The organism is Planktothrix prolifica NIVA-CYA 540, assembly GCF_963864145.1.
GTDB lineage: Bacteria > Cyanobacteriota > Cyanobacteriia > Cyanobacteriales > Microcoleaceae > Planktothrix > Planktothrix agardhii.
The window spans coordinates 1,303,548-1,348,855 of the sequence record NZ_CAWLTW010000001.1 but is presented as its reverse complement, the minus strand read 5'-3'; the positions used below and the strand labels follow the sequence as shown (position 1 = coordinate 1,348,855).

Sequence of the window (45,308 nt, the reverse complement as noted above, 5' to 3'; positions counted from 1 at the left end):
GCCTCCTATGATTATTTGAGGCAGAGCCTCAAGATTAGGATTCCAATGCAGAGCATTGGAACCAGAGAAAGTCTTTTACCCATTACCCATTCCCTGCTATATATAGATAGTTGAGTAACTTTGTTGCTGATCATGAACAATAACCAAAGACAACCGAGAGAAGCATTAAATAAAGCATTTCTGAAAGTCAAAGTCAGCCGCAGTGATATTGAAAAATTCAAGGCTAACTTGATTAATCTCCTCGAACACATCAACGATAAGGAGTCGGAAGAATTTCATAAAAATCTCATGGCTGATTTCCTGAAAAATACCTATTATAGTCCTAATTATTTTATTAATACCAAAGAACGCAACGATCTAGTTATTCACAATCAAAAAGATTCTAAAAGCAGTGTAGGTATTATTCTCGAAGTCAAGAAACCCAAAAATAAAGCGGAAATGGTTAAGATTGAAAACCTGAATGCTAAAGCCTTACAAGAGTTGGTTTTATATTTTTTGAGAGAACGAATTACCAATAATAACCTAGAAATTAAACATTTAATTGCTACTAATATTAATGAATGGTTTATTTTTGATGCTCAGGTTTTTGAGAAGTATTTTTGTGAAAATAAACAATTAATTCAACAATTTGAAGATTTTGCAGCCGGACGCTTAACGGGTAAAACCACCGATTTTTTCTATAAAGAAATTGCCAAACCTGCCATAGAAAAGATTAAAAATGAACTACAATTCACTTATTTTAATATTCAAGACTATGAAACATTTGTTAGAGATGATAACCCCGAAAATGATGAAAAACTGATCGCTTTATTTAAGTTACTTTCCCCGCAACATTTATTAAAATTACCGACTGTTAATGATAGCAATACCCTGGATAAAGGTTTTTATAGTGAATTACTCTATCTTATCGGTCTAACGGAAACCAAAGAAAAGAATAAAAAACTGATCAAACGTCAACCCGAAGCACAAAGAAATCCAGCTTCACTGCTAGAAAATGCTATTTTACAACTCGATAGTTTAGATAAAATTTCCCGACTGGAAAAACCCGAACAATTTGGAGAAACTGCACCCGAACAGGTTTTTAATATTGCTTTAGAGCTATCAATTACTTGGATAAACCGGATTCTATTCTTAAAATTATTAGAATCTCAATTAATAACTTATCATAAAGGCGATCGCAATTTTGCCTTTCTAAATTTAGATAAAATTCATAATTTTGATGATTTAGATCGGTTATTCTTTCAGGTATTAGCCGTTAAATTTAGTGAGAGAAAGCCCGATGTAAACAAGATATTTTCTCAGGTTCCCTATCTGAATAGTTCCCTATTTGAACCTACAGAACTCGAACATCAAACCCTAGTTATTAGTAATCTGAGAGCCGAAAAACTCCCGATTTTATCATCAACGGTCTTAAAAGATCCTAACGGAAATAAACGCACGGGAGAACTGAATACCCTACAATATTTATTTGAATTTCTCGATGCTTATGATTTTAGTAGCGAAGGTTTAGAAGGTATTCAAGAAGAACAGAAAACCCTGATTAATGCTTCGGTTTTAGGACTAATTTTTGAGAAAATTAACGGTTATAAAGACGGGTCATATTTTACCCCTGGTTTTATTACCATGTATATGTGTCGAGAAACTTTGCGGAAAGCAGTTGTCCAGAAATTCAATGAAATTAAAAGTTGGAATTGCCAAACTCTTGATGATTTATATGATAGAATAGAAGATAGAAACGAAGCTAATCAAATTATTAATAGTCTCAAAATTTGTGACCCGGCGGTGGGTTCGGGACATTTTTTAGTGTCGGCGTTGAATGAAATAATTGCAATTAAAAATGATCTGAAAATTTTACAGGATAAAAACGGGAGAAGATTAAAAGAATATCAAGTTATTGTAGAAAATGATGAATTAATCATCACCGATGAAGATCATCAACCGTTTAGCTATACCCCGAAAAACCCAGAAAGTCAACGCATCCAAGAAACCCTATTTCATGAAAAGCAAACAATTATCGAAAATTGTTTATTAGGTGTGGATATTAACCCCAACTCGGTTAAAATTTGTCGGTTACGGTTATGGATAGAATTATTAAAAAATGCCTATTATAAACCGGAGAGTAATTACACGGAATTGGAAACTCTACCGAATATTGATATTAATATTAAATGCGGTAACTCTTTAATTAGTCGTTTTCCCTTAGATGCGGATTTAAAACCAGCGTTAAAGAAAAGTGGGATTGATATTGAAACCTATCAAAACGCTGTCCAGACCTATCGCCATGCGGAGAATAAACAGCAAAAGCGGGATATGGAAAGGTTAATTAATAGTATTAAAAGTAATTTCAAAACCACACTTCAAGGAGTTGACCCCAAGAAAACGAAGTTAAGACAGTTAGAGGGGGAAGTTTATAATTTAGAGAATCAACTTTCGCTATTTGAGGAAACTAAAACCGAACAAAAAGCGCGGGAGAAAAAAATTATTAAGTTGAATAATGAGATTGATAAGTTAAGGGTGGAAATTGAGGAAATCGAAAGTGGTAAAATTTATGAAAATGCGTTTGAATGGCGGTTTGAGTTTCCTGAAGTTTTGGATGATGATGCTAATTTTATTGGTTTTGATGTTGTGATTGGAAATCCTCCTTATATTCGACAAGAAGAAATTAAAACCCAAAAACCATATTTACAGACTCATTTTAGAACCTATTCGGGAACTGCTGACTTGTATGTATTTTTTGTAGAAAAGGCGTTTGAAATATTAAGAGGATTTGGGAACTTCTGCTATATTATGCCTAATAAGTGGATGCAAACAGGTTATGGGAAAGCATTAAGAATCTTATTTTTAGAAAATCAACTCCAGGGAATTATTGATTTTGGTTATCTACAAGTATTTGAAGAAGCAACTACTTATCCTTGTATTCTTAATGCTTCAAAACAAAGCAATAATGCTGATTTTATTTCTGCTGCTGTGAAAACACTTAATTATCATAATGGATTTAGCTCATATATAGAAAGTATCTCTAATCAAATAACAGTTGAAGCCTTAAATGATGAAACTTGGGTAATTTCTTCTGATGGTGATCAAAAATTACTTTCAACAATAAAAAGTAAATGTGTTTTATTAGCTGAATATGTTGATAACAAGTCATTTCGAGGAATTGTAACAGGTTTAACAGAAGCATTTTTGATTGACAATTCCAAAAAGATAGAGTTAATATCTCAAAATCTTAAATACAAGAAAGTTATTAAATCAATATTACAAGGACGAGATGTTGGAAAATATTTGACTCCAAATGCTGAGAAACATCTTCTATTCATACCTTGGCATTTCCCTTTGCAAGATGATGTAAATATAAAAGGAGCATCTGTTGAAGCTGAATTAATGTTTAAGCAAGAATATCCTAGTATCTATAATCATTTGCTAGGTTACAAAGAAAAACTTGAAAAAAGAAATTTAACAGAAACAGGTGTACGATATGAATGGTATGCAATGCAGAGATACGCTTCAGATTATTACCAAGAATTTGAAAAACCTAAAATCATGTATCAAATATTTCAAGTAAAACCATGCTTTATTTATGATGAGCAAGGGCTTTACTGTAATAATTCTATGTGGATTATTTCAAAAGAAGATAAAGTTTTATTGGCGATTCTTAATTCAAAAATGGGTTGGTGGCTGATTTCAAAATACTGTACAGCTATTCAAAATGGATATCAATTAATTTGGAAATATTTTGGACAAATCCCAATTCCTAACATAACTAAAGAACAAGGTAAACCTATTATTTCACTTGTTGATGAAATCCTCACCGCCAAACAATCTAACCCCAATGCAGATACAATAATATTAGAACAACAAATCGATCAACTGGTTTATGAATTATATGGATTAACAGAAGCAGAAATTAAAATAGTTGAGGGTAAAACCTAAAAAAGATTATCCACTCTCCCTAATTTTCCCTTGATAATCTTCATTTCTTAGTGTCTTAGTGTCTTTGTGTTTCCTTCTTTGTACTTTCTTTAACCCGTATTTCTAGTGATTTTGACTATGAAAAATAACCAAAGACAACCTAGAGAAACCTTAAATAACGATAGCAATACTCTCGATAAAAGTTTTTATAGTGAATTACTGCATATTATTGGTTTAACCGAAACCAAAGAAAAGAATAAAAAACTGATCAAACGTCAACCCGAAGCACAAAGAAATCCTGGTTCACTGCTGGAAAATGCTATTTTACAACTCGATAGTTTAGATAAAATTTCCCGACTGGAAAAACCCGAACAATTTGGAGAAACTGCAACCGAACAGGTTTTTAATATTGCTTTAGAATTATCAATTACTTGGATAAACCGGATTCTATTCTTAAAATTATTAGAATCTCAACTAATTACTTACAAAGGCGATCGCAATTTTGCCTTTCTAAATTTAGATAAAATTCATGATTTCGATGATTTAAACCGTCTATTTTTTCAGGTGTTATCAGTTAAACGAAATCAACGCCAGGAAGATATAAAAACAATTTTTGCTAATATTCCCTATCTGAATAGTTCACTATTTGAACCCACAGAACTCGAACATCAAACCCTAGTTATTAGTAACCTGAGAACCGAAAAACTCCCAATTTTATCAACAACTGTTTTAAAAGATTCTAACGGAAATAAACGCACCGGAGAACTGAATACCCTACAATATTTATTTGAGTTTCTCGATGCTTATGATTTTAGTAGCGAAGGTTTAGAAGGTATTCAAGAAGAACAGAAAACCCTGATTAATGCTTCGGTTTTAGGACTAATTTTTGAGAAAATTAACGGTTATAAAGACGGGTCATATTTTACCCCTGGTTTTATTACCATGTATATGTGTCGAGAAACTTTGCGGAAAGCAGTTGTCCAGAAATTCAATGAAATTAAAAGTTGGAATTGCCAAAATCTGGATGATTTATATAATAAAATAGAAGATAGAACCGAAGCAAATCAAATTATTAATAGTTTAAAAATTTGTGATCCGGCGGTGGGTTCAGGACATTTTTTAGTGTCAGCGTTGAATGAAATTATCGCCATTAAACATGATCTCAATATTCTACAGGATCAAACTGGAAGACGATTAAAAGAATATCAAATAATGGTAGAAAATGATCAGTTAATAATCACGGATGAAGATCATAAATTATTTAGCTATACCCCGCAAAACCAAGAAAGTCAACGCATCCAAGAAACCCTATTTCACGAAAAACAAACGATTATCGAAAATTGCCTATTTGGTGTGGATATTAACCCCAACTCCGTTAAAATTTGTGGGTTACGGTTATGGATAGAATTACTAAAAAATGCCTATTATAAAGCGGATAGTAATTACACAGAATTAGAAACCATACCGAATATTGATATTAATATCAAGTGCGGTAACTCTTTAATTAGTCGTTTTCCCTTGGATGCGGACTTAAAACCAGCGTTAAAGAAAAGTGGTATTGATATTGAAAGCGGTAAAATTTATAATAATGCGTTTGAATGGCGGTTTGAGTTTCCTGAAATTTTGGATGATGATGGTAATTTTATCGGTTTTGATGTGGTGATGGGAAATCCGCCTTATCTGGGATTTCAAGAAGTTTCTAATAAAGAATTTTATCATCATCATTATTTTATAGCTAATGGGAAATATGATATCTATGTACTATTTATTGAACTTCTAAATCAAATTACAAAAAAATCCTCCTATTCTGCATATATTCTTCCACATAAATATTTAGTTGCTGACTTTGCTACTAATACAAGAGACTATCTAAAACAGAATCAGTTTGTTAATAAAATTATTCATTTTGAGGATCATAAGGTTTTTGAAGATGCAACAACTTATACTTGTATTACCTTTTTCTCCCGCAATAATTCCCAACTGCAATTCATAAGAATTAATCCTGAAATGCTTAAATCTGGAGAATATTTAAAATTCAATAAACTTAGTTACGGAGAATTAAATCAAAATTCATGGACTTTAAGTAACTCTAAAATTCATCAAAAAATTATTGATCATGTTAAAACCAAAGGTAAACCCATTAATTCAATATTTGAAGGGATTTTTCAAGGAATTATCTCAGGAGATAATGATATATTTTATTTGTATAATTGTATTGAATTAGAAGAACATATTTTCGGCTATTCTAAAGCACTCAATAATCAGGTTAAACTAGAAAAACAAATATGTAAACCTTTGCTAACGGGAAAAAATATAAAAAAATGGAAAAATCAAAATTCTGATCTTTATATAATTTATCCCTATTATTTATTAAATAAGCGTACTATGTTAATTCCAGAAAAACAATTAGTTGAAGATTATCCTTTAACCTATCAATATTTAAAAACCCACGAAAATAGGTTATCAATGCGAGGAAGTTCAAAAATGAAATATCCAGCTTGGTATGCTTTATGGAATTATCGTCAAATCATTAACTTAAATAGTCCTAAAATTTTAACTCCTGATATCTGTTTGGGGACAAAAATGAGTTTAGATAGGGAAGGAAACTATTTTCATAATGACACAACCTACGCATTAATTTTGAAAACTGATGTACATTTAAGAATCGAATATTTTTTAGCTATTCTTAATTCTCGACTGATGTGGTTTTTCTTATCAAATACAGGTAATATTGTTCAAGGAGGTTATTTTCGCTTTAAAACAAAATATTTAGAACCCATATCTATTCCCCTAAATCCTACAGATAAACAGCAAAATGAACTGGTAAACTTAGCATCAAAATTAATCAATGATCCTTCAATAAATAATACCTTAGAACAACAAATAGACCAACTGGTTTATGAATTATATGGATTAACAGAAGCAGAAATTAAAATAGTTGAGGGTAAAACCTAAAAAAGATCATCCAATTCCCATGATTTCCCCCTCGTTTCTAGGTTCTACCTAGAAATGCTATTCATGGAGGCTCCGCCTCCTATTATTATTTGAGGCAGAGCCTCAAGATTAGTATTCCAATGCAGAGCATTGGAACAAGAGGAGTTAATATGGTCTAAAATTGGTAATTGATGACCCAAACGTAACCCTAAAATGATCCATCCTTCTAACGCATCTTGTAAATTTTCTCGACATTGTTCTAAGGTTTTAGCACTACTCCAAACTCCCTGACAGTCGGGTATTTCTCCATAAAATATCCCATCATCTAATATCTCATATTTTGCTCGATTCATGGCTGTGTAAATATAATCTGTTAACATCATTTAAAGTTTCCTTAATAATGAGTTTAATTCAAATTCAGGATAATTAGCGATCGCAAAGAAGATTCAATCGAGAAGGGAGTTAATCCAGTCACGCACTTCTCCTTTATGAATAAGAGTTGAAGGTTCTGATTGATTATTTACGGAAGTTATAGTATCTTTCAAAACTTCAGACATTACAGGTTCATAAGCCGGATGATCTCGTTCTATGACCTCTAATTTTTGATATCCTAATGCTTTCATATCCTCAATCAAAATTGGTTGAGTTGATCTTGCTTCTGAGGATAAACCCTGACGTGCTTTTTTCCAAGGAAATTCTAGGTGAGTCATCCCACTTAATCTATAAGCGTGATACCCGCCAAAATAATCCCAAACTTCTTCTAAAACTGACTTCTGATCATCAGGAATTTCTAAGATAATTTCTGCGTCAGGAATTGGGAGTTGATTGGCTTCAAATTCACTATAATATTGATAAGCAGGAGGACAAACAGGGCCATAACGCCAATCTTGAATTTCTTCTTCAAATAAAGGCTGATCATAGAGGGCTAAATATAAGCTTTGTGCATAATATAAAAGTTTTTGTACTTTCATATTTGTCATTTCTGCTTCTATACCATCCTGATAAGCTTTTACAATAAAATAGCGAGCCATGTTGAGAGAATTAATCATGTCTCTAACCTATCCAGCTAAATTGAACGAGTTAATTTGACAAACCTTTAAAACCTATCTATATTGTATCATAATTGATTCAAGAATACAATTAATCAAAATGGTAACTTCCATGCAATATGCTGTCCTGAACGTAAATAATCTGCGGGTTGAGTTTGAAACCGACGAACGGACGCTTACCGCCGTTGATGACATTTCCTTCCAGGTCGGACGGGGACAAACCTTGGGAATTGTGGGCGAGTCCGGTTCAGGAAAATCCGTGACAGCATTAGCAATTATGGGGTTACTTTCGACCGCAACCACTCAAGTTGATGGAGAAGTTTGGTTTCAAATTCCTGAATCTGAAGACTATAACCCCTATTCCCAACCTGCTAATTTATTACAACTTTCATCAACTCAAAAACAAACCTATCGCGGCGGTCAAATTTCCATGATTTTTCAGGAACCAATGACCTCCCTGAATCCCGTATTTACCATTGGTTTTCAGTTAGCAGAAGCTATTATTCAGCATCAAAAAATATCCCCTAAACAGGCGATGTGGAAAGCAGCATCGTTATTACAGGAAGTTAAATTACTCCCAAGTGATGATCAATTAATGCAGCAAGCATTAGAAGAACAAAACCATCAAGCAACATCCCGTTCTCCCCAGGAATTACAAGATAAACGCACCAGAAAAAGAGAAGTAATTCAACAAGTGAATGCTCAAAAACGAGCTATGTTAGATCGATATCCCCATGAATTATCGGGGGGACAATTACAACGGGTAATGATTGCTATGGCGATTTCTTGTAACCCGATATTATTAATTGCGGATGAACCCACAACGGCCTTAGATGTTACCGTACAAGCAACAATATTAGAGTTACTTCAAGAGTTACAAGAATATCGGGGAATGGCGATGATTTTTATTACCCATGATTTGGGAATTATCGCTCAAATTGCTGACCAAGTGGCGGTAATGTTCCAGGGAAAAATAGTCGAGTCAGGAACTATTCAGCAAATTTTTACAGCCCCTCAAAATCCCTATACTAAAGGATTATTAGCCTGTCGTCCTACCTTAGATAACCCGGCGGTAAGATTACCAACGGTGGCGGATTTTATGGAGGTTGTCACCTTAGAAAATGGCGAAAAAGAAATTAGGGAAAAACCTCAAGCAGAAGTCAATAAAATTTATAATAATATTTCTAATATTGCTTTAAGTTCTAAATCATTTTTATCAAGTCCACCCTCAGATAATCCAATTTTAGCAGTTAAAAATTTAAGAGTTGGTTTTAAAATACCCGGAGTATTGGGTCAAACTAAACGGTTATTTATGGCGGTTAATGATATTTCTTTTGAGGTTTATCCAGGGGAAACCTTGGGATTAGTGGGAGAGTCGGGCTGTGGAAAAAGTACCTTAGCCAGAGCGATTTTACAACTAATTAAGCCCTTGAGTGGTCAGGTATTATTTGAAGGTCAAGATATTACCGCCCCTTATTTAGAAACAGCTATATTTAGTGGATTTAAAAATTATCGAAATCAACAACAATTTAATCATAAAATGCGTTGGGTGCGGCGGAATATGCAGATTATCTTTCAAGATCCTTTTAGTTCCCTTGACCCTAGAATCAATATTGGAGACGCGATAATGGAACCTTTAATTATTCATCAAGTGGGAAATAATTTTAAGGAAAAATGCGATCGCGTGGCTTATTTATTAGAAAGAGTTGGATTAAATCCTGATTTAATGCGTCGTTATCCCCATGAATTTTCCGGGGGACAAAGACAACGGATTTGTATTGCTAGAGCTTTAGCATTGAATCCTAAATTTATTATTTGTGATGAATCAGTTTCTGCCCTAGATGTGTCGGTACAGGCGCAGGTTTTGAACCTATTAAAAGAGTTACAATCGGAATTTAATCTAACTTATATTTTTATTTCCCATGATTTAAGTGTGGTTAAATTTATGAGCGATCGCATTATTGTGATGAATCAAGGAAAAATCGAAGAAACTGGAACCGCCGAGGAAATTTATCGCTATCCCAAACAAGCCTATACCCGTCAATTAATTGCGTCTATTCCTTCAGGGAATATTAGAAATAGTAACTTTAATTGAACGGATTAACAGAAGCAGAAATTAAAATAGTACAAGGGAAAAGGTAAAAACCAATAGTTTCCCTTGGTTTATCGGCTGGAGTTGGGAAAAATTTATTATATAGCAGTTGCCGCATCTATTAGGACATTCTTGAAAGCTAAAAGCTGCTCACAGTAAGTATTTACCTATAGCGAGATTGCCTATTCCCTATTGCCTCTTGCTATACTTTAGCCTTAGCTTCTTGAGCCACAATCTCAACTTCATCCTCCGCTAATTGTTTTAACATAGTTTCAACTTCGCTACCCCCTAAACGACTTAACGCTTGGGCGACACGATAGCGAATTTGCCAGTCTGAATTGGTCACATAGGGAACTAATAAAGGCACTGCCCGCCTGTCACCTAATTCCCCTAATGCACTAATAGCAATGGTTTGAATTAAACTATTTTCATCTTGAAGCGCTGTTTCTAATAATTCAAAAGCGCGAGGTTCTTCGATGACTCCCACCGCCGCCACAATACTCAGTTTAAGTAACCATTCTGGTGTAGTATTATAGATGTTTTGTAAATCATCAAAGGCATCCTTAAGTTTCAACGCCCCTAACCCATCCGCCGCCGCCGATTGCACATCAATTTCAGGATCATTTAATAAGTGATAATGCAGGACTTGATAGGAGGTTTCTAAATCCTGCTCCCCCAAAGTTGCCATCTGACTAATAGCCGCATATCGTACCCGACTATTACTATCTTTAATCGGGACTTGAATTAACTCAAAAGCGATCGCTGGGGGCAGTTGTCGGAGTTGATTGACACCGCGCAAGCGATCGCCAAAATCACTAGAACTTAACAACTTCTCAACAGATTCAGGGGTAATTGTCATAAAAATTAAGGTTTTGAAATGAACGATCTAAATGGTTTTGAAATGATCAGGATAATATCATATTTTTTGACTTCAATAGATCAATATTTTTTTAAAAACTTGGCAAAAACAAACACCAAGCCGGGGTCAAAACCTAATGTCCCGACCAGCCTTGTTTTTATTCACAAAATCCGATAAATTTTAACTCTTTGCCATTGCCATCACCCGCAGAATATCGCCACAGGTGAGAATCCCAATCACCTTACCGGAATCATCCACCACAGGTAAACGATGAATGCGCTTTTCATTCAATAACCGGGCGGCATCGGATAAAGATTTATTAGGGGTAATCGTAATAATCGGTGCGGGAGTCATCACTTCCCCTACAGTTTGGCCTAATGCTTTATGCAATTCCTGTTCATACCGGGAAAAATTTTCCAGGTAAATAATACTGTCAAGAAAAGTAATATAAGTAGGTGGAGTCACACCGCTTTCTTGCCACATCAAATCCGTTCCCGAGATAAAACCCACCAAATGGCCGGATTCATTTACCACAGGTAAACAACCAATATGTCTTTCCACCATCAGTTGCAGTGCTTCTCTGAGTGGCATCTCTGGCTTAACCAGGATTGGATTCGGGGTCATCACCTCAGCAACAGTCTTGGGCATGATTTCTGCGTGTTTGTTAAACTTTCCAATCCCGATCATATCAGTTATTAGTAGCCCTGACTTGTTGCTGCAACCGCCAAATCTCAAGCCAACACAAGAAAAATCCGCCCCATCAAGCCACTGAGCCTGTCGAGATAAGGACGGAGCTTGATTCCCTTGGAAAATTGGATTGAACAACAATTGTCCAACCTATTCGGGACTAGATTCGGAAGTGGGATTATGAATTTGTTCCGCTTCGGGACAATCTTCAGAAACTGGCAGATCAAAATAGCACCTGGGAACGGAGGCCAACTTCTGACTAATTGATCCAATGCTTTCTATGCGGATCATTTCTTCCCAAGAACAGACCTCATCCTCCTCATCTGTCTCATAACGTAGCGTGACTAGATCTCCCTCAATGTCTGTAATTCGAGCTTTCTCAATCCAACGTTGCTGATCTCGTAAGAAAATAGAGACTTCCCGACCGTCACAACAAAGTTGATAAATCTTGCGATGTAGCATTTTTTACTTTTCCTGAGAAGTTCGCTGGCTGATCTGAATTTCCCCTGTGAACCTAAGTATTTAAGGTTGAACAGGACACCTAAGCACCTGGTAGTATACCGGATTACAAGGTGATCAGTCTAGTCAAAACTGTTGTCCTTATATTTTAACCCTTAACATAAATTTAGCTTCAATAAAGCCTAAATAAATTACCCCGTAATGGTTGTTTGATTCTTGGAGGGCGGGGAATAGCCAATCTTGCTATGGGTGATGGAAAAAATTGTACTCTATAGGTTTTGAGTTCTGCAACTGCGATCGCTCCCATGGTTTGACTTGAGGAGGTGACTCAAATAGGAGCGATCGCCCAGCCTCCAATGACTATCATCATATAGGTCAAGGCTTTTCTATAGAACGTAAGGAAATTTAACTAAAACAGGACTTACGCAATTGCGTAAGTCCTGTTAATAAAACCTGACTCTTTAATCTTTGTTTACAAAGATTAATATTCCTAGATCAGAAATGGCATTTAATCTGTACCGGGGCGTCGTTACTATTCTTCTCGTCAAAATCTGACATTTTTAAAAAAAAATAATTTTAACACTTGACAATGACAGGTTGGGACACTACCATGAGAGTGAAAAGAAACCCCAACTGTTGGAGGTGATGTTATGGCTGATGGAGATATTATTCACAGCAGGCTCGGAGGGATTTATCAAAAGCCTTATAAGTGGCTTTGTGAAGGAAAAGCAACGATTGATGAGTGTGCTCATGTTCTTATGCAAGCATTCAAGAAGGACATTGTGAAAAAAGGAGATCTTCCTGTTCAGCTTGCCCAAACCATGGCGGAGATTTTAGATAGAGCTATTAGTGCTGCTGAGAATAGCCCTGTGAACTGGGCTGGTTTGACTCTGGAATTTGATAAGTTAGTGCAACAAGCCGATGGCTCACATCGCTTGAAAGAAGTTGTTCGTCTCACTGGCAAGAGCTTACTTCACGATTTCAGATATGGACAATACATAGATTCTAGTAACACTATAGAAACATTTTTGCACAGATACATGAAAACTGTCTATGAATCTGAATTTAAGGAACGGGTTCCACTCACCTCTACACATCATGACGGAATTGATCAAGCAACTCTTTCAAAACGTATTGGAGAAATTAAGCCAATTATCGATGATGTTATAGGCAAATGGGCTAAAACTGCTATTAAACATCACAGTATAGAAAAATTGCCTATACCTCACCGTTCTGCACAAAAACCAATAGACCTAAATGAAGACCTTCGATGAGGTTAAATATTATGAAAAAACACTACACCTACGATAGCGATTATACGTTACACTTTGACTCCATTTTGAATAGTAATGGAAAGGTTCGATTTATCGATCACTCAAGCGGTAAGGAAAGCACTATAGGAATTACTGTAGATGATCAGGATTTTAAATATCGCGTCTGGCAGGAATTTCCATCAATCATTGCTGATCTAATTGACCTAGCGGTTGCAATCCAAGCTAGTGATCGTCTTGTCTTACAACATTTACACCAAGAGCAGAGGCATATTTTTGTAGTGCTTCCCGTGCGTCATCCCGAATTACTAAATACCAGTATATTTCATGCAAAATTAGAAAATTTGCTTGAATGGACTACTGGGAGCCGATGGTCTTTTGATTTCCAAAAACGAACTACACTAGACCGAACAATTGAAAAACAGCAAATTCTTCCCATCGTTCCTGAAGGGTGTGAGGTAGCATTGTGGAGTGGCGGACTTGATGCTCTTGCAGGTCTTTATACCAGACTTCAAGCCAGTGATACAGAGCCGTTTATGTTGTTTGGAACTGGGAGTAATCATAATACCCATGATCTTCAGCAAAAAGTCTTCAAAGCACTCAATCCATATTTCCCCAATCGTCTCAACCTTTGCCGAGTTCCAATTCATTTTTCTGATAGCAAACAGCATCGAAAAAATAAAATTTCCCGTGCGCGAGGTGTTGTATTTACATTATTGGGTTCGGCTTGTGCTTATTTGATGGGTCAGAAAGAGCTTTTTGTTTATGAAAATGGAATTGGTGCAATCAATCTTCCCTACCGTAAATCTGCTGTTGGATTAGATCACACTCGATCTGTTCACCCATTGACTTTAATTATGGTGAGCGATATTGTTTCAGAGCTTTTAGGACAAGAATTTAGAATAAAAAATCCTTTCCTATTTTGGACTAAAGCTCAAATGTGCAAAGCTTTAGCTGAAGATGACAGAAACAACTTAGTATCGCTAACAGTTTCATGTGATAGTCCACATCGCAAGAAGCAAATCTTTCAATGTGGATATTGTTCTTCCTGCCTTTTAAGACGGCAAGCGATCGCTGCTTCAAATATGAACGATCAAACCCGTTATGTTGTGCTTCATGGCGAAAAACCAGCAGGAGATCCAAGCTTGTATCTGCAAAATATGCTCGAACAAGTTACCATGCTCAAAAAGTTGCTGAATAATTCAACTAACCCTAACCTTTTGAAGGAAAAACATTATGACTGTTAACATTCTCGATAAAATTGATCTCCGCCAATTGGGTGAACGACTGCAACAAGCGCGGAAGAAATCTGGCATGACTCAAGCTGATGCCGCTCAAATTATTGATGCTGCAAGAACAACTATTGTTGCTATTGAAAAAGGAGAACGTCGCCTTAAACCCAACGAACTAATTAAACTGGCTCGTGCTTATGGGCAGGCTGTTAGTAATTTTGTTCGACAAAGCCCTATTATTGAGCCGTTTGAAGTTCAATTTCGCGCCGCTTATCGACGTAGCGAGACAGAAGAAGCCCAAATTAATCCGGCAATTTGGCGCTTAGAGGAACTCTGTCAAAACTATTTAGAACTTGAGAAAATTATGGATGCTCCTTTACCTCGGAATTATCCTCAAGAATATGATGTAACGAATATGCCAATAGAGGCAGCAGCAGAAAGTATTGCCATTGCAGAACGTCAACGATTAGGGCTTGGTGATAGCCCGATTCCCATTCTTAGGGATGTTTTAGAACAGAGCGTAGGACTGCGTATTTTCTATTTGGAAATGCCATCTAAATATTCAGGTGTATATAGCTACGATGAACAACTTGGTGGCTGTATTGCGATTAATGCTAAACACCCAGAAGATCGGCGGCGTTGGTCACTTGCTCATGAATATCTTCATTTTCTAGCGCATCGACGCAAGCCTGTACTTGACTATGAAAATCAATACCAAAGAAAGCCAGATACTGAACGACTAGCTGACAGTTTCCCTGACTATTTTCTAATGCCAACCAGTGGTTTACTTAAACGATTTAATGATATGTACCAGACTCACGGGAAGTTTACTCCCACTAATTTATTTACCTTAGCTCATTATTATGGGGTATCTATTGAAGCCCTTGGTAATCGTTTAGAATCTATAAAACTGATACCTTCTGGTACTGTGGATCGACTGCGCGATCGCGGATTAAAAGTTAGAAAAGTTCAACAAGAACTTGGGTTAGAAGAAATTCCACAGCGCACTGATATGCTTCCCATTCACTATCAATACCTTGCAATTGAAGCTTTCGATCAAGGGCTGATTACAGAAGGACGTTTTGCCAATTTCTTAGGGGTTGATCGTATAGAAGCTCGTCGGATTGCGGAATTATTACGGGATTATTCAAGTGGAATGATAGAGGAAATTGCCCATTTAGATTTACGTCAACCGTAGAATTTGGGAGAATTTTTTATGTTGATTCAACACTCCCATCTTGTTCTTGATGCTTGCTGTATTTTAAACTTTTGCGCGTCGGGCAATTTCCTACCAATCTTAAAGGCTATTCCAGCCCAGGTTGTGGTGACAGAAGTAGTTAAAGCACGCGAACTATTGACCCTACAAAAACTTGAAAATCAGGAAAACGAGGGCGCAGTTCAGTTGCAGATGGCGATTGAGCAAGATCTACTTATAGTTGTAGATTTTGAGTCAGAAGCTGAGGAAGAAACTTATATTAATTATGTCTTTGAACTTGGAGATGATGGTGAATCAGCGACTTGTGCGATCGCTGTTCATCGAGAATATGCTATGGCAACAGATGATAAAAAAGCGATCACATTTTGTCAAAAAGAAGGACTTAATCTACAGATTTTTTCAACCTTAGAAATCATTAAATATTGGTCAGAATCAGCTAACCTTAATTCAGAAGAATTACGGACTGTACTTGATAATATCCAAGTTAAAGGACGGTATATTCCCCATAGAAATCATCCTTTGCTGAGTTGGTGGAAAAATGCTACTATTAGATAAATCTATTTTTTCAATCATCTATCAACAACAGGAGGGTTATGGTTGGAATAGAAGAACGATCAAAAACCGATATTATTTACCCCGATAGCGATGGCAAACCCATGTCAGATAATACCAAACAATTTCGCTGGATTACGGTTATTTACCATAATTTAGAATGGTTATTTGCTAATGATCCTAACGTATTTGTGGCGGGTGATTTACTTTGGTATGCTGTTGAGGGAAATAATAAAATCCGTCAAGCACCGGATGTTATGGTAATATTTGGTGTTCCTAAAGGCGATCGCGGATCTTATATGCAGTGGAAAGAAAATCACATTTCCCCCCAAGTCGCCTTTGAAATTCTTTCCCCGGGAAATACCTTGACGGAAATGAATAAAAAGCAGGTCTTTTATCAACGTTATGGTGTGGAAGAATACTATATTTATGATCCAGATAAGAATGATTTGACGGGTTGGTTACGGGGAGAAAATGGTTTAGAAGTGATTGAAATAATGGAAAATTGGGTGAGTCCTCGTTTGGGAATTCGTTTTAATTGTTCTGAGGAAGAATTAAAACTTTATCGTCCCGATGGTCAACCTTTTGTTAGTTATTTAGACATTTCTCAACAACTCAATACGGCGTTACAGGAGGTTGAACAAACTCAACAGCGTTTACAAGCAGTTGAACAACAAGCAGAACAGGAACGTCAACGGGCTGAAAGGTTAGCAGAACAGTTGCGATCGCTTGGAATTAACCCCGAATAAAAAATGATCACGGATTTAGAGGGATTTCACTGATTTCACGGATTTTTATATAGGGGCGGGTTTTGCTAGATATTTATTCATTAAAATAAACCCAAATCTTGAGAAACTCGACCCTATTTTTTCATAATCAACAGTTAACAATTCTATCACTTTTTCCCCATCCGATTATCTTGAAAAGATGTGCCAATTCCCTGTAAAATCCCTTTTCCAATTAAACCCAATCCTCGACCGACAACATTAGTTAAAACATAAATAATCGCACTTCCAACAAAGGAAATCGTCGCCCGTAGAGGAGGAGCAACCGCATCACGGGTTTCTAATATTAATGTTATCGTTAATGGAATTCCTGATAACTTTTCTAACTCATCTCGGCGGGGGGAATAAATTACCTGTTTTTGAATTCCTCTTTCTCCTAAAACCAGGAGTAAATAAGAACTTTCAAAAATTGCCTTGGGTTCGGCGACATATTGATCAAGACGATATCGCCAGGATAAACTATTCCTAAATTTCTCAATTTCACGGGTCGATAATAAACGTCGATCATAAAATTTGAGTTTGATTTCTTCATAATCTGAAAAATAATTGAGTAAAGGTTGAATAATCGCATTTGCTACTTGAATTAACAGATTTTGTAATAACGCTTCTGCACGTTCCACTGCGTCTAAACCTCCCGCCGGACAGGATAAATTATCAATAGTTAAGGGTCTACAAAATAATAAATGCTCAAATAAATCTTTTACTAAAGGGATTTTATTTAAAATATTGTTTTGAATCAAATCAGCATCTTTTAATATAATTGTCACAATTTCAATATTTTGATTATTCTTAATCACAGTATAATATTTCCCAAAAAAATCGAAAGTTGCAGCTTGCCAAAAGTCTGTAATTAAACTAGGTATTTTTTCGGCTAGTTGTTCATATTGCAGGTCAGACAAAATTAATTCATCTAATAATATTTCTAATTGTTTTAACAATATATATAGCAATTCTCGTTTTTTAGATAATCTTAGAATATCAATTTCTAAAGGCATTCCGGTTAAATTAATTAATCCTGATTGCAGTTTTATTACGGTTTTATCAAATAAAACTGATTTTAAATTATTAGCTACAATTCCTGAACTTTGCTCATTTGTAGGGTTAGAAGTGATAACTAAAGCACTATTTTGATAGTTATTCAGAGGTTCATAATTATCATAATTAAAATCATCACTAGAAACCTGAGCAGATACCTCAAGACTGGGTGAGGTTTTGTCCGATGAAAGTTGACTAACAATCCACCTTGCTGTTAACAATTCCCGCCGTTTTCCCGTCAGAATTAACTTATTAATAATCGTAATAGTATCTTGTTGATTGAATTGTTCTAAATTTCGTTTAATTTCTTGATTAACTTCTGCGATCGCTTGTTCAATTTGTCGCATTCCTGGTTGAACTAAAAACCCTTGAATATTTCCCAAAAATGATCCAGTTTTTCGAGATACTATTCCCACAAATGGTTCTCGATTTAATGCAGCTAAAGATTCTAACCAATAGCGTTCTCCCGCGACTAATTGATTAATGATAATTACTAATTCTCTAACTGGAATCCCCTTATTGCAATAACCATCTACCCCAATTTTTTGGGCTGCTAGTAATAAATGTGGTTGTTTAACTGTAGTTAACAACAAAATCAGAATTTTAGGATATTGAGTTTTTAACTGTTGGCAAAAATCCAAAATAGGATGATTTTTAACCGATGGATTTTCCTTAATTTTTAACCCCAATTCCAAAATAATTAAATCAACAGGTTTCTGCTCCTCTGAATTAATCTCAGTTTCTAAAACCCTGAAGGCACTCTCTAAACTCTCAACTTCTGCAACAACTTCCAAATCTGAAAACGGTTCTAATGCACTTAGTAACCCCATCCGAAAAATAGGGTCATCATCAATGATTAAAAGTCGTACAGTAGATGAGGTCATAAAACATTAAATTTCGGGTTTCGGGTGGTGATCAACTAAATCCACCAAAGTATTAATAATTCGATCCCGTTCCATCGGAATAATTTCCTTACCTTGCAAAATCTCTTGCATTAATACATAATGGGCTAGGGTTCCAATAATTACCCGCGCCATCGCTTCGGGGTCAAGAATAGTAATATAGCACTGAGTTGTTAGATATTCTGTTAAAACTTCAATTCCTGGTTTTCCCAAATGATGCACAAAGGTTTTAGCTAATTCTGGAAATCGCCCCGACTCCCCAATTACAAGCCGAACAAAAGCTAAATGTTCTTGATCATCCAAGGAATTATCTAAAATTGTATTAGCAATTTGTCGCACCACAACAGCAGGTTCAGTTTCCATCAATTCGGCTTTGTGGGACTCCACCATAATTTGATATTTTTTCTGAGCTAACCGCTTAACCAGGGCAATAAATAACCCTTCTTTGTCCCCAAAATGGTTATAAACCGTTGCCTTCGACACCCCCGCCGATGCAGCAACCCGATCCATACTGGTACCCGCATACCCATGGACTAAAAATTCTTGCAGCGCCCCTTCAAAAATTTGTTCTGCTTTCTCGCAAATACTATCCAACTGGGAGATTTCGGTCTGTTCTACTGCGTCCATAAAAAATACAGAGGAGATTTGTGAATGAGTGTGTTTTGAAACCACCAGAGGAAAATCGACTCAGGCCAATACATTCAATAGAAATTCCTCCTATAATTCCCTACATTGTAGCAATTTTAGCCGATAATCTCCCCTTGGCAATAATTAGAAAATTTTTTCTGGAATTTATTGCTAGGTTGATGTAGCAATCTTGAGTACGTAGAGACGTGCCACGGCGCGTCTGGGATAACGGTTATTAGTGTAAAAATTCATCGTTAAATGTTAATTTGTTATTATACAAAAAACTAAAATTATGAACAATTTTTTTGGACAACTCCGACAAAAACTGAGCAAACCTTTACTATTTGGTTTATATGGTGCTATGGGTTGTTTAGGTGCGGCAACATTATTGGGTGAACCCCTATTACTATTAACAAAAATTTCCCCCAAAGTTGATCAATCTCCCTTAGCAATTGTGCTATTAATTGATACTTCTGGCAGTATGAATGATGATGGCAAATTACGAGAAGTTAAAACAGCGGCTCAAGCCTTTGTAGAAAGGCAAGATTTATCGGAAAATCGTTTAGCTGTATTTGGTTTTGGTACTAATGTTCAAACTGCGGCTAGTTTAACTGACAATAAACCTACTTTAGAAGAAGCGATCGCCCGAATTTCTGACGGGGGCGGTACTAATATGGATCAGGCCCTACTCGCTGCCACCCAAGAACTCCAGTCAACCCCACAACGGCGCAATATTCTCCTATTTACCGATGGACAACCAGGGTTTGCCGGAGCAAATCTGAACCGAGAACAGGCAAAAACCTTAGAGGCGATGAGAACAGCTGCATCCCAGAATATTAACTTAGTTGCGGTTGCTACAGGGGATGCTGATACCAATTTTCTTGCTAAACTAACGGGCGACCCTGATCGGGTTTTTTATGTGAACTCCGGTGACTTTGACCAAGCCTTTCGACAAGCTGAAAAAGCCATATATAGCAGTCAATTGGTGGAATCTGGCCCCACGGGAAATTATAGCGTTATTTACTCGGTTTTACGGATAGGCGGATGGACGGCACTTTTGGCCATTGGTACATCCCTAGCCTTAATTGCTGGCCAAAACTATTACCTCCGTCGCCGTCTCTTGACCCCCAAACAAGCGGGTATGGGTGTTGTCGGGGGTTTAATGGCGGGACTGGTGGCCGGAGGAGTGGGTCAACTATTGTTTATTCCCTTTGCTGGTATTCCGATTCTGGCCATTGGGGGCAGAATTATCGGTTGGGCAATTTTAGGCTCAGTTGTCGGAGGGGGAATGTCTTTCTTTGTTCCGAACTTGCAACCGAGGCGGGCGGTTCAGGGCGGTGCGCTCGGTGGAACAGCCGGAGCCATTGGATTTCTGATTATTTCGGCGGTATCGGGTGATTTAGTCGGACGATTAATTGGGGCGGCAATTATTGGGTTTTTTATTGGTTTAATGATTGCTTTAATTGAACAGTTCAGTCGGGAATCTTGGTTAATTGTTTATTGGACACCGAACGAACAAACTAAGATTAATTTAGGAGCAGAACCAGTTTTATTAGGAAGTTCAGAAAATAATCATATTTACCTCAGAAAAAGTCAAGGATATCCCCCAATTACTGCCAAAATCTACACCGAAGGAGAAAAAATTATTCTGGAATTTGACGAAGAAATGAAGGAAAGAGGGATGAAAATTCTCAAACAAGAACTCCATGATGGAGAACAACGCAAATTAGGAGATGTCACCCTAGAAGTTAGAACCGCTAACAACCCCGTTGTTGGGCTTTAGCCCCTCTTAGGGATTTCCCGTTGTTGGGCTTTAGCCCCTCTTAGGGATTTCCCGTTGTTGGGCTTTAGCCCCTCTTAGGGATTTCCCGTTGTTGGGCTTTAGCCCCTCTTAGGGATTTCCCGTTGTTGGGCTTTAGCCCCTCTTAGGTATTTCCCGTTGTTGGGCTTTAGCCCCTCTTAGGGATTTCCCGTTGTTGGGCTTTAGCCCCTCTTGGAGCGCTGAAGCGCAACAACGGGGATATGCGCTGAAGCGCAACAACGGGGATATGCGCTGAAGCGCAACAACGGTTTTTGTGATATACTGAACCAAACAGTTTAGTTTTAAGATTGGGCGGGAGAAAAAATTATGGTACGCCAAACAACAGTCGGTAAACTTTCATCCCCGAAATTACCCCATACGGGGATTTTGATCACAGCAACTACCCTAGCCTTGAGTGGTTTAATGGCCTATACTTTCTGGCGGTATCGTCCCACTCCCGCCGAACCCGCAGCCCTACCCGAAACCGTTGTCCCAGAAATAAAAACCGTTACGGCGTTAGGTTGGTTAGAACCCCAGGGAGAAATTATTAAACTATCTGCCCCCCAGTCCAACCAAGGGAGTCGGGTAGATCAACTTTTGGTTAAAGAAGGGGACTTGGTAGAGGTGGGACAAGCGATCGCAATTTTGGATAGTCGAGATCGGCTACAAGCGGCCCTAGAACAAGCCAAAACCGAAGTAGAAGTAGCCGTTGCCCGTTTAGAGCAAGTTCAAGCCGGGGCGAAACAGGGAGATATTCAGGCCCAAAAAGCCCGATTTCAGGGCAACCAAGCGGAGTTAGATGGGCAAATTATCACCCAAAAAGCCACTATTGCCACCTTAGAAGCCCAATTGCGGGGAGAACGTAGCGCCCAAAAAGCCACCCTAGACCGCATTCAAGCGGAACTCAACAACGCTGAAACTAACTGTCAACGCTACGACAATTTATATCAGGATGGGGCCGTATCTGCCCAAGATCGGGATAGTCAATGTTTGCAGGCTGAAACCAGTCGCAAACGCTTACAGGAAGCCCAAGCTAACCTGAACGAAACTATTAGCAGTCGCACGGAACAAATTCGAGAAGCCCAAGCTAACCTTAGCCGCACCATCGCCACCGTAGACCAACAAATTGCCGAGGCCCAAGCTACTTTAACGGCGGTTAGCGAAGTCCGTCCAGTGGATGTGCAGTTAGCCAAAAGTGAGTTAACTAAGGCTCAATCCTCCGTTAAACAAGCCGAAGCTAATTTAGAACAGGCCTATGTGCGATCGCCCCAAGCCGGACGGGTGATTGAGGTGAATACCCACGCCGGAGAACTAATTTCTAATGAAGGTATTATTGAATTGGGACAAACCGAACAAATGTATGCGATTACTGAAGTTTATGATAGCGATATTCCCAAAATACATTCGGGACAAACCGCAACTATTACGGCTGATGCGTTACCTGAACCCTTAAAAGGTACAGTTGAAAAAGTTGGGTTAAGAGTCAAAAAACAAAGTGCTTTAGATATTGATCCGACCACAAACATTGATGCTAGAGTTATCGAAGTTAGAGTTAAATTAGATGATATTTCTAGCAAAAAATCCGCTAGTTTAACTAATTTACAGGTTAAAGTTACCATTAACCAGTAATTCGTAATTCGTAATTCGTAATTCGTAATTTATGATTGGATTTATACAGAGATTAACAAATAGAACACCGTTGGGATGGTTGCAATTAAGTCATGATAAAGCCCGGATGTTAGTGGCTTTGTCAGGAATTGCTTTTGCTGATGTTTTAATCTTTATGCAATTAGGATTTCAAACAGCATTATATGATAGTAATACCAGATTGCATAATCATTTAGATGCGGATATTTTTATTATTAGTCCCCAAGCCAGAAATTTAGTCAATTTATCAACTTTACCCCGGCGACGTTTATATCAAGCACAGGATGTTCCGGGGGTAAAATCCGCCGAACCATTATATGTTAATTTTTCCGATTGGAAAACCCCAAAAACAGGCAAAAAAACAGCTATTTTAGTGATGGGATTTGATCCGCGTCAGTCAGCTTTTAATTTACCCGAAGTTCAACAAAATTTAGACGTGATTAAATTAGCGGATCAGGTGTTATTTGATCGATCTTCGAGAGGAGATTATCAAGAAGTTATTGCTAAAGTTGATCAGGGTGGAATTGTTAGTACCGAATTAGAAAAACGCACCCTAAAAATTGCTGGATTATTTAAAGTGGGGGCTTCCTTTGCGGCGGATGGAACATTAATTACCAGCGATCGCAATTTCTTACGATTATTTCCCCGAAGAAAACCAGGCGGAATTAGTGCTGGATTGATTAAAATTGAACCGGGTTATGATGTGGAAAAAGTAGCAACAGACCTACAAAATTATTTACCCAAAGATGTAAAAGTTTTAACCAATGAACAATTTTTAGCCTTTGAAAAAGATTACTGGTCAAAAAACACTGCTATTGGATTTGTGTTTAGTTTAGGGACAGCAATGGGGTTTGTCGTCGGAGTAATTATTGTTTATCAAGTTTTGGCTACGGATGTCGCTGACCATACCCCCGAATATGCTACTTTTAAAGCCATGGGATTTAGAAATGCCTATTTATTAGGGATTGTTTTTGAAGAAGCAATTATTTTAGCAATATTAGGTTTTATCCCCGGTGCTACGATTTCTTTAGGCTTATATCGTTTAACCCGACAAGCGACAAATTTACCTTTATATATGACCTTATTTCGTGCCGTTCAAGTGTTAGTATTAACGATTATTATGTGTATGTTATCCGGTGCGATCGCCACTCGTAAATTACAAGCCGCCGATCCCGCCGATATCTTTTAGTTAAAACGATGGAGCTAATCTTTAGTTCTTATCCTCCTCATTGAGATATTCTAGTTCAATCAGTAACTTTTGTGTAAGAAACCGGGTTTCTTAACAAAATCTTTGTTAAGATGTAAAGGTGATCGGAGAAACCCGGTTTCTTCTTAACAAAATCTTTTTTTTTAGGTTAACTCCATGCAAACTCAAACCCAAGATATCCAAGATTTCACAAAAACCAATACAGCCATCACAATTCAAAATTTAGAACATTATTTTGGTAAAGGTCAATTGCAAAAACAGGTGTTATATGATATTAGTTTAGAGATTGCCATCGGTGAAATTGTGATTATGACTGGCCCCTCTGGTTCAGGAAAAACCACATTATTAACCTTAATTGGGGCGTTACGTTCTGTGCAGTCGGGAAGTTTAAATATATTAGGACGAGAACTCTTAGGTGCGCGTTCAGGAGACTTAGTTAAAGCCAGAAGAAATACGGGTTATATTTTCCAAGCCCATAATTTACATGGTAGCTTAACGACATTACAAAATGTGCAGATGGGGTTAGAAGTTCAGGGTAAATTTTCTCGTTCAGAAATGCAGCAAAAAGCCACGGCAATGTTAGAAAAAGTTGGGTTAGGAAATCGCTTAAATTATTATCCTGATAATCTTTCGGGAGGACAAAAACAACGGGTGGCGATCGCCCGGGCATTAGTCAGTCATCCTCCCATTGTATTAGCCGATGAACCCACCGCCGCCCTTGATAGTCATTCGGGGAGAGATGTGGTTAATTTAATGCAAACCTTAGCCAAAGAACAGGGCTGTACTATCTTAATTGTTACCCATGATAACCGGATTTTAGATGTTGCGGATCGGATTATTCACATGGAAGATGGCGCATTAATAACTAATTCTGAACTGACACCCAATAATCAATTAAAATCAAACACTTAATGTGAATTAATTCAAGGACAGATCAGTTATAATCTAAAAAAATACCCAATTAACGATGCAAACCCTAACAGATATTGGAACACTTATCGTGTCTACCCCCGGAACCTGTGGAGGTCGTCCTCGAATTGCCCAAACCCGGATTACCGTTCAATATATTATTAATGAAATTAAAGCCGGAATTACCCCTGAAGAAATTGTTCAAGACAAACCATTTTTAACCCTTGCCGGGGTTTTTAGTGCGCTGGCATATTATTATGCAAATAAAGTCTTATTAGATACTAAATTTGCTGCCTATGATGAAGAATGTCGTCGCCTTGAAGCTGAATTTAAGGTAGGAAATCTATCGTGAGCCGAATTCGCTTATACCTAGATGAAGACACCATTAAAGCTGCACTCATACAAGCCTTAAAAAGTGCAGATTTAGATGTTGTTACTGTTGCAGATGTTAATAGATTAGGTTATTCTGATGAAGATCAACTCCTTTGGGCAATAGAACAGGGGCGGATTATCTATAGCTTTAATATAGGAGATTTTTGTCATTTACACCGTGATTTTATGGTTCAAGAAATTAGCCATGCTGGAATTATCTTAGTTCCACAGCAAAAATATTCTATAGGACAACAACTTCAGGGATTACTCAAACTTGTTTCTCAATACTCAGCCGAGGATATGATCAATCAATTGCTGTTTTTGAGTTATTATATTGAGCAGAAATGATTTATTTTCTTGGCTTAAAAAGTGAATCAAATTAAATTAATAACAAGCCCAACTAAAGGTTAAAATATGCTTATGTTCAGGACATTGGGTAATATGTCCGCATCCCCTATCACCCAAAATAATTGGTAAGTTATCATTAGAATCGATTTGAAAGACAAATTGCATTCTTCATTTTGTTTTTATCCCCCAGAACATGATTTTAACACCCAACCGATGACAATTCCTAACCCGCCAAACCGAACCGCTTGCCAAAAAGGTTCCTTAAAACTGCCCCAAGTCACCAAACGACTTTCTAAATCAAATTCTATAGTTTCTAACTGCGTTTTTAATTGGTTTAATTCCTCTTTTAACTGTTGCGATTTCGTTTGACGAATTTGAGGAATAATTTCATCAATACGGTTTTTCAATTCAATTTGACGCCGTTCATCCTGTTGAATTTGCGTCAATCGTTGTTTAAGATTAATCAAAGATTGTTCAACCTCTGTTAACCCATGTTCAATATCTTGAGTCCCATCCTGATCAGAATTATTCGTTGATGGGGGTTGAGACGATGGTTGACTTGCCATAATAATAAAAGACCGAATTCACCCCGCAATTAACACTATCATTTATGACCAACATCAATTCCACGACTCCCGACCTTTCTCACCCTAATCTCAGTCCGCGCACGGCTAGTCTCAGCGAGTATAGCACATTAGAACTCGCCCAAGCCCTGTCGGAACGGTTAGCCATTCCTGAACGAGACTGGCACCGCCTCAAGTCTGACCGCAATGCTCGCGCTGGGGAACATTTAGCAGCCGCCTTAGTCTTTCTGCTCAAGAATCAGCCGAAAGAAGTTATTCCTCGGTTAAATCAAGCGGTGGGTTGGTTAGAACGATTGATTTCCGCTCCCCCCTGTCCTACCCATGGCACAACTAAAAAAAATAAGTCATAACTATCATGAACTAACCCTAAAATTGGGAGTTGAAATCAAGCAATTTAGGACAAAATTAGAGATCAAATCTCTACCGATAGTTGCTCAACTCCCTATGGAATAAGTAGTTTTAACTGATTTTAACATATTGAAACTATTACCAATCCTGTCGTCTATAAGCAGTTGCCACTTTCTTACATAACGTCAGTTCTGTTCCGGTTCGATTCCATTGCACACGATCAAAGATTTGATAGAGAATGTACAAACCCCGTCCACATTCATGTTCATCATGAGGTAAATTAGAATCGTGGGTTTCTTGTTCGCAATCTTCCTCCTGACGCAATTGACATTGACAAGGAGGTTTAAAACCACCGCCCTGATCTGATATAATCCACCAACAATAATCTTGAATCAGACAAAAACGGACGACTACTGTTTTACTTGGGTCTAGCTTATTGCCGTGCTTGGCAGCATTGACAAGAGCTTCCTGTAGTCCTAGACGAATTTCGGCTTGCAACGGGTCTGGAATGTCAGACAGAAGCAAGTCCAAAACTGGACAGAGATACAATGTGGAAGCAAAGCTGATAGTGACCCAGTTTCGTTTAACCGGACGCGATGTTAAAGCAATCACACGGAAAACTCCCTGGCAACGTGGTGGATAAACCTCACACCCTACATAGTTATAAATTCTCTCTTACTTTGGAATTTAATCTGAGTGGGTGAGCGTGAGTACCCGTTCATTCATTAGATTACCAAAAGAATAGGAAAAAACACAATTGATTTTGAAAAATAGTGTATTTTTTTGTATTATTTCTGAAATACAAACAATCTCAACCTTCGATAAATCAAGGAATTTTGCAGTAAAACAGTCAAGAAAAGACCGAGATTTGACTGTTGATTATGATGATAAAATCAACCCTCTTGATTTATCCTAATGGATAAAAGTTAGTAGCTATTGATACAAAAGACCAAATTAGCTTTCATTCTTATAATACTTTTGTTAATATTATTAATGTAACTTAACATTTTTTGATAAAACTACATGATAACCCCCCCAACAATTACCCCGGAAGTGATCCTAGGACAATATTGGCAGTGGCGGGATCAGTCCGTTTACTATGTCCGTGCGGGTGAACGTCATCCCCAGCGTCCGCCGTTACTGCTAGTGCATGGGTTTGGAGCTTCTACTGACCACTGGCGTAAAAATATACAAGGGTTACAATCGGATTTTGAAGTCTGGGCGATTGATTTATTGGGGTTTGGTCGTTCGGCAAAACCCCAGGTCGAATATAGTGGACAACTGTGGCGAGATCAACTCCACGACTTCATTACAGAGGTGATTGGTCAACCCGTGATTTTAGCTGGAAATTCTTTAGGAGGGTATGCGTGTTTATGTGTTGCCGCCCAATGTCCATCAACGGCAAAAGGTATCATTTTACTCAATAGTGCCGGGCCATTTACGGAGATTGATCCCCGTCCAGAACCGACTTTTTGGCAAAAGGCCATTTCTCAAACGATGCGATCGCTATTTCGCCAAGATTGGGTAAGTTTTTTAATTTTTCAATGGACAAAACGCCGTTCAATTATTCGTAAAACCCTACTTAAAGTCTATCTTGATCCCAATGCAGTTACCGATCAATTAGTCGAAGAAATTTATCTTCCCTCCTGTGATCCTGGTGCAGCGCAGGTGTTTGCCTCAGTATTCAAAAGTCCCCAAGGAGAAAAAGTTGATATATTATTAAATCAGTTAACTGCTCCTCTATTATTAATTTGGGGAGAGGGTGATCCTTGGATGAAATGTCGAGAACGAAGTGGCAAGTTTCATCAATATTATCCCCAGTTACAGGAATATTTTCTAAATGCGGGTCATTGTCCCCATGATGAAGTTCCTGAACAGGTTAATATTATTATTCGTTCTTGGGTTTTAGAACAGGTTTAATCGCTTAATTATGGCCTCTCAATCCCTCTTTTTAAGGGGGATATAATAAATCCTTTGCTCATTAGTCAAGGTTGTTAAGATGCGATGAATCGCAACAACGGTTTAATAATCAAGATGCGATGAATCGCAACAACGGTTTAATAATATTGATATCGGGGATGAAAGCGGGGGTTGAGTTTTTCTTGGACGGGTTCGCCTTGTTTTAAATGTTGTTCAACTATCAGGGGAACATCTTCCGGTGTAACCCGATAATACCAAATTTCATCGGGAATTACTCGCACCGTCGGGCCAATATTACACTGACCCAGACAACCACTGGCTTCCATTGTGACGCCCTCAATATTACAATTTTGGAAAGCCTCCAGAACTTTACTAGACCCTTGGAGTTGGCAAGACTGATGTTGACAAATTAACACACAACGAGGGGATTGAGTTGGCATAAATAAATATTTAATTTCAATTAAAGACTAACAATTAACTCCATCTATAATTTAACTTAAAACAACTCGGAAGATCAAAGTTAGTGTTTACAACTTCTTTGTGTCTTTGTGGTTAAATTAGCGATTAAAGGATAGAATATTGCGCACCCTACAAAAAAACTGCTCTAGCAGATGCTAAAGCAGAGATTGACTTACACTATATTACACCTGTTGACCTAGAGGGATGCTTCCATCTGAGCAATATCCAAAGTTGTCCTCAACACCGAATCAGGATTTAAACTGATGGAATCTATTCCTAATTCCACTAAGAAACGAGCAAATTCAGGATAGTCACTCGGTGCTTGACCACAAATTCCAATTTTACGATTATATTCTTTAACCGTAGTAATTGCCATTTCAATCATCCGTTTTACTGCTTCATTCCGTTCGTCAAAAATATGGGCAACTAAAGCAGAATCTCGATCTAATCCTAACGTTAATTGGGTTAAATCATTCGATCCAATTGAGAACCCATCAAACACCTGACAAAATTCATCCGCCATCAAAACATTACTGGGTAATTCACACATCACATAAACTTGTAACCCCTCTTGACCGCGAACTAACCCGTGTTTTGCCATTTCTGCTAAGACTTTTTTCCCTTCCTCCGGTGTGCGACAAAAAGGAATCATCGGGATCACATTTGCTAATCCCATTTCATTCCTTACCCGTTTTAACGCTTGACATTCTAAGGCAAATGCTTCTTGATATTTCGGATCATAATATCGGGAAGCACCCCGCCAACCAATCATCGGATTTTCTTCGATAGGTTCAAATTGCCGACCCCCCAATAAATTCGCGTATTCATTACTCTTAAAATCGCTCATCCGCACGATAACAGGGTTGGGATAAAATGCCGCCGCAATCATACTAATTCCTTGGGCAAGTTTATCTACAAAGAAATCCGGTTTATGTTTATATTGTTCGGTTAATTTGGAGATTTGTTGTTTAACGGTTTGATCCTCTAATTGATCAAAATGAATTAACGCTAAGGGGTGAGTTTGGATATGATTAGCAATAATAAATTCTAACCGCGCTAACCCAACACCATCATTAGGAATAGCAGATAATTTAAACGCTTCTTCCGGGTTTCCCACATTCATCATAATTTTGGTATGGGTTTTGGGAAGATAGTCTAATACCGTTTCTTCCACCACAAAAGGAATTAAACCTTGATAGACTTTTCCTTCTTCTCCTTCCGCACAGGAAACCGTAATTTTATCTCCGGTATTTAAGACTTCCGTGGCATTAATTGATCCTACAATTGCCGGGATTCCTAACTCCCTGGCAATAATCGCCGCGTGACAAGTTCTACCCCCGGAGTTAGTAATAATTGCACTGGCTTTTTTCATAATTGGTTCCCAGTCGGGGTCAGTGCGATGGGTAACTAATACATCCCCAGATTGGAACTGATCCATATTTTTAATATTAGTCATGATGCGGGCTTTTCCCTGTCCAATTTTATCCCCAACTGCCCGACCTGTAACTAATATGCGACCTTGACCTTGCAATTTATAATTCTCTAATACCCGACCTATTTTTTGAGATTGTACGGTTTCTGGGCGAGCTTGAACAATAAATAACTCTCCAGTTAAGCCATCTTTTGCCCACTCAATATCCATCGGTGAATAACATTGTCGGACTTGAGAATAGTGATCTTCAATCATCACTGTCCATTGGGCTAATTTTAGAATTTCATCTTCGGAAAGGGCATATTTTTTCTGTTCAGAAATCGGAACATTAATATTTTTGGTAGTTTGTCCGATTTCATAGACCATTTTAATCGCTTTTGTCCCTAAGCGTTTCTCTAAAATAGGTTTGAATCCTTCCCGCAAGGTGGGTTTAAAAACTAAATATTCATCGGGATTAACTGCACCTTGAACAACGTTTTCTCCTAACCCATAAGCTGCCGTAATTAAGGCAGCATTTTTAAACCCTGTTTCGGTATCAATGGAGAACATAACTCCCGATGTGGCTAAGTCGGAACGTACCATTTTTTGAATCCCGACGGAGAGGGCAATATTTAGATGATCAAACCCTTTTAAAGCCCGATAGGAAATAGCGCGATCGGTAAAAATAGAGGCAAAACATTGACGAGTTGCATCTAATAAAGCTTTACCTCCTTTTATATTTAAGTAGGTTTCTTGTTGTCCAGCAAAACTAGCATCCGGTAAGTCTTCGGCGGTGGCGGAGGAACGCACAGCAACATCAGTATTTTGACCGTAGCGATCGCCAAGTTTTTGATAGGCGGATAGGATTTCGGTTTCTAATTTTGGCGGAAATAGGGTATTTAAAATTAGCGATCGCGCCCGTTGACCACAATCACGCAGATTTTTCAGATCTTCGACATCTAATTTGGCAAATAATTGTCTGAGTTGTTGTTCTAAATTAGCATAGGTAATAAAATACCAATAGGCGTAAGCTGTAATTGCAAATCCTTGGGGAACATTAATTCCTTTGGGTTGTAATTGTTGAATCATTTCTCCCAAAGAAGCATTTTTTCCTCCGACTAACCCAATATCTTTAATTCCGACTTGATCAAACCACAGAATTAAGGCTTGTTCTTTAGATTGAGATAGGGGTTTAAATGGTAAAGTTTTTAACATGGTTTAAATCTCTCCAAACGCAACTGACTATCTAATAGTTAGATAGGGTTTGTGTACTTTTGTTGCAAAATAAGTCCGTTGAAGGAAAAGGTTAGTTTTTTCTGTCTTTCGACGGAGTTAACATTTCCTTTACAATATAAAAATCCTTGATCCCCATAGTTTAAACGTCTAGTTCAATTTTGTTTAAGTTGGAGAGCAGGGGTGGCTGACTCAATTGTTGGCGTTTAATTGTTCCTACTTTTATCTTATTTCTTCTGTGGGAAATCGGCATCCCTCTTGCTAAAATAGTCTTAGTTACTTAAAGGAAAGAATAGCGACCTATCGGCTTCTGAGAGATATTTTAAGAAACGTTAAGTTTTATTAGGAGGCGCGAATGAAAGTTAAGGAATGTTACAAAACCACGGAAATCTGGGAAAGCAACCAATGTCTGGACGCCATTTGCCCCATTGAGTTCATCCTAGATTTGATCGGAACAAAATGGTCAATCTCCATCCTGCGGGAGTTATTTCAGGGACACCAACGCACCCATCAATTATTAGAATCCTTACCTGGAATTAGTACCAAAACCCTGACTGTCCGCTTGCGGGAGTTAGAAAAACATGGGTTAATCCTCCGCACGGTTTATGCTGAAATTCCTCCACGGGTAGAATATTGTCTAACCGATAAGGGACGGGAACTTCAACCGATTTTAGTCGCATTGAAACAGGTGGGAGAACACTGGTTAAAGGATAGTCACTGTATTTGTCCCCTAGAATTGGGAGTCTAGGGAATTACGAATTACGAATTACGAAAGCAAACTGTTCCGGTGTTCCCTTTCCATATCACTCATAAATGTAAAATTCTGTAACAATTATTACAAATTTAATCTTTTCTTCGGGATCACAGGTTAGGCTACAGATATGAAAACAAATTCAACTATCTGATCTCAATAGGAGGTCTGCAAATGGTATCCTCTCCTGTCAGAATTAATCCCGCACCGACTCCAGCCTATATTTGTCCCTACGATCGCACCTGTAGCTATTTAGGACAAGCGGCGGTTGAATTGGATCTTGATGACAATGTGCTGGTAGTATTACAACAACCCCGCAAAGTTGTCACCGTCTCGATTCCCGTCAAACTCGATAACGGTAAAGTTGAGGTATTAGCCGGACATCGTGTGCAGCATTGCGATGTACTTGGCCCCTATAAAGGAGGTCTACGCTATCATCCTTCGGTGAACCTGGGGGAACTCTCCGCCCTGGCGATGTTAATGACCTGGAAATGCGCTTTATTGGGAATTCCCTACGGGGGTGCTAAGGGTGGCATTGGCTTTGACCCCCATCAATATAGTGTTAATGAATTAGAACGGATCACCCGTCGCTATGCAAGTGAACTGATCAAAGATATTGGGCCAGAAACCGATATTCCTGCGCCCGATGTAGGAACTTCCGCTCGAGAAATGGCCTGGATTATGGATACCTATTCGATGAATATGGGGCGGGCGGTGCTGGGGGTGGTAACTGGAAAACCCCTATCCATTGGTGGGTCAAAAGGGCGGGAAATGGCAACCGGACGGGGCGTGATGATTGCCGTGCGGGAAGCCTTAGCCGAACAGGGCAAATCCCTCAAAGGTACATCCATTGTGATTCAGGGTTTCGGAAAAGTCGGGGAGGCGGCGGCGCAACTGTTTTATGAAGCGGGAGCGAAGGTCTTAGCGGTTTCTAATGTCCATGGCGGGATCTATTCAGAAAATGGCTTAGATATTCCAGCCCTGCAAGTCTACGCGACTCGAAATAATCATGATATCACGGGATTTCCTGATAGTGAACCGATTGACAATGCCGAATTATTAACATTAGCTTGCGATGTGTTAATTCCGGCGGCAATGGAAGATCAAATTACCGAAGAAAATGCCGATCAAATCAAGGCTAAAATGATCGCTGAAGCTGCTAATGCCCCGATTACATTATTGGCTGATCAAATGTTAGAAGCTCGGGGAATTATGGTTTTACCCGATATTCTCGCTAATGCGGGTGGCGTGGTCGTTAGTTATTGGGAATGGGTACAAGGTCAATCCTTTGTATTCTGGGATGAAGAACGGGTTAACTCAGAAATGGAACATCTGATGGTACAGGCCTATGCTCGTGTAAGTGAACGAGCCAGACAACGGGGGGTTTCTATGCGATTAGCAGCTTATACTTTAGGCGTTGGTCGAGTAGCTCAAGCCTTAAAAGATCGGGGTTTGTATCCGTAAATTAGTTTACGCTTAATCAGGACTTACGCATGAGGCTCAAGAAACCGGGTTTCTCTGAAGGACAGTAGACTTTATTGATAAAAACGGAACAAGAAACCCGGTTTCTGCGTAAGTCCTGATTAAGATGAAATTCGAGATGTTGCTGAAAAGTTTGTCTTAGCCAACTGCTATGACCCGAAAGTGGCAATGCAATTTTTTAATGAATCTTGAACGTTTAACAAAGCAATGGGTTAACTTGGCTGCTAGTTCATCACTGGAAACCCTTGCTTTTTGAAAAATTCCTGTGGTTTTGAGTTAGGAAAAAGCCGATGTTTGTGTAAAAAAAAACCAAAAATTAAGCTTGACAAAAAGCATGATGTTCTTATATGCTAAAGGTTACAAGTCTTTGCGCGAGAGAAGAGAATAGTTTCGCCTTATATACCCGATGATCCCGTGCCCGAATCCTCCGGAATCTCAACACGTCCTCCCGCCGCAACACCAAATATAAATCAAACACCACTTCAAACCACCACATATTCTCACCGCTAAGATTCCCATCATAAGGGTTCGGGAGATGTCCCCGGGCTGCTTCTAGATCAAAGTTAAGGTCTTTGTAGTACAACAACCAATCTCCGTTGACACGCCAACCGACGCGATCGCAAAACTTTTTCCACACCTCAGCATTATACTCTCTTGTGCCTCCCAGACTTTGGTAAATTTCCTTCTGAACACTGAAACCAAACTTGCCGTTACTGTAGTGCAACCAAAGTTGATTAATGGTGCGTAAATCTTCACAGGGAAAATTATCAATATCTTTTTCTCGCAGCCATCCTTCTTTCTGCGTTCCCGCAGCCAGACACATTACCATTGACGTTTCCACGTCTGCTTCCTTCCATTTTCCTGCTGCTAAAAGATCACGCAGTTGAGAGTAGTCAACACCCTTTTCACTTTTAAGTTCAATTTTTGTGATTTGGGGAATATTGGGTGAGTTTAGCTGTTGCTTTTGTTGCTCCTGCTCTAAGAGTACAACAGAAATTCTGGTTTTTAATTTTTGAATCTCTGTGTCGCATTCTTCAATACATTTCCTTAACTCAAACTTCTTTTCTGCACTGGCAGTAATTGACAATTCATACTCAAAATAAGCAAGTTTACTTTGCCAGTTACTAAGTGATTCTTTTAATTTTTTTAATGTTTCTGAGTTCATTGACTATTTAGTGTTTATTTTTAGATAATAAGGTCATTAAGTTCAATAAATACTTTCAAGGATTGATATACTAGAATTTACAAGTCTTTCCGTGAGAGGAAAGGTATTGTTACCATCATTTTAATAGATAACTTAATTCCTCCAAGTATATGAGCCTGAAGCTGCATAAATCCCGCCTTATCTATTGAATTACTGTCTATTTTTTTACCATCACATTTATCCCAAAAAACAAAATATATCCCAGGCAGATGACCTAGAGGAGCATTGAGATTAAAATTCAGGTCTTTGTAATTCAACCAGTCATCTTTAATGCGCCAGCCAAGATGATCACCCAACTTTTTAAAGATGTCTGGTTTATAATTCCTCGTTCCGCCTAGACTCTGGTAAATTGCTTTTTGAACACTGAAACCAAACTTGCTATTACTATGGCGTGTCCAGAGTTGGTCAATAGTTTTTAACTCTTGAGGGGGAAAGTTATCAATTTCTTCCTCTCGCAGCCATCCTTCCTGCTCTTTTCCAGCAATTAGACAAATTACTCTTGCAGTTTCCTCGTCTGCTTCTCTCCAGTTTCCTGCTGCTAGTAATGATTCAAGCTTAGTATAATCAATACTTTGCTCTAAACAATTCCCAGCTTTACTCTGCTGTTGTGAACTAGACTTATAAATATTAGCGATGTTATTTTCTAATCTTTGAATTTCTTTCTCACATTCCTGAATATTTTTCTTTAACTCAAACTTCTCTTTAGCACTGGAAGCAATTGACAACTCATACTCAAAATAAGCCAGTTTATCTTGCCAATTTTTAAGAGCTTGTTCTAGCTTTTCATCGCCGACTTGTTTATCAATCATATATTCCACTTTTTTAGTTTCTCCTTTAATTTCTTCTGTATCAGGAATGCTAATTAATTTAATTTGCTTGCTTATTTCATTGATTTTAAATTTATGCTCTTTAATAAGCATATTTATATAATCTTTTTTACTAAAATCATAATAGGAAGTCATTGATAATTCATACTCAAGATAAGCAATTTTATTTTGCCAATTTCTAAGTGCTTGCTTTAACCTCTCCTCAGACATTTCTTATCTCCGTATCTTAGCCTTAATTGACTTCCAAACTTTGTACATAAACGCTTCTGTATCCATCTCTAATTCATAAGATGCAAGGAGTGGAATTAAAGGCAGTGCGACTTTTAACTTGGCAGATGCTGCTTTATCTCCTTCGTCTAACTTGGTGCGGATTTCTTGTAATAGGCTCATGAGTTCTGGAGGATACTCACTCTGTGGGATACGCTCAATGGCTTCAACTGCCTGCTCTACTCTCATCAACTGAGTCGCCGCTTCTTCATCAGAAATCAGAATTGCTTCTTGGGGGTAAAGCTCCCAATATTCGGCTTCATAGCGTCGGATACTGGGCGAAATCTCACGCTTAATTCGCTGTCTGAGTTCAAATTTTGTAGGAGCGTGTGCAGTGATAATCAACTCCTGCTCAAACTCTCCCAATTTTTCATAGAGAATTTGCAGGTTTCTTTCTAAATCTTGTAACCGTTGGCGATCGCTCATTTTTCCTCGTAACGGGGGAGTATGTCAATGATATCTGATTGTGCTACCATTTCCGGTAACAGGAAAGGTAAACAACCTGTCTAAAAAACCTAGTCACCTAACGGCAAAACGCGATCGCCTATTTAAAAATAACGTTATGGTAAATTTCTGCCATCGGTAATTCTATACCAACAGAATCCAAGGCAACTGACGGTTCCAAACCCTGAAAATCACTCAGTAACCAACCTTGAGATTGTCTACTATAGTGTTCGACAAAGGGTTCATCCTGTTCAATTAACAAATATTCACAAAAACTGGGAATTGTTCGATAAATCCGAAACTTACTTTCGCGGTCATAACTTGCAGTTGTTGGCGAAAGCACTTCAACAATTAGGAGGGGATTCAAAACTTCATCATGGCGATTGCCGTTGAGTTGCGGTTCACCATCAAAAAGCATCATATCTGGATATAAGCCCCGTTTATACTCAGGAATCCACAGCCTTAAGTCGCTATTAATAGGTTCAAATTGCGTATCCCTAAGCACAACAGATAAATAGGTCAAAATATTGCGACCAATGCGACTGTGATTGAGCGATCCTCCAGCCATGGGTACGATTTCTCCATCACGATATTCACTACGTCCTTCTGATTTTTCTTCAAGGGCGCGATATTCATCCAAACTATAGTGATGAGCAACGTTAGCGATCATCGAAATTATGTTGGTTATAGACTTATGAATTTTACCGCCCACCTGCTTAATGGAGATTAAAATAAACCATGAATGTTAAAAACCAACGACAATCATGGCTTTAAAGTTTATCTCCATCCCCCCTGAAACTGGCAAACCCCCTCAAGGGTTAATTGTACTAATGCACGGTTGGGGAGCAAACGCCGAGGATCTCACCTCCCTGGCTCCGATGTTGCGTTTGAGCGACTATCAATTTATCTTTCCCCAGGCCCCCTTTCCCCATCATCAAGCCCCGATGGGATGGGCTTGGTACGCCTTAGAAACCCCCGAAGGTGAAGGATTAGCCGAAACCCAACAGCAGGTCAGGGAATGGCTAGAATCCTTAGAAGCGAGTACCGGAGTTCCCCTGTCCCGAACTATTTTAGGGGGATTTTCCCAAGGGGGGGCGATGGCGTTGGATATGGGACGTTATTTTCCTTTAGCGGGTCTAATTATTTTAAGTGGTTATTTGCATTTTTCCCCCGAACCTTTAGACCATGATCTACCCCCGATATTAATTGTTCATGGTAGACAAGATCGGATTTTACCAATACAAGCCGCCAGGCAAGCCAGGACTGCTTTTGAACAGTTGGGGGCAAAAGTTCAGTACCAAGAATTTAATATGGGTCATGAAATTCGACCCGAGGTTTTCGGGTTAATAAGAAGTTTTGTAATAGATTCTATACCACAATCAACCTAATAGCCTTAGTATAGAGGTGGGGTTATCCATTAATGGTAACTTCGCCTAGTCGTGCTCAAAGCAAATGCAATTCACGGGAGGTTTAACTCATGACAACCTTGACTCGATCCTCACCGAATATTCCTACTCTAACGGCCGATGATGTGGCTGAACTTGCTGCTCGTCTGGAAGGAGATGATTATGATAATGCCTTTGAAGGACTCAATGATTGGCATTTGTTACGCGCTATCGCATTTCAACGTCCAGAGCTAGTGGAACCCTATGTTTACTTGCTCGACCTTGAAGCCTATGATGAAGCCTAACTCTTTGATCGTTTTTAGGTTACAACTGGATTAATTGATGGAAACGATGACGCCTTCCACCTTTGAGAATCATATTCTAATTGGAATTAGTGGAGGCATTGCAGCTTATAAAGTCTGTGAAATTGTTTCAACTTTAGCGAAAGCTGGGGCTGATGTGCGCGTGATCTTGACCGACTCAGCCCAAGAATTTATTACTCCTTTAACCTTTGCGACTCTCTCCCGTCATCGGGCCTATACGGATCAAGAATTCTGGCAACCAACTCACGGCCGTCCCTTACATATTCAGTTAGGGGAGTGGGCGGATATTTTTTTGATTGCACCCCTCACCGCTAATACCTTAGCTAAATTAGCTACAGGATTATCGGATAATTTACTCACCAATACGGTTTTAGCATCCAGTTGTCCAGTGTTACTAGCTCCAGCTATGAATCGGGAAATGTGGAAACAGGTTTCCGTACAACGCAATTGGCAACTTCTGTTAACTGATTCTCGATTTCATGGTATTACTCCCACTACCGGAATTCTCGCCTGTGATCTTCCCGCCACAAACCCAGGCAATTTCTCCACGCCAGGAGCCGGAAGAATGGCTGAACCCAAACAAATATTAGCTCACATTAATTCTTTATTAAATACCAAAGGCAAGCGAGATTTAATTGGAAAAAGAATATTAATTAGTGCGGGTGGAACCCGGGAACATCTTGATCCGGTGCGGTTTATTGGCAACCCGTCAACGGGTAAAATGGGACTGGCTTTAGTACAAGCAGCAATTCACCGAGGAGCCTCAGTCACCTTGGTTCATGGCCCCATGAGTACGGAATTACTGGGAAATTTGCCAGAAGTAGAGTTAGTCTCTGTCACCAGTAGTGAGGAAATGTATCAGGAAATGATCGCCAGATTTCCCCAAGCAGATATAACAGTGATGGCAGCGGCCGTGGGAGATGTGAAACCTGCTATTTATAGTCAGGATAAATTACCCAAAGCTCTTTTACCCAAGGAACTACGATTAGAACCTATTATTGATATTGTAGCAGAACTGGGAAAAATGAAACAACCTCACCAAAAATTAGTCGGATTTGCGGCACAAACCGGGGAAATTTTAACACCTGCTCAAGATAAATTACAGCGAAAAAATTTAGATGCTATTGTCGCAAATCCGATTGATTTAGCTAATGCTGGATTTAGTAGTGAAACCAATCAAGGGATATTATTAAGTCGTCAGGGACAGAAATTAGAAGTTGGGGTTTGTAGCAAGTTACAATTAGCCCATCAGTTATTTGATTTTATCTAATTAACTAATAACTAATAACTAATAACTATAGCAATCCTAAATCCGTGATCCTCTTTACTTCCGTTTTTGCGGTTTAGTTTGAACACTAATCGGGCCATTAACAATAGTTTGGCAAGCCAATCTATAGCTATCGGGTTTTTTCTTCAGAATCCGGGATTCAGCCTCCGTGCGGGGAGGAAGATTATCAATACCTTCGACAATTTCCACAATACAAGTCCCACACTGACCATAACCGCCACAGTTCATCATTTTGCCGGTGAAAGTATATAAATCAATCTGGTTTTCTAGGGCCTTAATTCTTAAATTTGCCCCGTCCGCGGCAATGATTTCCTTGTTTTCACTCACGAATCTGATATTACCCATTTTGATGTCCTATTTTCCTAAAATCTTAACTGGTAGAGTTTTGAGCAATTGTCAACTAAAGAGGATAATCCGACAGAATATTCCCCGGAAGGTTACTAACAGCCCGTTGCAAGGCAGACAAAGCACGGTTATAACCAATAATGGCATTGAGGAGTCGGTTTTGAGCGCGGGTTAAGTCCGTTTCTTGGTTAATCACTTCTAACTGAGTTCCCACCCCGGCTTGAAACCGTAAACGCGCTAAACGTAACGCTTCCGTTGCTTCCTCAACCCCCAAACTAGAGGTTTGAATATTATCAAAGTTAGCTTGGAGGTCATAGTAAGCCCGTTCCGCATCCAAACGAATTTGATTCAGTAATTGATTAAAGCGCTCATCCGCGATACCAATATCTAACTCACGCTGTCGGGCTTGAGCTTTAGCCGCACCCCCATCAAAGAAATTCCAAGATAACTGAACTTGAGCATCATAGCCATCGGCCCAGCCCCGCACAGCCCGGTAATCAGGGTTATCGTTGATTCTTCCCAAAACGTTGTAAGTCGCCCCCACGGTAACATTTGGACGAGTGGCGGCTAGGGCAGCCCGGCGTAATTGTTGAGCGCGATCGCGTTCAGCTAACTGTTCTTCCAACTCCGCCCGATTTTGATAGGCTTGAACAATCGTTTCTTCCAAGGTTAAATCCCAAGCTCCCGCCAAAGCAATCGGGTCAGCCGCCAATAAATTCGTATTTTCATCAATATTCAGAAGCGCGGCCAGTTCTCGCCGACTTTGAAATTGATTGCGCTGAGAATTAGTCAGATCCTGTTGGTTATTGGCGAGGGTGACACGAGCTTGCAACACTTCAAAACGGGTTCCCACCCCAGCCCGTTCCAAAGCTTCGGCATCCTCTAAACTCTTTTGAGAGTTTCGCACAGCAGCCGCTTGAATTTCCACTGCCGCATCTGCTTCTTGCAAATTGTAATAGGAACGAGCCACATTAAATCGGATTTCTTCTAAGGCCGTTTCTAACCTTAACTCCAGAATCCGTAACTGTTCTTCTGATGCTTTAATTCTGGCCCCTCTCAATCCATTAATTCCCAGGTCGTACTGCAATTGAAAGGAATTATCAAAGGAATAGGTTCCATAGCGGGTCTGAAATTCCCTATCATTCGCCCCGGGAACGTTATTGAACCTATTCACTCGTAGGGTACGGTTGGCTGCACGAACCTGTAAGTCCTCCGCAGCAGACACATTGCGAGAAAAACCGGAACGAAAGACCAAACTCGGATATAAATCTGCTTGGGTTTCCCTGACCGCCGCCAAGCTTTGTTCAACTTGCAGTTGGGCAATACTGGCATTTTCATTATTCCGAATCCCTAAATCAATCGCTTGTTGAAGGGTGACAGGAACCGTTTCCTCAATATTTACCTGTTCCGGTAAGGTGGGGCGATACAAGGGATCACTACTCGGGAGCAGAATCCGGGGAGGATTGGTTTGTAAGGTTCCATTGGGAGTCGGAGGGGGAAAGGGAGTCGTGGGAGGGGTCAGGTCAGGAACCGTTAAAGCGGGTCTACTGACTTGAGCCAGTTGAGTGGGTTGAGATTGCTGAACTCGATTCACAGAATCGGTTAGGGTTGCAGCTTGGGTAGAGGGATTGGGTAATGCAACCTCAATCTCTTGGAGACTATTGTTTTGCGAGGATAGTCTATTGTTCCCTAGGGGATGGGGCAAGTTAAAAACGGGGTTGACCCTAGTTGTTGGTGTTGGGGGAGTCTCTGCGGTTGTTGGGTTAGAAACAGCCGGGGTCATCCTCGGTGTTGCTTCAACACCAGTGGATGCCGTTGTCATGGGTGCAGGCTGTTGGGCGGTTTTTGTAGGATTTTGTTTAAAAACTGGCGTGGGTAATTTCGATGGTATCGAAGACTCAGTAACGGATTCCTTTGTCATTAATAGATTATCAATGATCCGACGGCCAGGACTAGAAGCCCTAGACTGAGATTTTGTAGGATTTTGTTTAAAGGTTGAAGTTAGGATTTCTGCGGGTAAAGACGTTTCTGCTTGCTCAGGAGCCGGATACTGAGATTTGGTTGAATTTTGTTGAAAATCCTGCGGTTGAGTTGTATTCGAGTCAGGCAATTTATCCTGAGATGCAATGGGGGAAGGAACTGCTGTTCCTGGCCCCACATTGATTAAGGTGATTGCTCCACTCACTCCCACAGCCATCAAATTACGAAGAACGGACATAAGGCTTCTTTTCTTGTCTACAAGTCCAGAAACAATTTTAGACTAAGGAAGCAATATTCCTAAGTTTTTTGATGTTAGATATCTGATGGGATCGCTCAAACCCAACCGGGTCAAGCCTTGCTCTAGCAGGCAATATGTTCTGCTTCTAAATCTAATAAACGCAGCAGATGAAGATCGCCCCGGGCCACTGCTGCTTGACGTCTACGGTCGAGTAAACGGCATAAATGATTGGCATGAACTTTTGCCAGATTCTCGTCCAGTGGCTTCTCAGATGCGGCTAAATGGAGTAAGGCTCCTCCACGGGTTTCCGCCACTTGGCTTTTGTTGGAGGCAATGGCTTTGACTTCGTGCAGAGGATGAGGATGTCGTGGCTCCGTACTTCCGTAGGAAATACCCCGATATTTCATGGGGTGCGGGGTTTGAGGCACGGGAACATGGCGAGGATAGTGAAAGTGGACGCTTTGACCCCGATATTTGCCTGTTAATTCGCTTTCTACCAGATCAACTGGCGAAAAAGAGGTTTCGTACTGATGACCACGATAGGTTAGTTTCATCTGCTGTTTCTCCTGAGCTTAGTTTTAAAGGGACTGTCTTTAAGACAAATTGTAAACGGATTTTAAATGATCTTTTTATTTCTGTATTCATTGTTACACTTTTTCAGGTTATATCCATAAACTTAACAATTATTTAAGAATGATCTCTCAATTTGCGTTGGGGGAGAGGGTTGATTCTGGTTTAGATCCATGGCTATAAAACTTTTGTTAAGAAAATTATTAAGAAATGTAAAGAGTGTTAATATTGTCTTATACTGAAGTCTTAATCTAACCATCCATGCTAAGTTCCAACTTGCCCGAAGAGTCAGAGCTTCTCAAATCGATCTTAGAACCGCTACTAGAGGATTTTGAATACTGGTTTGAGCGATCGCGCCATCTTTTAGAAACGGAGGAGATGTCCTTTTTGACTCAGCCTCAACAATCTGACCTGTTGAACCGAATTATCCAAGCCCAACAGAAGGTGATAGCGACCAAAACCATGTTTTATGCCACGGGGGGACAAGTTGGAATAGAAATGACCGTATTAATGCCTTGGCATAAACTATTGACAGAATGTTGGCAAGTGGCGACTCGCTTTCGGGTGGAACAGGCTAATCATGTCAAAAATTGAGATGGGAGGCTGAACTCCCCAAAAATTAATCAACTTTTTAAGTAGAAAGGTTCAATCTGTTGATAGAATATATCAAAATCCAGGTAAATGAGCGTTTCAATGACCCACCCCGGATCAAGCTCTAAAATAAAATACCCTTTCTATTAGAAAACGGCTTTAGATTAACCAAATAAACCCTAGCATTAAGGAGATAAAAATGTTACATTTAGTTTACGTCTTAGCTTTTACAATTTTGGCTTTTCTCGCGGTTCGGAATTTAATTCAAAGTCTTTTGACAGTGAGTATGGAATCCCATAAACTTCATGACCCTCGAAACTATGGCGGGTTAAATAATTCAGGACAGACGCGAAAAACCCTACATCCAGAACTACTCGATGAAACGGGAAATTTAATTAATGAACCTTTGTTAGTGATGCGCTCTTTGTCCGTTCAAGATGCGCGAAATCAATTAGATAATTTATATAAATCTTCTCCCGGTTATGGGGATGATATTCATGACGATGAATAAAAAACATTAATCATTAGAAATTTAATCATGATCGGGGGACTTAGCCCCAGTCCCCAATGATCCAATATTCTGATAGACTAAGCTCAAATATTGATCGTTAACTGTGATTTTCAGTTAAATTAGAAATTATGGGGAATTTGTTCTCCATCGGACTGATCCCCGCCAATGAATTTGGGGGCTGGCGTCCTCGGATTTTCGGTCAACAGCTTGCGGTTATATATATGTTGTTAAATAAAAAAGATACATCGATATTGACCTTAACGTTATTGTTATCAATAGCGACGAGTCCCATCGCCTGGGCGACTTCTCGATGGAACTCTAACTCTAGCGTCAATTCTTCCGCGCTTTCAGAGTCGTCCTTGTTGTCTCCCCCACAGGTTAGGAATATTAATATTGTTCCCCCAGTAGGAGAGTTGAAACCCAAACCGGGATCAGATTCTGGGTTAGGGTTGAGTTCCCAACAACAGATTCTATTGAGCCAGATTGATTCGGGTTCACCCCAAACTAACGCGAACAATGATAGCCTAGTGGGGCAATCTTCCCAAATGCAGCCGACGACGGTTCCCGCAACGGAAGGAGAAATCCCGATTTGGTTATGGTGGTTACTCCCTGTGATCCCGTTTTTGGGTTTATGGGTTAATTTACAATTGAAAGCTCAACGTTCTAAGTCCCCAGTCAAAAAACAAGAAGACCCTATTTCTGTTCCCTTATCTACAAAACCCGATGTCACCGGGGAGCAACCTCATAAAAATTCTACTCAACTGGATTTTAATAGTTTGACAGAACCTCTGAAAACACCATTTTCTCCTAATATTAATCATCAGTTTATAGAACCTTTAAAAACACCATTTTCTCCAGCAGTTACTACTTTTTCTCTCCCTCGTACTATTATTCAAAAACGGCATCAGACAGAAACATTTCAACTAGAAAATAATTTACAAACCCAAGGATTATCTATTAGTTTAATAGAATCGAAGAGGGATAATTTAGATTCTGCGATCGCCATTTCCCCGCATGAATTAATCCTATTTGAAAATCAGGTTAAAATCCCACCGAAAGGAGAATTTTTCACCCCAGCAAACTCTCCTGAGCCGGAATTTTATCCTGTTAAAAATGGGGGAATTGAAGAAGTTTCAGAAGTAGTATTAATCAATGAAATTGACCCGGATGAAGATGAAACTGTAATTGCAGAATTTTTGACAACAAAAACACAAATTGAGAATATACCAGTTTCAGAAATAGTAGAATCTGAGC

42 protein-coding genes are annotated in these 45,308 nt (G+C 39.0%); 24 read left to right on the top strand and 18 right to left on the bottom strand.

Annotated elements, in window-relative coordinates:
* The first annotated feature begins 132 nt into the window (after positions 1-132).
* A complete protein-coding gene (locus AC559H_RS06165) occupies positions 133-3,930 on the top strand; it encodes a class I SAM-dependent DNA methyltransferase (protein WP_026798465.1) in 3,798 nt (1,265 codons plus the stop codon).
* Between the two features lie 117 nt (positions 3,931-4,047).
* Complete coding sequence (locus tag AC559H_RS06160) at positions 4,048-6,864, top strand: class I SAM-dependent DNA methyltransferase (protein WP_051319685.1); 2,817 nt, start codon at positions 4,048-4,050, stop codon at positions 6,862-6,864.
* Between the two features lie 44 nt (positions 6,865-6,908).
* On the opposite strand, the gene AC559H_RS06155 is transcribed toward AC559H_RS06160, so the two are convergent.
* Entirely contained in the window at positions 6,909-7,226 is a 318-nt protein-coding gene (locus tag AC559H_RS06155; protein WP_233422975.1) for a type II toxin-antitoxin system HicB family antitoxin, read from the bottom strand.
* A gap of 63 nt (positions 7,227-7,289) precedes the next feature.
* Positions 7,290-7,892 carry a Panacea domain-containing protein gene (locus tag AC559H_RS06150; protein WP_026794030.1) on the bottom strand — a complete coding sequence of 201 codons (603 nt, stop codon included), beginning with the start codon at positions 7,890-7,892 and terminating at the stop codon, positions 7,290-7,292.
* Positions 7,893-8,004: 112 nt separating this feature from the next.
* Here AC559H_RS06150 and AC559H_RS06145 point away from each other — a divergent pair, with 112 nt between their 5' ends.
* Positions 8,005-9,987, top strand: coding sequence for an ABC transporter ATP-binding protein (locus tag AC559H_RS06145; protein ID WP_026794029.1), 1,983 nt, complete (start codon positions 8,005-8,007; stop codon positions 9,985-9,987).
* A 199-nt stretch (positions 9,988-10,186) separates the two neighbouring features.
* Here the strand turns inward: AC559H_RS06145 and nblB are convergent, their stop codons facing one another.
* The 3 genes from nblB to AC559H_RS06130 all read right to left on the bottom strand — a co-directional run bounded on the left by nblB (position 10,187) and on the right by AC559H_RS06130 (position 11,992).
* Positions 10,187-10,843, bottom strand: coding sequence for a phycobilisome degradation protein NblB (gene nblB / locus AC559H_RS06140; RefSeq protein ID WP_026794028.1), 657 nt, complete (start codon positions 10,841-10,843; stop codon positions 10,187-10,189).
* A 180-nt stretch (positions 10,844-11,023) separates the two neighbouring features.
* Positions 11,024-11,491 carry a CBS domain-containing protein gene (locus AC559H_RS06135; protein WP_026786656.1) on the bottom strand — a complete coding sequence of 156 codons (468 nt, stop codon included), beginning with the start codon at positions 11,489-11,491 and terminating at the stop codon, positions 11,024-11,026.
* Between the two features lie 189 nt (positions 11,492-11,680).
* Positions 11,681-11,992: a DUF6679 family protein gene (locus AC559H_RS06130; RefSeq protein ID WP_026794027.1), complete on the bottom strand. Its 312-nt coding sequence runs from the start codon at positions 11,990-11,992 to the stop codon at positions 11,681-11,683.
* Between the two features lie 647 nt (positions 11,993-12,639).
* On the opposite strand from AC559H_RS06130, the gene AC559H_RS06125 reads away from it, so the two are divergent.
* From AC559H_RS06125 to AC559H_RS06105, 5 genes are read left to right on the top strand one after another with little or no spacing between them, the layout of a single operon-like run.
* A complete protein-coding gene (locus AC559H_RS06125; RefSeq protein WP_026794026.1) occupies positions 12,640-13,263 on the top strand; it encodes a hypothetical protein in 624 nt (207 codons plus the stop codon).
* 11 nt (positions 13,264-13,274) lie between these two features.
* Positions 13,275-14,507, top strand: coding sequence for a 7-cyano-7-deazaguanine synthase (locus tag AC559H_RS06120; protein WP_237745586.1), 1,233 nt, complete (start codon positions 13,275-13,277; stop codon positions 14,505-14,507).
* Positions 14,497-15,690, top strand: a complete 1,194-nt coding sequence (locus AC559H_RS06115) for a helix-turn-helix domain-containing protein (RefSeq protein ID WP_026794025.1) — start codon at positions 14,497-14,499, stop codon at positions 15,688-15,690. Before AC559H_RS06120 ends, AC559H_RS06115 begins: the two co-directional genes overlap by 11 nt.
* Before the next feature lie 18 nt (positions 15,691-15,708).
* On the top strand, positions 15,709-16,263 hold the full coding sequence (locus AC559H_RS06110) for a hypothetical protein (protein ID WP_026794024.1): 555 nt from the start codon (positions 15,709-15,711) through the stop codon (positions 16,261-16,263).
* Positions 16,264-16,301: 38 nt separating this feature from the next.
* The gene (locus AC559H_RS06105; protein WP_026794023.1) at positions 16,302-17,009 is read left to right on the top strand and encodes a Uma2 family endonuclease; all 708 of its coding nucleotides are present in this window, start codon (positions 16,302-16,304) and stop codon (positions 17,007-17,009) included.
* A 146-nt stretch (positions 17,010-17,155) separates the two neighbouring features.
* Here AC559H_RS06105 and AC559H_RS06100 read toward each other — a convergent pair whose 3' ends face one another.
* Together AC559H_RS06100 and AC559H_RS06095 are read right to left on the bottom strand one after the other, a co-directional pair.
* The gene (locus AC559H_RS06100) at positions 17,156-18,964 is read right to left on the bottom strand and encodes a DUF3685 domain-containing protein (RefSeq protein WP_026794022.1); all 1,809 of its coding nucleotides are present in this window, start codon (positions 18,962-18,964) and stop codon (positions 17,156-17,158) included.
* A 6-nt stretch (positions 18,965-18,970) separates the two neighbouring features.
* Complete coding sequence (locus AC559H_RS06095; protein WP_026786659.1) at positions 18,971-19,609, bottom strand: TetR/AcrR family transcriptional regulator; 639 nt, start codon at positions 19,607-19,609, stop codon at positions 18,971-18,973.
* A gap of 292 nt (positions 19,610-19,901) precedes the next feature.
* On the opposite strand from AC559H_RS06095, the gene AC559H_RS06090 reads away from it, so the two are divergent.
* From AC559H_RS06090 to AC559H_RS06065, 6 genes are all read left to right on the top strand, one after another.
* Entirely contained in the window at positions 19,902-21,392 is a 1,491-nt protein-coding gene (locus AC559H_RS06090; RefSeq protein ID WP_026794021.1) for a vWA domain-containing protein, read from the top strand.
* A gap of 345 nt (positions 21,393-21,737) precedes the next feature.
* Complete coding sequence (locus AC559H_RS06085; protein WP_036832655.1) at positions 21,738-23,039, top strand: ABC exporter membrane fusion protein; 1,302 nt, start codon at positions 21,738-21,740, stop codon at positions 23,037-23,039.
* A gap of 31 nt (positions 23,040-23,070) precedes the next feature.
* Entirely contained in the window at positions 23,071-24,246 is a 1,176-nt protein-coding gene (gene devC / locus AC559H_RS06080) for an ABC transporter permease DevC (RefSeq protein WP_026794020.1), read from the top strand.
* Between the two features lie 174 nt (positions 24,247-24,420).
* Positions 24,421-25,176 carry a DevA family ABC transporter ATP-binding protein gene (locus tag AC559H_RS06075; protein WP_051319625.1) on the top strand — a complete coding sequence of 252 codons (756 nt, stop codon included), beginning with the start codon at positions 24,421-24,423 and terminating at the stop codon, positions 25,174-25,176.
* Between the two features lie 55 nt (positions 25,177-25,231).
* Positions 25,232-25,525 (top strand): DUF433 domain-containing protein, encoded by a 294-nt coding sequence (locus tag AC559H_RS06070; protein WP_026794018.1) that lies wholly within the window; start codon positions 25,232-25,234, stop codon positions 25,523-25,525.
* Complete coding sequence (locus AC559H_RS06065; RefSeq protein ID WP_026794017.1) at positions 25,522-25,893, top strand: DUF5615 family PIN-like protein; 372 nt, start codon at positions 25,522-25,524, stop codon at positions 25,891-25,893. The genes AC559H_RS06070 and AC559H_RS06065 overlap by 4 nt, the downstream gene beginning before the upstream one ends.
* 179 nt (positions 25,894-26,072) lie before the next feature.
* Here the strand turns inward: AC559H_RS06065 and AC559H_RS06060 are convergent, their stop codons facing one another.
* Positions 26,073-26,459, bottom strand: a complete 387-nt coding sequence (locus AC559H_RS06060) for a sll0565 family protein (protein WP_026794016.1) — start codon at positions 26,457-26,459, stop codon at positions 26,073-26,075.
* A gap of 44 nt (positions 26,460-26,503) precedes the next feature.
* Here AC559H_RS06060 and AC559H_RS06055 point away from each other — a divergent pair, with 44 nt between their 5' ends.
* Positions 26,504-26,827, top strand: coding sequence for a DUF6439 family protein (locus tag AC559H_RS06055; protein WP_026786671.1), 324 nt, complete (start codon positions 26,504-26,506; stop codon positions 26,825-26,827).
* Between the two features lie 136 nt (positions 26,828-26,963).
* On the opposite strand, the gene AC559H_RS06050 is transcribed toward AC559H_RS06055, so the two are convergent.
* Positions 26,964-27,437 (bottom strand): ATP-binding protein, encoded by a 474-nt coding sequence (locus AC559H_RS06050; RefSeq protein ID WP_026794015.1) that lies wholly within the window; start codon positions 27,435-27,437, stop codon positions 26,964-26,966.
* 411 nt (positions 27,438-27,848) lie between these two features.
* On the opposite strand from AC559H_RS06050, the gene AC559H_RS06045 reads away from it, so the two are divergent.
* Positions 27,849-28,745, top strand: a complete 897-nt coding sequence (locus AC559H_RS06045; protein WP_026794014.1) for an alpha/beta fold hydrolase — start codon at positions 27,849-27,851, stop codon at positions 28,743-28,745.
* Between the two features lie 137 nt (positions 28,746-28,882).
* Here the strand turns inward: AC559H_RS06045 and AC559H_RS06040 are convergent, their stop codons facing one another.
* Positions 28,883-29,185 carry a (2Fe-2S) ferredoxin domain-containing protein gene (locus AC559H_RS06040; RefSeq protein ID WP_026786674.1) on the bottom strand — a complete coding sequence of 101 codons (303 nt, stop codon included), beginning with the start codon at positions 29,183-29,185 and terminating at the stop codon, positions 28,883-28,885.
* A 215-nt stretch (positions 29,186-29,400) separates the two neighbouring features.
* Positions 29,401-31,830 (bottom strand): phosphoenolpyruvate synthase, encoded by a 2,430-nt coding sequence (ppsA, locus tag AC559H_RS06035; protein WP_026794013.1) that lies wholly within the window; start codon positions 31,828-31,830, stop codon positions 29,401-29,403.
* 373 nt (positions 31,831-32,203) lie between these two features.
* Between ppsA and AC559H_RS06030 the strand changes: the two genes are divergently transcribed.
* Together AC559H_RS06030 and AC559H_RS06025 are read left to right on the top strand one after the other, a co-directional pair.
* Positions 32,204-32,596, top strand: coding sequence for a winged helix-turn-helix transcriptional regulator (locus AC559H_RS06030; RefSeq protein ID WP_026794012.1), 393 nt, complete (start codon positions 32,204-32,206; stop codon positions 32,594-32,596).
* A 177-nt stretch (positions 32,597-32,773) separates the two neighbouring features.
* Positions 32,774-34,063, top strand: a complete 1,290-nt coding sequence (locus AC559H_RS06025) for a Glu/Leu/Phe/Val family dehydrogenase (RefSeq protein WP_026794011.1) — start codon at positions 32,774-32,776, stop codon at positions 34,061-34,063.
* Positions 34,064-34,424: 361 nt separating this feature from the next.
* Here the strand turns inward: AC559H_RS06025 and AC559H_RS06020 are convergent, their stop codons facing one another.
* The 4 genes from AC559H_RS06020 to AC559H_RS06005 all read right to left on the bottom strand — a co-directional run bounded on the left by AC559H_RS06020 (position 34,425) and on the right by AC559H_RS06005 (position 37,493).
* Positions 34,425-35,246, bottom strand: coding sequence for a GUN4 domain-containing protein (locus AC559H_RS06020; RefSeq protein WP_071782730.1), 822 nt, complete (start codon positions 35,244-35,246; stop codon positions 34,425-34,427).
* Between the two features lie 77 nt (positions 35,247-35,323).
* Positions 35,324-36,322 (bottom strand): GUN4 domain-containing protein, encoded by a 999-nt coding sequence (locus tag AC559H_RS06015; protein WP_071782729.1) that lies wholly within the window; start codon positions 36,320-36,322, stop codon positions 35,324-35,326.
* 3 nt (positions 36,323-36,325) lie between these two features.
* Positions 36,326-36,805 carry a hypothetical protein gene (locus AC559H_RS06010; protein ID WP_026786678.1) on the bottom strand — a complete coding sequence of 160 codons (480 nt, stop codon included), beginning with the start codon at positions 36,803-36,805 and terminating at the stop codon, positions 36,326-36,328.
* A 118-nt stretch (positions 36,806-36,923) separates the two neighbouring features.
* Positions 36,924-37,493: a Uma2 family endonuclease gene (locus tag AC559H_RS06005; RefSeq protein WP_026786679.1), complete on the bottom strand. Its 570-nt coding sequence runs from the start codon at positions 37,491-37,493 to the stop codon at positions 36,924-36,926.
* A gap of 94 nt (positions 37,494-37,587) precedes the next feature.
* On the opposite strand from AC559H_RS06005, the gene AC559H_RS06000 reads away from it, so the two are divergent.
* The 3 genes from AC559H_RS06000 to coaBC all read left to right on the top strand — a co-directional run bounded on the left by AC559H_RS06000 (position 37,588) and on the right by coaBC (position 39,801).
* Positions 37,588-38,211: an alpha/beta hydrolase gene (locus AC559H_RS06000; protein WP_026786680.1), complete on the top strand. Its 624-nt coding sequence runs from the start codon at positions 37,588-37,590 to the stop codon at positions 38,209-38,211.
* Positions 38,212-38,300: 89 nt separating this feature from the next.
* Complete coding sequence (gene isiD, locus AC559H_RS05995) at positions 38,301-38,513, top strand: protein IsiD (RefSeq protein WP_026786681.1); 213 nt, start codon at positions 38,301-38,303, stop codon at positions 38,511-38,513.
* Positions 38,514-38,550: 37 nt separating this feature from the next.
* A complete protein-coding gene (coaBC, locus tag AC559H_RS05990; protein ID WP_148292074.1) occupies positions 38,551-39,801 on the top strand; it encodes a bifunctional phosphopantothenoylcysteine decarboxylase/phosphopantothenate--cysteine ligase CoaBC in 1,251 nt (416 codons plus the stop codon).
* Positions 39,802-39,855: 54 nt separating this feature from the next.
* Here the strand turns inward: coaBC and AC559H_RS05985 are convergent, their stop codons facing one another.
* The 3 genes from AC559H_RS05985 to AC559H_RS05975 all read right to left on the bottom strand — a co-directional run bounded on the left by AC559H_RS05985 (position 39,856) and on the right by AC559H_RS05975 (position 42,936).
* Positions 39,856-40,164 (bottom strand): 2Fe-2S iron-sulfur cluster-binding protein, encoded by a 309-nt coding sequence (locus AC559H_RS05985; RefSeq protein ID WP_026786683.1) that lies wholly within the window; start codon positions 40,162-40,164, stop codon positions 39,856-39,858.
* A 55-nt stretch (positions 40,165-40,219) separates the two neighbouring features.
* The gene (locus tag AC559H_RS05980) at positions 40,220-42,382 is read right to left on the bottom strand and encodes a TolC family protein (RefSeq protein ID WP_026786684.1); all 2,163 of its coding nucleotides are present in this window, start codon (positions 42,380-42,382) and stop codon (positions 40,220-40,222) included.
* Between the two features lie 122 nt (positions 42,383-42,504).
* Positions 42,505-42,936 (bottom strand): DUF4278 domain-containing protein, encoded by a 432-nt coding sequence (locus AC559H_RS05975; protein WP_026786685.1) that lies wholly within the window; start codon positions 42,934-42,936, stop codon positions 42,505-42,507.
* A 277-nt stretch (positions 42,937-43,213) separates the two neighbouring features.
* Between AC559H_RS05975 and AC559H_RS05970 the strand changes: the two genes are divergently transcribed.
* From AC559H_RS05970 to AC559H_RS05960, 3 genes are all read left to right on the top strand, one after another.
* Complete coding sequence (locus AC559H_RS05970) at positions 43,214-43,546, top strand: DUF2605 domain-containing protein (RefSeq protein ID WP_026786686.1); 333 nt, start codon at positions 43,214-43,216, stop codon at positions 43,544-43,546.
* Positions 43,547-43,742: 196 nt separating this feature from the next.
* Complete coding sequence (locus tag AC559H_RS05965; RefSeq protein WP_026786687.1) at positions 43,743-44,054, top strand: DUF2973 domain-containing protein; 312 nt, start codon at positions 43,743-43,745, stop codon at positions 44,052-44,054.
* Between the two features lie 128 nt (positions 44,055-44,182).
* Positions 44,183-45,308, top strand: a 1,126-nt coding sequence (locus tag AC559H_RS05960; RefSeq protein WP_040957840.1) for a hypothetical protein, incomplete at its 3' end; no start/stop codon positions are given.

Excerpts from the sequence above, each read along its gene's own strand:
- AC559H_RS06165 (WP_026798465.1), top strand. The coding sequence starts at position 133 with ATGAACAATAACCAAAGACAACCGAGAGAAGCATTAAATAAAGCATTT.
- AC559H_RS06160 (WP_051319685.1), top strand. The coding sequence starts at position 4,048 with ATGAAAAATAACCAAAGACAACCTAGAGAAACCTTAAATAACGATAGC.
- AC559H_RS06155 (WP_233422975.1), bottom strand. The coding sequence starts at position 7,226 with ATGATGTTAACAGATTATATTTACACAGCCATGAATCGAGCAAAATAT.
- AC559H_RS06150 (WP_026794030.1), bottom strand. The coding sequence starts at position 7,892 with ATGATTAATTCTCTCAACATGGCTCGCTATTTTATTGTAAAAGCTTAT.
- AC559H_RS06145 (WP_026794029.1), top strand. The coding sequence starts at position 8,005 with ATGCAATATGCTGTCCTGAACGTAAATAATCTGCGGGTTGAGTTTGAA.
- nblB (WP_026794028.1), bottom strand. The coding sequence starts at position 10,843 with ATGACAATTACCCCTGAATCTGTTGAGAAGTTGTTAAGTTCTAGTGAT.
- AC559H_RS06135 (WP_026786656.1), bottom strand. The coding sequence starts at position 11,491 with ATGCCCAAGACTGTTGCTGAGGTGATGACCCCGAATCCAATCCTGGTT.
- AC559H_RS06130 (WP_026794027.1), bottom strand. The coding sequence starts at position 11,992 with ATGCTACATCGCAAGATTTATCAACTTTGTTGTGACGGTCGGGAAGTC.
- AC559H_RS06125 (WP_026794026.1), top strand. The coding sequence starts at position 12,640 with ATGGCTGATGGAGATATTATTCACAGCAGGCTCGGAGGGATTTATCAA.
- AC559H_RS06120 (WP_237745586.1), top strand. The coding sequence starts at position 13,275 with ATGAAAAAACACTACACCTACGATAGCGATTATACGTTACACTTTGAC.
- AC559H_RS06115 (WP_026794025.1), top strand. The coding sequence starts at position 14,497 with ATGACTGTTAACATTCTCGATAAAATTGATCTCCGCCAATTGGGTGAA.
- AC559H_RS06110 (WP_026794024.1), top strand. The coding sequence starts at position 15,709 with ATGTTGATTCAACACTCCCATCTTGTTCTTGATGCTTGCTGTATTTTA.
- AC559H_RS06105 (WP_026794023.1), top strand. The coding sequence starts at position 16,302 with ATGGTTGGAATAGAAGAACGATCAAAAACCGATATTATTTACCCCGAT.
- AC559H_RS06100 (WP_026794022.1), bottom strand. The coding sequence starts at position 18,964 with ATGACCTCATCTACTGTACGACTTTTAATCATTGATGATGACCCTATT.
- AC559H_RS06095 (WP_026786659.1), bottom strand. The coding sequence starts at position 19,609 with ATGGACGCAGTAGAACAGACCGAAATCTCCCAGTTGGATAGTATTTGC.
- AC559H_RS06090 (WP_026794021.1), top strand. The coding sequence starts at position 19,902 with ATGAACAATTTTTTTGGACAACTCCGACAAAAACTGAGCAAACCTTTA.
- AC559H_RS06085 (WP_036832655.1), top strand. The coding sequence starts at position 21,738 with ATGGTACGCCAAACAACAGTCGGTAAACTTTCATCCCCGAAATTACCC.
- devC (WP_026794020.1), top strand. The coding sequence starts at position 23,071 with ATGATTGGATTTATACAGAGATTAACAAATAGAACACCGTTGGGATGG.
- AC559H_RS06075 (WP_051319625.1), top strand. The coding sequence starts at position 24,421 with ATGCAAACTCAAACCCAAGATATCCAAGATTTCACAAAAACCAATACA.
- AC559H_RS06070 (WP_026794018.1), top strand. The coding sequence starts at position 25,232 with ATGCAAACCCTAACAGATATTGGAACACTTATCGTGTCTACCCCCGGA.
- AC559H_RS06060 (WP_026794016.1), bottom strand. The coding sequence starts at position 26,459 with ATGGCAAGTCAACCATCGTCTCAACCCCCATCAACGAATAATTCTGAT.
- AC559H_RS06055 (WP_026786671.1), top strand. The coding sequence starts at position 26,504 with ATGACCAACATCAATTCCACGACTCCCGACCTTTCTCACCCTAATCTC.
- AC559H_RS06045 (WP_026794014.1), top strand. The coding sequence starts at position 27,849 with ATGATAACCCCCCCAACAATTACCCCGGAAGTGATCCTAGGACAATAT.
- AC559H_RS06040 (WP_026786674.1), bottom strand. The coding sequence starts at position 29,185 with ATGCCAACTCAATCCCCTCGTTGTGTGTTAATTTGTCAACATCAGTCT.
- ppsA (WP_026794013.1), bottom strand. The coding sequence starts at position 31,830 with ATGTTAAAAACTTTACCATTTAAACCCCTATCTCAATCTAAAGAACAA.
- AC559H_RS06030 (WP_026794012.1), top strand. The coding sequence starts at position 32,204 with ATGAAAGTTAAGGAATGTTACAAAACCACGGAAATCTGGGAAAGCAAC.
- AC559H_RS06025 (WP_026794011.1), top strand. The coding sequence starts at position 32,774 with ATGGTATCCTCTCCTGTCAGAATTAATCCCGCACCGACTCCAGCCTAT.
- AC559H_RS06020 (WP_071782730.1), bottom strand. The coding sequence starts at position 35,246 with ATGAACTCAGAAACATTAAAAAAATTAAAAGAATCACTTAGTAACTGG.
- AC559H_RS06015 (WP_071782729.1), bottom strand. The coding sequence starts at position 36,322 with ATGTCTGAGGAGAGGTTAAAGCAAGCACTTAGAAATTGGCAAAATAAA.
- AC559H_RS06010 (WP_026786678.1), bottom strand. The coding sequence starts at position 36,805 with ATGAGCGATCGCCAACGGTTACAAGATTTAGAAAGAAACCTGCAAATT.
- AC559H_RS06005 (WP_026786679.1), bottom strand. The coding sequence starts at position 37,493 with ATGATCGCTAACGTTGCTCATCACTATAGTTTGGATGAATATCGCGCC.
- AC559H_RS06000 (WP_026786680.1), top strand. The coding sequence starts at position 37,588 with ATGGCTTTAAAGTTTATCTCCATCCCCCCTGAAACTGGCAAACCCCCT.
- isiD (WP_026786681.1), top strand. The coding sequence starts at position 38,301 with ATGACAACCTTGACTCGATCCTCACCGAATATTCCTACTCTAACGGCC.
- coaBC (WP_148292074.1), top strand. The coding sequence starts at position 38,551 with ATGGAAACGATGACGCCTTCCACCTTTGAGAATCATATTCTAATTGGA.
- AC559H_RS05985 (WP_026786683.1), bottom strand. The coding sequence starts at position 40,164 with ATGGGTAATATCAGATTCGTGAGTGAAAACAAGGAAATCATTGCCGCG.
- AC559H_RS05980 (WP_026786684.1), bottom strand. The coding sequence starts at position 42,382 with ATGTCCGTTCTTCGTAATTTGATGGCTGTGGGAGTGAGTGGAGCAATC.
- AC559H_RS05975 (WP_026786685.1), bottom strand. The coding sequence starts at position 42,936 with ATGAAACTAACCTATCGTGGTCATCAGTACGAAACCTCTTTTTCGCCA.
- AC559H_RS05970 (WP_026786686.1), top strand. The coding sequence starts at position 43,214 with ATGCTAAGTTCCAACTTGCCCGAAGAGTCAGAGCTTCTCAAATCGATC.
- AC559H_RS05965 (WP_026786687.1), top strand. The coding sequence starts at position 43,743 with ATGTTACATTTAGTTTACGTCTTAGCTTTTACAATTTTGGCTTTTCTC.